The 54,100-nt window shown below is 65.5% G+C and carries 64 protein-coding genes (2 of these 64 running past the window's edge); 31 read left to right on the forward strand and 33 right to left on the reverse strand.

Going from position 1 to position 54,100, the window contains the following annotated elements; translation table 11 throughout:
- From sucC to H6851_05055, 3 genes are all read right to left on the reverse strand, one after another.
- Positions 1–45: the start of an ADP-forming succinate--CoA ligase subunit beta gene (gene sucC / locus H6851_05045; GenBank protein MCB9942971.1), read on the reverse strand. The gene continues 1,125 nt to the left of window position 1, outside the view; 45 of the gene's 1,170 nt are visible here — the first part of the coding sequence; its start codon is at positions 43–45; its stop codon lies off the left edge, out of view.
- Positions 45–989 (reverse strand): malate dehydrogenase, encoded by a 945-nt coding sequence (gene mdh / locus H6851_05050; GenBank protein ID MCB9942972.1) that lies wholly within the window; start codon positions 987–989, stop codon positions 45–47. The genes sucC and mdh overlap by 1 nt, the downstream gene beginning before the upstream one ends.
- A gap of 262 nt (positions 990–1,251) precedes the next feature.
- Complete coding sequence (locus H6851_05055) at positions 1,252–3,777, reverse strand: type I secretion C-terminal target domain-containing protein (protein ID MCB9942973.1); 2,526 nt, start codon at positions 3,775–3,777, stop codon at positions 1,252–1,254.
- Positions 3,778–3,944: 167 nt separating this feature from the next.
- Here H6851_05055 and H6851_05060 point away from each other — a divergent pair, with 167 nt between their 5' ends.
- Positions 3,945–4,553 carry a ribbon-helix-helix domain-containing protein gene (locus H6851_05060; GenBank protein MCB9942974.1) on the forward strand — a complete coding sequence of 203 codons (609 nt, stop codon included), beginning with the start codon at positions 3,945–3,947 and terminating at the stop codon, positions 4,551–4,553.
- Positions 4,554–4,741: 188 nt separating this feature from the next.
- On the forward strand, positions 4,742–5,752 hold the full coding sequence (locus tag H6851_05065; protein ID MCB9942975.1) for an aldo/keto reductase: 1,011 nt from the start codon (positions 4,742–4,744) through the stop codon (positions 5,750–5,752).
- 18 nt (positions 5,753–5,770) lie between these two features.
- Here the strand turns inward: H6851_05065 and H6851_05070 are convergent, their stop codons facing one another.
- Positions 5,771–6,583, reverse strand: coding sequence for a phytanoyl-CoA dioxygenase family protein (locus H6851_05070; GenBank protein MCB9942976.1), 813 nt, complete (start codon positions 6,581–6,583; stop codon positions 5,771–5,773).
- A 179-nt stretch (positions 6,584–6,762) separates the two neighbouring features.
- Here H6851_05070 and H6851_05075 point away from each other — a divergent pair, with 179 nt between their 5' ends.
- From H6851_05075 to H6851_05085, 3 genes are all read left to right on the forward strand, one after another.
- Complete coding sequence (locus H6851_05075; protein MCB9942977.1) at positions 6,763–7,677, forward strand: DMT family transporter; 915 nt, start codon at positions 6,763–6,765, stop codon at positions 7,675–7,677.
- Positions 7,674–8,387, forward strand: a complete 714-nt coding sequence (locus H6851_05080) for an ABC transporter ATP-binding protein (protein ID MCB9942978.1) — start codon at positions 7,674–7,676, stop codon at positions 8,385–8,387. The genes H6851_05075 and H6851_05080 overlap by 4 nt, the downstream gene beginning before the upstream one ends.
- Positions 8,388–9,325: 938 nt before the next feature.
- Entirely contained in the window at positions 9,326–9,805 is a 480-nt protein-coding gene (locus tag H6851_05085; GenBank protein MCB9942979.1) for a helix-turn-helix domain-containing protein, read from the forward strand.
- A gap of 47 nt (positions 9,806–9,852) precedes the next feature.
- Here the strand turns inward: H6851_05085 and H6851_05090 are convergent, their stop codons facing one another.
- The 18 genes from H6851_05090 to H6851_05175 all read right to left on the reverse strand — a co-directional run bounded on the left by H6851_05090 (position 9,853) and on the right by H6851_05175 (position 30,700).
- Entirely contained in the window at positions 9,853–10,356 is a 504-nt protein-coding gene (locus tag H6851_05090; GenBank protein MCB9942980.1) for a GNAT family N-acetyltransferase, read from the reverse strand.
- Entirely contained in the window at positions 10,353–10,637 is a 285-nt protein-coding gene (locus H6851_05095) for a DUF1778 domain-containing protein (protein MCB9942981.1), read from the reverse strand. The genes H6851_05090 and H6851_05095 overlap by 4 nt, the downstream gene beginning before the upstream one ends.
- 399 nt (positions 10,638–11,036) lie before the next feature.
- A complete protein-coding gene (locus H6851_05100; protein ID MCB9942982.1) occupies positions 11,037–11,303 on the reverse strand; it encodes a hypothetical protein in 267 nt (88 codons plus the stop codon).
- The gene (locus H6851_05105; protein MCB9942983.1) at positions 11,300–11,536 is read right to left on the reverse strand and encodes a hypothetical protein; all 237 of its coding nucleotides are present in this window, start codon (positions 11,534–11,536) and stop codon (positions 11,300–11,302) included. The genes H6851_05100 and H6851_05105 overlap by 4 nt, the downstream gene beginning before the upstream one ends.
- 77 nt (positions 11,537–11,613) lie before the next feature.
- Positions 11,614–12,960 carry a right-handed parallel beta-helix repeat-containing protein gene (locus H6851_05110; GenBank protein MCB9942984.1) on the reverse strand — a complete coding sequence of 449 codons (1,347 nt, stop codon included), beginning with the start codon at positions 12,958–12,960 and terminating at the stop codon, positions 11,614–11,616.
- Between the two features lies 1 nt (position 12,961).
- On the reverse strand, positions 12,962–13,705 hold the full coding sequence (locus H6851_05115) for a hypothetical protein (GenBank protein MCB9942985.1): 744 nt from the start codon (positions 13,703–13,705) through the stop codon (positions 12,962–12,964).
- On the reverse strand, positions 13,705–13,959 hold the full coding sequence (locus H6851_05120) for a hypothetical protein (protein MCB9942986.1): 255 nt from the start codon (positions 13,957–13,959) through the stop codon (positions 13,705–13,707). The genes H6851_05115 and H6851_05120 overlap by 1 nt, the downstream gene beginning before the upstream one ends.
- A gap of 14 nt (positions 13,960–13,973) precedes the next feature.
- Positions 13,974–15,821 (reverse strand): hypothetical protein, encoded by a 1,848-nt coding sequence (locus H6851_05125; GenBank protein MCB9942987.1) that lies wholly within the window; start codon positions 15,819–15,821, stop codon positions 13,974–13,976.
- The gene (locus H6851_05130; GenBank protein MCB9942988.1) at positions 15,821–16,087 is read right to left on the reverse strand and encodes a hypothetical protein; all 267 of its coding nucleotides are present in this window, start codon (positions 16,085–16,087) and stop codon (positions 15,821–15,823) included. The genes H6851_05125 and H6851_05130 overlap by 1 nt, the downstream gene beginning before the upstream one ends.
- Before the next feature lie 749 nt (positions 16,088–16,836).
- Positions 16,837–23,355: a hypothetical protein gene (locus H6851_05135; protein MCB9942989.1), complete on the reverse strand. Its 6,519-nt coding sequence runs from the start codon at positions 23,353–23,355 to the stop codon at positions 16,837–16,839.
- Positions 23,356–23,425: 70 nt separating this feature from the next.
- A complete protein-coding gene (locus tag H6851_05140) occupies positions 23,426–25,099 on the reverse strand; it encodes a hypothetical protein (protein ID MCB9942990.1) in 1,674 nt (557 codons plus the stop codon).
- Positions 25,096–25,626 carry a hypothetical protein gene (locus H6851_05145; GenBank protein ID MCB9942991.1) on the reverse strand — a complete coding sequence of 177 codons (531 nt, stop codon included), beginning with the start codon at positions 25,624–25,626 and terminating at the stop codon, positions 25,096–25,098. Before H6851_05145 ends, H6851_05140 begins: the two co-directional genes overlap by 4 nt.
- On the reverse strand, positions 25,617–26,123 hold the full coding sequence (locus H6851_05150) for a hypothetical protein (GenBank protein ID MCB9942992.1): 507 nt from the start codon (positions 26,121–26,123) through the stop codon (positions 25,617–25,619). The genes H6851_05145 and H6851_05150 overlap by 10 nt, the downstream gene beginning before the upstream one ends.
- On the reverse strand, positions 26,113–28,428 hold the full coding sequence (locus tag H6851_05155) for a hypothetical protein (GenBank protein MCB9942993.1): 2,316 nt from the start codon (positions 28,426–28,428) through the stop codon (positions 26,113–26,115). Before H6851_05155 ends, H6851_05150 begins: the two co-directional genes overlap by 11 nt.
- 3 nt (positions 28,429–28,431) lie before the next feature.
- Entirely contained in the window at positions 28,432–28,641 is a 210-nt protein-coding gene (locus H6851_05160; protein MCB9942994.1) for a hypothetical protein, read from the reverse strand.
- Between the two features lie 17 nt (positions 28,642–28,658).
- On the reverse strand, positions 28,659–29,237 hold the full coding sequence (locus H6851_05165) for a hypothetical protein (GenBank protein ID MCB9942995.1): 579 nt from the start codon (positions 29,235–29,237) through the stop codon (positions 28,659–28,661).
- A 76-nt stretch (positions 29,238–29,313) separates the two neighbouring features.
- Entirely contained in the window at positions 29,314–29,793 is a 480-nt protein-coding gene (locus H6851_05170; GenBank protein ID MCB9942996.1) for a hypothetical protein, read from the reverse strand.
- Between the two features lie 28 nt (positions 29,794–29,821).
- Positions 29,822–30,700, reverse strand: a complete 879-nt coding sequence (locus tag H6851_05175; GenBank protein MCB9942997.1) for a hypothetical protein — start codon at positions 30,698–30,700, stop codon at positions 29,822–29,824.
- Positions 30,701–30,933: 233 nt separating this feature from the next.
- Between H6851_05175 and H6851_05180 the strand changes: the two genes are divergently transcribed.
- Genes H6851_05180 through H6851_05235 form a run of 12 tightly spaced genes read left to right on the forward strand, consistent with a single transcriptional unit; the run spans position 30,934 to position 38,071 of the window.
- The gene (locus H6851_05180) at positions 30,934–31,257 is read left to right on the forward strand and encodes a HEAT repeat domain-containing protein (GenBank protein ID MCB9942998.1); all 324 of its coding nucleotides are present in this window, start codon (positions 30,934–30,936) and stop codon (positions 31,255–31,257) included.
- The gene (locus H6851_05185) at positions 31,254–31,745 is read left to right on the forward strand and encodes a hypothetical protein (protein ID MCB9942999.1); all 492 of its coding nucleotides are present in this window, start codon (positions 31,254–31,256) and stop codon (positions 31,743–31,745) included. The genes H6851_05180 and H6851_05185 overlap by 4 nt, the downstream gene beginning before the upstream one ends.
- Positions 31,732–32,196, forward strand: a complete 465-nt coding sequence (locus H6851_05190; GenBank protein ID MCB9943000.1) for a hypothetical protein — start codon at positions 31,732–31,734, stop codon at positions 32,194–32,196. The genes H6851_05185 and H6851_05190 overlap by 14 nt, the downstream gene beginning before the upstream one ends.
- Complete coding sequence (locus H6851_05195; GenBank protein ID MCB9943001.1) at positions 32,187–32,573, forward strand: hypothetical protein; 387 nt, start codon at positions 32,187–32,189, stop codon at positions 32,571–32,573. The genes H6851_05190 and H6851_05195 overlap by 10 nt, the downstream gene beginning before the upstream one ends.
- Positions 32,533–33,867: a hypothetical protein gene (locus H6851_05200; protein MCB9943002.1), complete on the forward strand. Its 1,335-nt coding sequence runs from the start codon at positions 32,533–32,535 to the stop codon at positions 33,865–33,867. The genes H6851_05195 and H6851_05200 overlap by 41 nt, the downstream gene beginning before the upstream one ends.
- A 31-nt stretch (positions 33,868–33,898) precedes the next feature.
- Complete coding sequence (locus H6851_05205; protein ID MCB9943003.1) at positions 33,899–34,111, forward strand: hypothetical protein; 213 nt, start codon at positions 33,899–33,901, stop codon at positions 34,109–34,111.
- Positions 34,108–35,742, forward strand: coding sequence for a head-tail connector protein (locus H6851_05210; protein ID MCB9943004.1), 1,635 nt, complete (start codon positions 34,108–34,110; stop codon positions 35,740–35,742). The genes H6851_05205 and H6851_05210 overlap by 4 nt, the downstream gene beginning before the upstream one ends.
- The gene (locus H6851_05215) at positions 35,739–35,996 is read left to right on the forward strand and encodes a hypothetical protein (protein MCB9943005.1); all 258 of its coding nucleotides are present in this window, start codon (positions 35,739–35,741) and stop codon (positions 35,994–35,996) included. The genes H6851_05210 and H6851_05215 overlap by 4 nt, the downstream gene beginning before the upstream one ends.
- Entirely contained in the window at positions 35,993–36,148 is a 156-nt protein-coding gene (locus H6851_05220) for a hypothetical protein (protein MCB9943006.1), read from the forward strand. Before H6851_05215 ends, H6851_05220 begins: the two co-directional genes overlap by 4 nt.
- Positions 36,145–36,894 (forward strand): site-specific DNA-methyltransferase, encoded by a 750-nt coding sequence (locus H6851_05225; GenBank protein ID MCB9943007.1) that lies wholly within the window; start codon positions 36,145–36,147, stop codon positions 36,892–36,894. The genes H6851_05220 and H6851_05225 overlap by 4 nt, the downstream gene beginning before the upstream one ends.
- Positions 36,891–37,187: a hypothetical protein gene (locus tag H6851_05230; GenBank protein ID MCB9943008.1), complete on the forward strand. Its 297-nt coding sequence runs from the start codon at positions 36,891–36,893 to the stop codon at positions 37,185–37,187. The genes H6851_05225 and H6851_05230 overlap by 4 nt, the downstream gene beginning before the upstream one ends.
- Positions 37,184–38,071: a hypothetical protein gene (locus H6851_05235; GenBank protein MCB9943009.1), complete on the forward strand. Its 888-nt coding sequence runs from the start codon at positions 37,184–37,186 to the stop codon at positions 38,069–38,071. Before H6851_05230 ends, H6851_05235 begins: the two co-directional genes overlap by 4 nt.
- Before the next feature lie 4 nt (positions 38,072–38,075).
- On the opposite strand, the gene H6851_05240 is transcribed toward H6851_05235, so the two are convergent.
- From H6851_05240 to H6851_05265, 6 genes are all read right to left on the reverse strand, one after another.
- The gene (locus H6851_05240; GenBank protein MCB9943010.1) at positions 38,076–38,300 is read right to left on the reverse strand and encodes a helix-turn-helix transcriptional regulator; all 225 of its coding nucleotides are present in this window, start codon (positions 38,298–38,300) and stop codon (positions 38,076–38,078) included.
- Between the two features lie 106 nt (positions 38,301–38,406).
- Complete coding sequence (locus H6851_05245; protein ID MCB9943011.1) at positions 38,407–38,661, reverse strand: hypothetical protein; 255 nt, start codon at positions 38,659–38,661, stop codon at positions 38,407–38,409.
- A gap of 25 nt (positions 38,662–38,686) precedes the next feature.
- Positions 38,687–39,106, reverse strand: a complete 420-nt coding sequence (locus H6851_05250; GenBank protein ID MCB9943012.1) for a hypothetical protein — start codon at positions 39,104–39,106, stop codon at positions 38,687–38,689.
- Positions 39,103–39,288: a type II toxin-antitoxin system HicA family toxin gene (locus tag H6851_05255; GenBank protein ID MCB9943013.1), complete on the reverse strand. Its 186-nt coding sequence runs from the start codon at positions 39,286–39,288 to the stop codon at positions 39,103–39,105. The genes H6851_05250 and H6851_05255 overlap by 4 nt, the downstream gene beginning before the upstream one ends.
- A gap of 632 nt (positions 39,289–39,920) precedes the next feature.
- Entirely contained in the window at positions 39,921–40,667 is a 747-nt protein-coding gene (locus tag H6851_05260; GenBank protein MCB9943014.1) for a hypothetical protein, read from the reverse strand.
- 99 nt (positions 40,668–40,766) lie between these two features.
- Positions 40,767–41,147 (reverse strand): hypothetical protein, encoded by a 381-nt coding sequence (locus tag H6851_05265; protein ID MCB9943015.1) that lies wholly within the window; start codon positions 41,145–41,147, stop codon positions 40,767–40,769.
- 101 nt (positions 41,148–41,248) lie between these two features.
- Here H6851_05265 and H6851_05270 point away from each other — a divergent pair, with 101 nt between their 5' ends.
- On the forward strand, positions 41,249–41,719 hold the full coding sequence (locus H6851_05270) for a hypothetical protein (GenBank protein ID MCB9943016.1): 471 nt from the start codon (positions 41,249–41,251) through the stop codon (positions 41,717–41,719).
- An 89-nt stretch (positions 41,720–41,808) separates the two neighbouring features.
- Here the strand turns inward: H6851_05270 and H6851_05275 are convergent, their stop codons facing one another.
- On the reverse strand, positions 41,809–42,087 hold the full coding sequence (locus H6851_05275; protein MCB9943017.1) for a hypothetical protein: 279 nt from the start codon (positions 42,085–42,087) through the stop codon (positions 41,809–41,811).
- Positions 42,088–42,170: 83 nt separating this feature from the next.
- On the opposite strand from H6851_05275, the gene H6851_05280 reads away from it, so the two are divergent.
- Together H6851_05280 and H6851_05285 are read left to right on the forward strand one after the other, a co-directional pair.
- Entirely contained in the window at positions 42,171–42,509 is a 339-nt protein-coding gene (locus tag H6851_05280) for a helix-turn-helix transcriptional regulator (GenBank protein MCB9943018.1), read from the forward strand.
- A 78-nt stretch (positions 42,510–42,587) separates the two neighbouring features.
- On the forward strand, positions 42,588–42,794 hold the full coding sequence (locus H6851_05285) for a hypothetical protein (protein ID MCB9943019.1): 207 nt from the start codon (positions 42,588–42,590) through the stop codon (positions 42,792–42,794).
- On the opposite strand, the gene H6851_05290 is transcribed toward H6851_05285, so the two are convergent.
- A complete protein-coding gene (locus tag H6851_05290) occupies positions 42,791–43,156 on the reverse strand; it encodes a hypothetical protein (GenBank protein MCB9943020.1) in 366 nt (121 codons plus the stop codon). The genes H6851_05285 and H6851_05290 overlap by 4 nt on opposite strands.
- 213 nt (positions 43,157–43,369) lie before the next feature.
- A complete protein-coding gene (locus tag H6851_05295; GenBank protein ID MCB9943021.1) occupies positions 43,370–43,657 on the reverse strand; it encodes a hypothetical protein in 288 nt (95 codons plus the stop codon).
- A 101-nt stretch (positions 43,658–43,758) separates the two neighbouring features.
- On the opposite strand from H6851_05295, the gene H6851_05300 reads away from it, so the two are divergent.
- Genes H6851_05300 through H6851_05325 form a run of 6 tightly spaced genes read left to right on the forward strand, consistent with a single transcriptional unit; the run spans position 43,759 to position 46,733 of the window.
- On the forward strand, positions 43,759–44,664 hold the full coding sequence (locus H6851_05300) for a PD-(D/E)XK nuclease-like domain-containing protein (protein MCB9943022.1): 906 nt from the start codon (positions 43,759–43,761) through the stop codon (positions 44,662–44,664).
- The gene (locus H6851_05305) at positions 44,661–44,897 is read left to right on the forward strand and encodes a hypothetical protein (GenBank protein MCB9943023.1); all 237 of its coding nucleotides are present in this window, start codon (positions 44,661–44,663) and stop codon (positions 44,895–44,897) included. Before H6851_05300 ends, H6851_05305 begins: the two co-directional genes overlap by 4 nt.
- Positions 44,894–45,130 (forward strand): hypothetical protein, encoded by a 237-nt coding sequence (locus H6851_05310; GenBank protein MCB9943024.1) that lies wholly within the window; start codon positions 44,894–44,896, stop codon positions 45,128–45,130. The genes H6851_05305 and H6851_05310 overlap by 4 nt, the downstream gene beginning before the upstream one ends.
- Positions 45,120–45,455 carry a hypothetical protein gene (locus tag H6851_05315; protein ID MCB9943025.1) on the forward strand — a complete coding sequence of 112 codons (336 nt, stop codon included), beginning with the start codon at positions 45,120–45,122 and terminating at the stop codon, positions 45,453–45,455. Before H6851_05310 ends, H6851_05315 begins: the two co-directional genes overlap by 11 nt.
- Positions 45,452–45,730, forward strand: a complete 279-nt coding sequence (locus tag H6851_05320) for a hypothetical protein (protein MCB9943026.1) — start codon at positions 45,452–45,454, stop codon at positions 45,728–45,730. The genes H6851_05315 and H6851_05320 overlap by 4 nt, the downstream gene beginning before the upstream one ends.
- A gap of 40 nt (positions 45,731–45,770) precedes the next feature.
- Positions 45,771–46,733, forward strand: a complete 963-nt coding sequence (locus H6851_05325; protein ID MCB9943027.1) for a tyrosine-type recombinase/integrase — start codon at positions 45,771–45,773, stop codon at positions 46,731–46,733.
- A gap of 387 nt (positions 46,734–47,120) precedes the next feature.
- Here the strand turns inward: H6851_05325 and H6851_05330 are convergent, their stop codons facing one another.
- Positions 47,121–48,842, reverse strand: coding sequence for a DUF4114 domain-containing protein (locus H6851_05330; protein MCB9943028.1), 1,722 nt, complete (start codon positions 48,840–48,842; stop codon positions 47,121–47,123).
- 125 nt (positions 48,843–48,967) lie between these two features.
- Complete coding sequence (locus H6851_05335) at positions 48,968–49,312, reverse strand: helix-turn-helix transcriptional regulator (protein ID MCB9943029.1); 345 nt, start codon at positions 49,310–49,312, stop codon at positions 48,968–48,970.
- Between the two features lie 96 nt (positions 49,313–49,408).
- On the opposite strand from H6851_05335, the gene H6851_05340 reads away from it, so the two are divergent.
- The 5 genes from H6851_05340 to H6851_05360 all read left to right on the forward strand — a co-directional run.
- Positions 49,409–49,561, forward strand: coding sequence for a hypothetical protein (locus H6851_05340; protein ID MCB9943030.1), 153 nt, complete (start codon positions 49,409–49,411; stop codon positions 49,559–49,561).
- Between the two features lie 274 nt (positions 49,562–49,835).
- Positions 49,836–51,410, forward strand: a complete 1,575-nt coding sequence (locus H6851_05345) for an ABC transporter substrate-binding protein (protein MCB9943031.1) — start codon at positions 49,836–49,838, stop codon at positions 51,408–51,410.
- Between the two features lie 56 nt (positions 51,411–51,466).
- A complete protein-coding gene (locus tag H6851_05350; protein MCB9943032.1) occupies positions 51,467–52,444 on the forward strand; it encodes an ABC transporter permease in 978 nt (325 codons plus the stop codon).
- Positions 52,441–53,337: an ABC transporter permease gene (locus H6851_05355; protein MCB9943033.1), complete on the forward strand. Its 897-nt coding sequence runs from the start codon at positions 52,441–52,443 to the stop codon at positions 53,335–53,337. The genes H6851_05350 and H6851_05355 overlap by 4 nt, the downstream gene beginning before the upstream one ends.
- On the forward strand, positions 53,334–54,100 hold the 5' portion of the coding sequence (locus H6851_05360) for an ABC transporter ATP-binding protein (protein MCB9943034.1). Its footprint extends 241 nt past the window's final position; only the first 767 of its 1,008 coding nucleotides appear in the window; the start codon lies at positions 53,334–53,336; the stop codon falls past the right edge of the window. Before H6851_05355 ends, H6851_05360 begins: the two co-directional genes overlap by 4 nt.

Genomic DNA, 54,100 nt, shown 5'->3' on the forward strand with positions numbered 1-54,100 from the left:
GTAGTCCCTCAGCAGGCCCTTCGCCTGATATTCATGGATATTCATCAGAGGTTCACCGCATCGCAAAGGCCCTGGACAGACGCTACCGACTTGTCGAAAGCCGTCTTCTCGTCACTGTTCAGCTCGATCTCGACGACCTTTTCGACACCGCCCGCCCCGATGACGACCGGTACGCCGACATACAGACCGTTGACGCCGTACTCGCCGTTGAGCTGCGCGGCACATGGCAGTACCCGGCGCTGATCCTTGAGATAGCTTTCCGCCATGGCTATGGCGGATGATGCCGGTGCATAGAACGCGGAACCGGTCTTGAGCAGGCCCACGATCTCCGCACCGCCATCGCGCGTCCGCTGGACGATCGAGTCAAGCCGCTCCTGCGTCGTCCAGCCCATCTTCACCAGGTCGGGCAGGGGAATGCCGGCAACGGTCGAATAACGCACGAGCGGGACCATCGAGTCGCCATGGCCGCCAAGCACGAAAGCCGTCACATCCTCGACGGAAACCTTGAACTCATCGGCGAGGAAGTAGCGGAAGCGCGCGCTGTCGAGGACACCGGCCATGCCGACAACCTTGTTGGCGGGAAGGCCGCTGGCCTTCTGCATCGCCCAGACCATGGCATCGAGCGGGTTGGTGATGACGATGACGAACGCGTCCGGGCAATTTTCCCTGATTCCGCCGGCGACGCTCTTGATGACATTGGCATTGGTCGCGATCAGGTCGTCACGGCTCATGCCCGGCTTGCGCGGGATACCGGCCGTGACAATCACGACGTCTGCCCCGGCAATGCCGGAGTAATCGGAGGTGCCGGACATGCTGGCGTTGAAGCCCTCGACCGGCGAGCTCTCCACGAGGTCGAGTGCCTTGCCTTGGGGGACACCGTCGACGATGTCGAAGAGCACGACATCGCCGAGCTCCTTGAGGCCTACGAGGTGAGCAAGCGTTCCGCCGATCTGGCCAGCCCCGATAAGGGCAATCTTGTTCCGAGCCATGCGATCACAGTGCCTTTTGAGTCTGGAGGAGTCTCAGGTGCGAGCACCAATCTGTCTACCGATCCTGTAAGCGCGCATCAAGCGCGCTGCGTCAAGCTGCACGTACCCCTCCGGGTGAATGGCGTGACGGCCGCATGGCCTGCCTCATGCCGGTGCAAGGCATGTTCATGCGGCCATTCCCGTCCTTTCCGGCCCGATAAAACGCAATCGGGCCGGTACCTTGCGGTACCGGCCCAGTATGACGCAGGTCTGCGCGGAGCGTTCAGCTTACCGCATTGTTGTCCTGGAACGTGGTGATCGACAGCGGATCGGTGGACCCATCCACACCTACCGGATTGGTCAGGTCGAAGATGGTCACCATCCGGTGAGCGGATCCTTCGCCGTCGAGATCCACACTGACGGTGATGTCGTTGTTGCCGCCATTGCCATCGAGGTTTGCGGCGGCGAGCTGGATGTACTTGCTGACATCCGACTTTGTCGGATCGAAGGATGAACCTTCGAACAGGATATCCAGCCCGAGCGAATCACCCTCATCGGCATTGAAGTCGACGATGTGATCGGTGCCGTCGCTGAGCCCCGTGTAGCGGAATTCGTCCGCACCCGAACCGCCTTTCAGCTTGTCCTGGCCCGGCCCGCCATTGAGGATATCGTTGCCGATGGATCCCCACAGGGTATCGTTGTCCTCACCGCCATCGATGAAGTCGTTGCCGCTGCGACCGTTGATGAAATCATCCCCGCTGCGTCCCGAGATGGCGTCGTCGCCATCCGAAAGCAGGATCTCGCCATCATTGCTGATGCCATGGAGCGAGTCGTCGTCACCGGTCCCGGCCATCAGATGGTCGGTCACGTCAATGGTCGTCCGGGCGGTGTTGCTGGTGTTCCCGTCCGTATCGGTCACCCGGGCGGCAATCGTCCGTTCCCCGGCTTCGGCCTGGTCGCCGGTGAACTCGATACCGACGGCGCTCATCACCTTCTCGTAATTGGCGATGGTGTCGACACCATGGAACTTGAGCTGCTGGTCGGACAGGACGTCGACCTTGATCTTGGTGCCGTAGAGCGCACTCTCAGCCAGAACCAGCTTGTCGCCGTCGAAGTTCGACGTGAGATACACCGTACCTCCCGACATCTGGGCGCTGTCCGCATCCGTGATGTCGGCACCGAGGCCGGCCGTGGCATCCGGACCGATCCAGACGACATTCTTCTCCGTCACGGAACCGAAGCGGACGGCGTAGACATCGTCGTTGAAATCGTTGTCCTTGGTCGCCCTCGAGTCATCCTCGAAACCGAAGACCAACGAGCCCGTCGCGTCATCCCAGCCGGATACGACATGACCTTCACCGTCCGGGTTGAGCGCGTTGTTGTTGGCCGTGTGCTGACTGTCGTCGGTCCCGAACAGGGCGGATTGCTGCAACTCGACCCTCGTGCCGTCGTCGCTGACGTGGACAAGCACCGGTGGCGTTCCGTCGGTGTTCCTCGCCGCTTCTCCGGTATCCGGATTGATCAGCTCGAAGTGGCCTTCCTTGAAGAAGTCCGGGTTGATCTGACGCCCGCCGTCATTGACGATGAAGAAGTTGATCTGCGTACCTTCCTCGTAGGTACCCAGCGAAACTTCCGTTCCCAGCGGCATGCTGGGATACTTGTTCGAATACAGGTCCCCCGTCTCGTTCGTGTACGGGAAGACGGGGCGGATGTTGATGATCGACCCGTCCGCGCCGATCTCGTGAACGAACAGCGAATCGATCGACCGGGACGATTCGTCGACGAATCGTACGAAGACCTCGCGGGTCTGATCGAGGGTGAGAATGTTCTGGTCGATGCCGTTGATGGCGTCGTCCGGAATGGTTTCCCCCTCGCCCGTGATGGGGAGGACCGGTGTGGACGGTGGATTGTAGCCGACGCTTTCCTCGGCCAGGGTCCCCTCGATGTGACCGCGCAGCGAGAGCGAGGGAGCCTCGGTCTCGGGCGTCACCGGCGGGGGCGGCGAAACGGGAGGAGGCGATACCGGCGGTGGTGAAACGGGCGGTGGCGACACCGGCGGCGGTGAAACAGGGGGAGGCGATACCGGTGGTGGTGACACTGGAGGAGGCGGCGAAACGGGAGGAGGCGATATCGGCCCCCCTCCATCCGCCGTGTCCCGGCCGCCATCGGGATCAACCGTCGTTGAGACGAACTGCACACTGCGGGACATTTCCGTGGGACCCAGGGGTCCTTCCGGATCGAGTCCGGTTCCGATCCCGCCCGGATCATAGGGATCAAACGATGCCCCGCCGCCTGTCTTTGCGCCTCCGGCCTCAGGTCCGGCCGCGGGCTCCGTGTCCTGGCCCTGGTCGTTCTCGGCCATGTAGGCTTCGGCCTGCCGGAGCAGGTCGGCGGCAAGCACCGGGTTTCCGCCCAGCAATCCGAGCGTGTTGAGCTCACCGGCGGCGATGAAGAAATTCTGGAGGGTCAGCACGCCGCCATTGGCGAGCGTGATCGTCAGGTCGCTGCCGTCGATCGCATATGTGGCGAACTGGGGATTGAACTGGGGATCCACCAGCCGGACGTCCGAGCCGTCGGGAATCAGCACGGTGATCCGCATGCCCTCGCCGGGAACTTCGTATTCACCGGGAATTTCGATGACATTGCGCGGTGCCGTGACGGCAGCACCATCCTGCTCGGCCTCGTTGACAACCTCTTCGGAGATCAGCTCCTGCGGAGCCGCTCCCTCCGCAGGTGTGGCCTGCGCCACAACAATGTGGTCATCCGTCGAAGGCTCCGCTATGACGCGCGGCGAAACCTGCTCCTGCATGCATGCACTCCTGGATCCAAGGCGACTATGTGATGGCAGACAGCTTGCGCCTTATCTTTAACTCAAGCTTAACCTATCGGTGGGATTAATGCTCCTCAATCGTAAAGCGGCCACTGGATGAATATTATGGTGCGTGTTGCACGCAACGCGACCGAGGAGCGATCCGAATGATACGCAAGACGATGCGGATCGGGGAGGTGAGGACCTCGATCAAACTGGAAAGTGAATTCTGGGACTATCTCAAGGAGGTCGCAGAGAGCCGGGAGATGCGTCTTTCGGCGCTTGTCAACGAAGTTGCACAGGCCACGCCCGACCGGACGAACCTCGCGTCCACGTTGAGAACTTTCGCGCTCGTCCATGCGCGGCTGCGCTGCCAGACCTTGCAGAGGGAACTCGACAAGCTGTCGCTCGCAGGCAACACGCAGGACCTTGTCCGGGTCATGGAAGCCTGTCCGCTGCCCTGCCTGGTGCTCGACGGCGACCGGTGTATCCGCCAGATCAACCGTGCTTTTGCCTTTTGGTTGAATGTGGATTCCAAGGCAACGCTGGGACAGCGTCTTGACAATATCATGATACTGCGCGGTCCCGGCATGAAGGAGATGTGGAACAATCTGCTCGATGGCCGCATGGCGCGGGCAGGTTTCAATGCGACCTACGTTTCTCCCGGAAAGGTGCGGACCTCGCAGGCCATGGCAGTGGCGCTGTCGGCGACCAGCTCCGATCCCGGCCGCCGCGGCTGCATCGTCCTGTTCGAGACTCTCGCCGGCCGCAACTGACGTTACTTCCCCTCGCGGTGAACTGACCGGTTCGTCCCCCCATTCATCCGATCCCCCAGTGCCTTCCGTGTTGTCGTGCGGACGTTGCCGTCCCGCACCGGCATCGCCGGGGTAAACGGACCACTTGTCGGGAACGTCTCCGCGTGGCAGGGACTCGGCCTGCACATGGGAACGGGGAGGAAGGACCGATGAACTACAGGAAACTGGGCCGCAGCGGATTGAAGGTGTCGCCGCTCTGTCTCGGGACGATGATGTTCGGCGGGCAGACGTCCGAGGACGTCTCCAGGCGGGTCATCGAGGTCGCTCGCGATGCCGGCATCAACTTCATCGACACCGCCGACGTGTACAATGAAGGGCGTTCGGAGGAGATCACCGGTCGCGCCATCGCCCGCGAACGGGACTCGTGGGTCCTCGCCACCAAGCTGTGCAACGTCATGGGGAGCGGACCCAACGAGGGCGGCCTGTCCCGGAAATGGGTCATGCAGGCATGCGAGGACAGTCTCCGGCGACTCGGGACCGACTACATCGACATCTACTACCTCCACAAGGAGGACCACGACACGCCGCTGGCCGAGACCGTTTCGGCGCTGGCCGATCTCGTGCGGCAGGGCAAGGTCCGCTATGTCGGCCTGTCCAACTATCGCGCCTGGCGGATCGCCGAGATCTGTCATTTGTGCGATCGGGCCGGAATCGACCGCCCGGTGGTCCTGCAGCCCTACTACAACATCATGAATCGCATGCCGGAGGTGGAGTTGCTGCCCGCCTGCGGCTTCTACGGGCTTGGTGTCGTGCCCTATTCCCCGCTCGCGCGCGGCGTCCTCACCGGCAAGTATGCGCCGGGGCAGGCGCCGGCCGAAGGAACGCGGGCAGCCCGGCAGGACACCCGCATGATGCAGACCGAATGGCGCGAGGAAAGCCTGGTCATCGCCCAGAGGCTGAAGGCCCGGGCCGAGGAGAAGGGCTGCACCGCCGGGCAGTTCGCCGTCGCCTGGGTGCTCAACAATCGCCTGATCACCAGTCCCATCGCCGGACCGCGCACGCTGGATCAGATGAAGGACTATCTGGGAGCACTGGACGTCGCCTTCACCGCCGAGGACGAGGCGCTGGTCGACGGTCTGGTCACCACCGGGCACCCGTCGACCCCGGGATACAACGACCCGGCCTATCCTCTCGAAGGCCGGCTGCCGCATGCCGGCTGAGGCGCGCGCATGTCGCGATCAGCGCATCATGATCGCCATGCGCTGATCGCGCAGCCGCTTGTGCGCTGCGAGGGCCTGTGCGGAAAAATCGCCGGCCGGCGGCTGTTCCAGTTCGAAATGGCCGAAGTTGTCCTCACCCCGCACAAGTCTCGCGCTGTCGGCGGTACCCGCCTGCTGCCTGAGATGTGGCGGGATGTAGCGCACCGCAAATCCGATGCGGCGGTCGTCCGAACGGTTGGGGTTCGATCCGTGGAAGATCTTGACGTGATGCAGCGACATCTGGCCGGGTTGCAGCTCGATGTCGACGGCATCCGCTTCATCGACATCCACGGCCAGTTCCTGCCCCCGCGAGAGCAGGTTGTCGGCCGCATGGGTGTCCCGGTGTTCGATCACGCGTTCGGTGTGGGTACCGGGCACGACCCGCATGCAACCGGAGAGCCGGGTCGACGGCGACAGGGCGATCCACGCGGTGACAACGTTGCCCTCGGCTTCCAGTCCCCAATAGGTGATGTCCTGATGCCATGAGATATAGCTGGAACTCCGGGCATCCTTGGTGAACAGCGCGGATTCCCAGCACAGGATGTCCGGACCGAGAATGCCTTCCACGGCATCGAGGACGGAGGTTTCGCGGATCAGCTCGTCGGCCCAGTTCCACACCAGGTGCGGCTTGTGCCTCAGGCCCCGGTCGAACGCCTCGCCGGCCTGCGCCTCGGCAGCTTCCAGCGCCGCGCGATAGTTCCGCGCGCGGTCAGGCTCCAGCGCCGGCAGTGGTGCCAGGTAGCCTTCGCGCCAGTAATCCTTCTGCTGAGTTTCACTGAGACTTGTCGTCATGGTCGTCTTCCTCCCCTTTCGTGGATCCCACACTGCGCCGGACGGCATTGCAGTGCCAGTGCCCATGACGGATATTTTCCACATCACAACAATGTTACGATCATCCGTCCGATTGCGCGTTGTTGCTATCGGCAAGTCGCCGCCGCGCTGCTAGGCTTCCATCCATGATATTGAAGTCCATGGTTCCGGCACGATCGGATACGGACGGGCAGGCGTCCGGGAACGCACTGGCGGCGATAGGGCTGGCCTGTCTCGCCGGCCTTTTCTTCGTCAGCCTCAATTCGCTGGTCAAGTATCTCACCGGGACGATCGACACGGTGATGATCATATGGGCCCGGTACTTCTTCCATGTCGTCACCGCCATCGTCCTGTTTCCCGGCACCGTCGTCGCGATCACGCGGGTCACGCAACAGAAGGTGCATCTGGCCCGCTCGCTGATGCTGCTGCTGTCGACCGTCTTCAACTTCATAGCCCTGATCTTCATGCCGCTGGGCGAGGTCTCGGCCATCATCTTCACCTCCCCGCTCATCGTCGCGGCGCTGGCCATGGTGCTCCTGCGCGAGAAGGTCTCGCCGACGCGCTGGGCGGTCATCGTCCTCGGTTTCACGGGAACGCTGCTGGTGGTGCAGCCCGGCATGAGCGGCTTCAACATCGGCGCGCTGCTGGCGCTGGGCTGTGCCGGGGCCTACGCCGCCTACCAGGTCAGCACGCGGATCGTGCGTGAATCCGAGCCGATGGTGTCGCTGCTCTATGGCGGGCTGGTCGGCATGGTGGTCTTCAGCCTGATCGTGCCGTGGTTCTGGCAGTGGCCCACATGGCAGCAATGGATCCTGCTGGTGCTCATCGGCAGCTTCGGGGCAATCGGACATCTCTTCATGATCATGGCGCTGCAACGCTCCGAAGTCTCGAAGGTCAGCCCCTTCACCTACCTGCAACTGGTCTGGGCGATGGGGTCCAGCATCTTCTTCTTTGGCGACATTCCCAATACGCTGACGATCATCGGGGCGCTGGTCATCGTCGCCAGCGGCCTCCTGCTGCTCAACCTGGATCACGGGCGCGCGGCGCGGCGGCTCCGGCGGGACCAGGGCGCATGACCGCCTCGCTGACGCTGGAGAACGTCACTTCCGGCTACGGCCGGGCGCGGATCCTGTTCGACCTGACGATGGAGATCGCGCGCGGCGAGGTGGCGGTCCTGTTCGGCCGCAACGGTGCCGGCAAGTCCACGACCATGAAGACGGTCATGGGACTTCTGCCCGCATGGTCGGGGAGGATCGTCTTCGAGGGCGCCGACATCGGGCGGCTGCCGCCCCATGCCGTGGCCCGCCGGGGAATAGGCTACGTTCCCGAGGATCGCCGTGTCTTCGCCGAACTGACGGTGATGGAGAATCTCGAAGTCGGGCGCAGGGCGGCGGCGGGCGGCAGCAATCCGTGGACACCCGAGCGTCTGTTCGGGATCTTCCCCAATCTGGCCGAGATGCGCCGGCGGCCCGGCGGGCAGATGTCCGGCGGCGAGCAGCAGATGCTGACGATTGCCCGCACGCTCATGGGCAATCCGCGCCTCGTCCTTCTCGACGAACCCTCCGAGGGACTGGCGCCGGTGATCGTCGACACCATGGCCGCGGCCATCGACGATCTCAAGCGCGAGGGCCTTTCCATCCTGCTTTCCGAGCAGAATCTCCGCTTCGCCCGCCGCGTGGCCGACCGTGCCCTGCTGATCGAGAAGGGGCGCATCCTGCAACAGGGCACGCTCGACGAACTCGACCGGAGCGGCGCGCTGGAGGACATGCTCAGGGTGCCGGCCTGACCGGCATTCCGTGAAATAAGAAAAAATTCCTTGATCCGGTCCCATGCTCCATGGCATGGTGGAATCATGAAGGAAACATCCGGACATATCGCCCGCCTTTGGGTGCGAAGCGTGTTGGGGCGGTCCCTGCGGCTGCTGCGGACATGCCGCGCGCTGACATGCAGGCGGCTTGCGATGATGTCCACCGGGGATCCGGCCCTGGAGGTCCTTCGCCTTCTGGCCGTCCGGATCCGCGGGGCCGCGCGCGGGCGTCCGTCCGGGTGCCGTCGGCAACGGCGGTTCATGTCGGTTGTCGACGCCCTTGTCGCTGCCACCTCGGCCCGCCTGGTGCTCACGCCGGATGAAACCTCGCTGCTGCGCCGGGCATGGGATGAATATCTGGCGGGCGACGATCCCGCGGGGACCGTCCGGCTGCTGCTGGCGTCCTTCAGGCAAGGGCGGAGCGAAGACGGTGGGCCGGCTTCCCCGCACGAGCCGGATCTTCGGGACGACGGCCACGATGCCCTGTGGCAGTCACGCCTGATGGCCTTCGTCATGGACGACCTGTCCGGCGGACACGATCCGTTTCCGGCAGGTCATGGCGCAGGCGTCGGACCCCTGCCTGCTCCGGCTGCCCGTCCGTGGCACCCGGCACCCCGCGGGCGCGGCCCACCCGCTGCCACGACCCTCCCGTGTCTCCGTCAAAAAGAGCCCGGTGATGACAGGTTACATGACATTCCAATGAAAACAACGTCCCGTTCGACGAAAATCCTTCGATTCAGGTCGATTTCACCCCGTTTTGCGGCGTCAGAAGTTGAACGCGCGAAGCCCGACCTTCGGATAGATTTCCCTCAACTGCAATGGGTGAATTCCAACATTGTTTTTCTACCCTTGATTTATTGACACGGCGGTGACGCGGTTGCCTGTTCCTCGTGACGCGATGTGACGCGGGGGGTGCGATGGATGCGAACGGGGTGACATTGGCCGAAGCGGCACAGCTTGCGGGGGTGTCGAAGTCGACCCTGCAGCGGTCGGTGAAGGCCGGACGGGTATCGGCGACGCGCGATGACGCGGGTCAGTGGCGCATCGATCCGGCCGAGCTGGCGCGGGTCTGGCCGGCTGCTGCCGTGGCCCTGGTGCGCCGTGACGCGGTGGATGACGCACCCGATGATGCGGCGGTGACGCGGTCCGACGTGCCGGATGACGCGATGCGACGCGGTGAACCGGTGCAGCTCGACATCGAGATCGAGGCCCTTCGGGCGCAGCTCGGCGACGCCCGCGAGCAGATCGGGTGGCTGCGGGAACAGCTGGCGGATGCGAGCCGCGAGAAGGCGCAGATATTGGCACTGCTGCCCAAGCCGGAGGCGGTGCCGGAACCGCGGCCGTCCTGGTATGGCGTACTTTATGACCGCCTGTTCGGCCGGCACAGTGACGGATGAGAGGGGCAAACTGTTTTCGTCGTGGCCGGAAACCCCGGGGATCCGCTCTATTTTCCCGCTTTGAGAAGTCTGTGCAGGGGGGCGATCAGGAGGCCGGGAGCCGAGCCGTAGGCCGCAAAACCGTGATGCCGGTAAAAGGCTTCGGCGGCGGCATCCTTGGCCTCGACGATCATGGCATGCATGCCAACCTCCGATCGCCCGGCGCGCTGCACGGCATCGAACAGAAGCGCGCCGCCGAGCCCCATCCCGTGAAACTCCCTGTCGACAGCAAGCCGCCCAAGCCTGACAGCCGGAATCGCAGGATAGCGCGGAAGGCGTTTTACGAGTTCTTCAGGTACATCCATGACGGGAATATCGGCTGCAGAGAGCGTGTAATATCCTGCGGGCGCGCCTGTCACCGAATGAGTGGCCACGTAACAGGCCGTGACGCGCCGCCGTATATCCTGGCCAACTTGTGTACGGAAATACCGGTCAAGCGGTTCACTGCCGCTCTGGAAAGCCGAGCGATCCTCCTTGCCAAGCGGTGAAATGCGAAACCGGGGCTGGCTCACGGTTCCCCGATCAGACGTTGATGCCGTCCAGCCGCGCGTGTCATGGCCGGAGCCGGTTGGGCATCTTCGTCGAACAGGGATTCGATGAAGCGGTGTTGATCGTCAGCCGAGAGGCGGACGATCTGAAGTTCCTCGATGGTCTGCCGGGCCACCTGTTCGGCAGCCGCGACAACGAACTCGCTGAGCGAACGCCCCTGCATCTCGGCGGCCTGGCGAACGGTCACCAGAATGTCAGGCGCAATGCGGGCCTCGATACGTTCCGAGCGGATGGATCGTGACATGGGAAATTCCTCCATGACTGACATGGTACGGCATTTTCCCGTACAAAAACAAGGGAAGATTTCAACGATCCTTTATTAACGTTCCCGCTTAAAAAAGGATTCCGCGATATCCTCAATTCACCCATGTGCCGGAAGATCCGCCGGCGGGGATGGTTGGTGCCCCGCCGGCGTGAGGGAGGTGATGTCAAAAGGAAACGGATCAATCGTGCTCCCGCCCGGTGCACGCTGACGGGAGAGGGTCTGACACGGCCGCGGGCCGCTGTCCATGGATAGTGGCGGCGGGCGGCGGGGAGTCATGTTGCGCGATCCAGGAGGACATGGCCAGCGCCAGCCCGGCGCCGATGGCCGCCGATGCGGCCATGACGAGGGAGGCGCGGGCCACGGTGGGCAGCACGGTTCTCACGGCCGGCGGTCCAGCAGGCGGCGGACGTCGCGGCCGATGGCGTCGATCTTTTCCTCCAGCCTTGCGATGCGGGCGTCCTGGGGTCGCAGGGCGCGCAGTTCGTGGGCGGTGGCCTGCTGGGCCTGCTCGATGGCGGCGAGCCGGGTCTCGCGGGTGGCCTGGGCCATTTCCGAGCGGGCGATCCAGCCGCCGATCATCAGCCCGGCGGCGGCGAGGGCGGCGATCGGGGCGCTGATGCGGGCCTTGTCGAGTTCGACGTTCACGGCCCCGGCCCGCCCATGGCAAGCGGGAGCCGCTGCAGGGTTTCCATCCAGGCGCGATCGCCGCTTTCGCGGTGGATGACCAGCCGGTCGCCATCCGTGCGGACGGCATGGACGGCGATGCCGTCATCGGTGTGCAGTTCGAGTGCGATGCCCTCGGGGCCGAGGGTGAGCGAGAACATGGAGCCCGGCGGCAGGAGCCGTGCGAGTCGGAAGGCGAACAGGCTGGCCGTCATCGGAGCCCCCGGCGGGAATGCAAGTCAAATCTCAACTCATGGTGGATAAAATCGGCCGATACGGCAAGTCCCGTGGATTACGGTTGAGACGCGAAGGCGTCCGGTCCCACCTCGTCCTCGCCGATCCGCCGTGCGGCGAGGGCCGGGACGGCGGGCTCCAGGATGCGGGTGCCGGCCTGGACCTTCAGGCAGATGCGTTCGCTGCCGAGGGGATGGACCGTGGTGTCGGTGGCGGGCCGCTTCATGGAGCCGTAGTCCTCGCCGACGGTGAGCTGGTCGGTCTCGTTGCCGGAGAGGGTGACGTCGAACGCCTGGGGCTCGGCCTGTCCGCCGGTGGCGTCCCAGGGATCGTTGCCGGCGGCGATGACGAGGCCCTGGGAGGTGTTGCGGTAGACATTGCCGGCGATGGTGTGGTGGCCGCCACGGATGACGGAGCCGCCGGCGTTCTCGATCCAGTTGCCTTCGAGGCGCGAGTTGGCGCCGTAGCGCAGGTCGATGCGCCCGGCCGGGGAATCGAGCACGGTATTGTCGCGGACGGTGGCCTTGCTGCACTTGATGTCGACGATGCCGCTGCTGCCATGGTGGCGCTCGATGAGGTTGCTTTCGATGAGAAAGCCGGATTCGAGCATGGTGCCGGTAAAGCAGACCTCGATGGCGTCGCTCTGGCCGGAATGGTAGTCGGCGGAAGGCTTGCCGGGGAAGTCGTGGAAGTGGTTGTGATGGATGTGGGCGCCGGTGTGGAACTCGGCCGGCCGGTGCGAGGAGCGGATGGCGATGCGCAGGGGATAGTCCGGGTCGCCCGCCAGGCCCCAGGGGGCCGGGTCGTGGAACGCGTTCCAGGCGATCTCGGCACCGGTGCCATCAAGCAGCAGGATGGCCATGCCCGCCCATCCGGCAAAGCGGCCGGCGAGGATGCGGTGATGGTCGCCATGGACGGTGACACCGGAGGCGGGACCGTCGAAGTCGAGGCCGCGCAGGGTGATGCCGGAGCCGGAGAGGGTGACACGGCCGGCCAGCACGGTGCGGGTCGCGGGCACGATGACGAGCGGTTCGGCGGCGGTGCAACCGGCATCGATGGCCAGCGGCGGGTCGTAGCGGTCGAAGGCGAGGGTCACGGTCCGGCCGCACGGGGCGGCGGCGAGGGCGGCGGGCAGGTCTTCCGGCCGGGAGACGATGGTGGCTTTGCCATCCGTGTCGTCGGGAACGGAACCGGTGACGGGTTCGCATTCGCCCAGCGCCGCCAGTTCCTGCCGGAACGTCTCGAGCCTGCGCAGGATCCACCCGGGCCGGGGACACTGGCGGAAGTCGTTGTGGTTCAAGGTGGTGTCGAGGCGCCGCAGCAGGTCGGGAATGACGGGCGCCTGGGCGGCGGCGTGGCTGCAGGAGAGCAGCAGCAGGGCCATGGGAAGAAGGTGCGGGGTCATGTCATGCTCCGACCAGCTCGGCGGTGAAGGAGGCGACGGAATTGTCGCTGCCGCCGAACGTCCATGTGGGTGCGATCGGATCGGTGTTGCCGGTGCGGCTGGCGATGGCGAGCGTCGTGGTGCTGGTGCCGGTACCGCCGTCGGACGTGGTGTCGACCAGCTCGCCGAAGCCGGCATCGACCGAGCAGCTCGTGCCGAGATTGATGGTGGCGGCGGACAGGACCAGGTTCGAGGAGGCATGGCCGGTGATGCTGGTCGAACTCGTCGAATGGCTGCCGGTGGTCTCGTAATGCGTGTCGTTCTGGCCGATTGGTGCGGTCTGGTGCATGGCCGTCGCGTCGAACAGGGCCACCACCGCGTCATAGATATCGACGGCGGAATCGAGCACCAGGTCGAAGGCGCCGGTCGAGGGTGTGGCCAGCCATGCCAGCAGCAGCCTTGCATCCTGGGCGGTGCCGGTATTCTGCAATTCGATGGCCTTGGTGAAGGCAGCACCATTCCATGACAGTGACCAGGCGGCGTCGCCCGACAGCCCGCGGGCGCCGAGCACGGCGATGAGCCCGGCATTGGTGCCGCCTGCATGGGTGTGGCCGCCGAACGACCAGCTGGTGGCGATGCCGGAGGGATGCTTGAAGACGGTGGGGGTTCCGAGGGCGGCGACCGGTGCCGGTGGCGGTGGAGAAACACCGCCCGCCAGCGCCGGCGGCCGGGCGAGCCCGAGCTGCGGGAGTGAAAGGCGTGTCATCAGAACAGCGCCACGATATCGTCGGCGGTGGTGCCGGTCGATCGTACGCGCCTGGTGCGCACCGGCAGGACGGTGCCCGCCGGAACGCCGGCGAAGGTGACGGCGTTGCCCGCCTCGTCATCGACGGCGATATCGCCGGTGGAGCCGACATAGAGGGCGCGGCAGGGATAGGCCAGGAAGGTGGCGGCGTCGGTGGGCGTGACGGCGGCAAAGCGGCTGGCGGAACTGTCGGGGCCGCGCGACTGTGAACTCATCGTGAATGTCTCCTTCAGAAGCTGGCGATCAGGGCCTCGAGCCCGGCCCTGGTGGTGATGCGGTAGGCGGTACCGACGCCTTCGGCGGTGATGACGGGCTGCGGCGGTTCGGCGATGTTCACGATGCCGGTGACGAGCGGGCCGCGTCCGGGCACGGGCTCGCCGTTCGGCCAGTAGATGAAGCCGGTATCGCTGATCTCGCTGGGTCCCTCGTAGAACGGCGCCCAGGCACCGCCGGAAGGGTGGATGGCCTTGATCGGGTCGGGTGCGTCGGGCATCCACACGCCGGAGCCGTCCGCACCGCCCGCGTGCAGGGTGAGCGGATAGTATTCGCCGGCATCGGCATTGGCCGAGCCGCGCGAGAGGTAGAGCGTCTTCGGGGTGGCGTACCACCAGGCGGAGCCGACGCCGCGGGTCCGGACCGACCGCAGGACCGTATCGTGGAAATGGTTCCGGCCGGTGGGGTGGGCGTGGAAATCGCAGATCCATGTCGGCGTCAGGTAGAAGTGCTGATAGCCGAAATCCACGTCCAGCCGGTTGACGTTGATCGACCTGTAGCCGCCGGCTTCGGATTTGTAGAAATCGGAATGGGCGACCAAGTCGGCGGCCCAGCCATGGAGCCCGCCGGTGCAGAGGATGGAGTCCATCCAGATATCGGGCCACGCCGCATAATTGTCCTTGGTGGAATTCAGCGCCGCCCCGAAATTGAAGATGTCGCCATACTGGCTGTTGGAGCTGTCGATCGTGTCCGGGTCGTTCTCGATGTGCAGCCGGGCGACGTAGATCCCGGCACCCACGGCGTCCTTGTGGGTCTGGAAGCGGAAGAACCAGTTCTGCCCGCGCACGGTGCGTCCGTCCGGTGCCTTGATCGTGCCGCGCCCGACCACCCGCATCGAGCCGCCGATGAGGAACACCCGGCGATAGTTCAGCACCTGCACCGAGAATTGCTGCGTGATCTGCGTTGCCGGCATGACGACGAGTGCGTCCTTGTCGGCATTGCCGGTGGCGGTGACGTCGGATCCGGGCACGACGGTGACGATGTCGAGGGTGGCGGCCGGGGTTGGCGGCACGAAGCGCAGGCCGGAGGGTGGGGCGACCGGCACGCCGGTACCGCCGCCACCGATACTGCCGGAGCCCTTGACGATGCACCAGCCGTCGCCGCGGCCGTCGGTGGTGGCGAAGGTGACGGTGGCCGTCACGTCGCCCGCCGCCGCCAGCGCCTTCGAGCCGGTATGGAACGCCTGGTCGTTCCACAGGTTCGCCGTGTTCGAGACGCCGCGCCGGATGAGATCGAGCGCCGCACCGGTGGCGGCGTGGCCGTCATGGCCCTGGAAGGCGGCCCCGCCGAGCAGCAGGCCGGAGCCGCTGGCGGTGAGCGTGGTGGCGATGGTGGCGGCGTCGCCGGCGTCGCTGGCACCGCCGGCAATGTCGACCGGGTCCGCCTGGTCGACGCCGGTGAGCGAGACCAGCACGGCAATGCAGCTCATGAGGTTCTCGCCGGCGGAGAAGTCGAAGGGGTGCGAGCCGGTGGAGGGATCGACCAGCCGGTAGATCGCCACGCCCGGCTGGCCCTTGTCGCCGGGGCTGGTGGGTGCCAGCGCCTGTGTCATCGGCACGCCGTTGAAGGTGGGGGCGGTGAACGCCCGCGTTCCGGCGGCGGCGGCCTGATAGAGGATGATGGCGACGAGGCAACGGTCCTCGCCGGTCGAGGGCTGGTTGTGGGTGCCGGCGACGCCGGTGATGTAGCCGCCATTGAGCGAATAGCTGTCGATGAACGCCTGCGAGGCGACGATGGTCGGAATGGCGGCGCCGGCGGCGGGACCGGCCTGCCTTGCCCGGGCGAAGCGGTGAGCCCAGCGCATCAGGCGAACGCCATGCCGGCAAGGTCCGTGTCGCAGAGCATCCCGTGGACGGTCGCGCCGCCGTCGAAGCTGGTGAGCATGACCACATCGGTTCGGGCCGCACCGGTGGAGAGCACCGGCGCGGTGCCGCCGGACCATTTGACCGAGGCCGGCCAGGTGACCGTCCGCCCGCCGGTGCCGTCCTGCCTGAGGTAGAGCACGACGGCACAGCATGTGCCTGTGACAAAACCCGACAGAACCACGGCGGAAATATTCACGCCCAGAATACAATGCTGGATATTTCCGAGTGCTGCATTCACCGTGAGCGTCGTGCCGGTCACATCCGCCTCGGCCACGGTCTCGCGCGTGCCCTTGAGCACCGCGTTCGAGAAGGTGTGGCCGGCCGCATCCACGCTGGCCGTGAACGGCGTCTGCAGGACGGTAGCGGCGATCTTCGCGGCCGTGACCGCACCATCGGCGATCTTTGCCGTGGTGACGGCATCGGCGGCGAGCTTGGCGGTGGTCACAGCCCCGTCGGCGAGCGAGACCGAGCCCGGCGACACATTGACGAGCCCGTCGCCCGAGCTGTTCCAGCCCAGCGCCTTGCCGGCTTCCGCGGCCGGCAGAAGCATCCCGGCCAGATCGCCGTCGAAGACGGAGACCATGGGCGCGCGCATGAGTTCGAGCCGCAGCTGGGCTACCATCTGGGTGAGGATATCGAGCCGGGTCTCGACGGTCTCGGCGTGATAGGCGCCGCGCTCGATCAGGTCGGTGAGCTGCAGCGGCGGAATGTCGGGCGTGATCGAGAGGAACTCGCCCGCGGCCGGCACGATATCGGTGAGCCGGATCGATCCCGCCGCCCCGCCGACGCCGGAGACCGTATAGTCGCTGTCGAGGATCAGCTGCCGCTCGCTGCCGTCGCTTTCGAGGTAACGCACATGCAGCCACGCCCGATCGAAGATCCGCCACGGCACGGCAAACGAAACGACCTCCCCGTCGCCTTGATGGATCACGCCGGTAATCGTGCTCTCGATGGTCATTGATACGCCTCCGGGCGCCGTTGCAGGAACAGATGGCGCCAGAGCTCGCCTATGTCGTCGGGCTTCCAGTCGCCGGAAATGAGATCGAACAGCCCTTCGCCGGTGATGCGCATCTGGCCGGCTGGCAGTTTGAACGCCACGCCGATAGCCTCGGCGGCGGTCATGATTTCGCCGCGCGTCCAGCCGTCGAACTCGGCAACATTCCTGATGGTCTCGGCGATGGCTTCGACACCGCGGGCGCTGGCGCTCATCTCATAGCCGTAATCGGAGAAGATGCCCTGCGCCACGTCGCGCACGAAGACCAGCCCGAGCAGCGGATAGGGAATGGCATTCTTTGCCGCCCATTCGAGCCAGCCCTCGTCATCTTCCGGGCCACGACCGACCATGAGTTGGGCCACCAGCGAGGGCAGGATCCAGAGCGCCATCATGGAGCCGGCGAACTGCGGCCAGTCACGGGGATTCTTGAAATCCGTCTTCTTCATGGCCCGGCGGGTGAGGTTCCACGACACCGAGAAATAGGAATAGAACGGCGTGAAGAAACGCCATGTCTCGCCGCCGCGCTGGACCGCCGCCAGATCCTTGGCACCGCCAGCACTTTGCGACATCCGCACGATGGAATCGGCATAGGCCACGGCCCGCTCCTCGTCACCCTTGTGGTCCTTGAGGCCCTTCTCGTAGGCCGCCTGCCATGTGGGTACGGCGACCAGCATGTCGGCGACGCCGGTGAACCAGAAGAATGTGCGGCGCACGTCCGCGAGTGGATCGGTATCGGTCATCTTGCGCAGGGTGTCGGCCACGTCGCGGTCGAAGCTGGCCTGCCGGTGGCGCATGGCCTCGCTCTTGTCGAGAACGGCCCGAACCTTGCCGGCCATGCCGCGTGGATCGGCGGCAAAGGCTGCGAGCGTGCGGATCATCCGGCCCGTACCGAGCAGATGCGTCGATTGCAGGATGCCGAGCGGCTGCTGGATGGCCGTCGAGACCTTCCAGCCCATCGCATTGACCGCCATGCCTTCACGAAGATGGCCGAAAACCTTCTCGTAGATGTGCAACGGCGCACGCTCGGCATTGGCGACATGCCGCAGCCATGGCTGCAATTGCTGATACATCTCGCGGCCGGCCGTGGCCTCGATGGCCTCGCGCACATCCTTGTCGGAGATGATGCGCAGCACGTCGGAAACCGGCCGCCGGTGCGTCAGATCCTTGCTCACCTGGGCGATGTGCTGCGAGAGCACGCCAAGCTCGAGCTTGACCGGCAGGCCGCCGGAGTCGACGCGCTCGATGGTGTGGCCCTTCTTCGTCGCAGCACGGCCGGTCATCGAACCGAACGCCTCGGCCTCGGCCCGCGCCATCACCCGGTCATTCTGCTTCTCGTCATAGACCAGCGGATAATAGCCGCCGGCGAACGTACCGTGCGCGGTCTCGACCTTCGAGCGCTCGACCTTCTCGGGAACCGTGCCGGTGAGCTCCTTCTCCTGCGCTGCGATCTGTGGCCAAAGCTCCTCGATCATGTCCCAGATGGCTTGCACGGTCTGCCAGTCGCGGGCGTCCATGTGCTCGTCGAGCATTTGCCGCACCTGGTCCCGGCTCCAGCCATAGCCGCGCATGACGGCCTCGCGGTTACCCTCGTTCCCCCAGTTCAGCGCCAGCGAAAGGATGGTAGCCTTGTTCATCGGCCGCCCGCCGGCGGTGAACCGCCGTGCCGTCCATTTGAGGCGCTCGCGCTTGCTGTAAACCGAGAGGATTTCCCGCAGGCGCGTGGAAAGCTCGCGCTGCATGGTCATCTCGGCCGCCTCGGCATCGGCGATCGGCTTGAAGATCGCCTCCCAGACCGGCCCGCGATTGAAACCGTCGAGCTGCTCGGCGATGAACTCGACCTTGGTGTGAGCCGCATCGACATTCTTCGCGAACGTGCCGAACTTCTCGAACGCCGACGGCGCGAAGTTCGGCCCTTCCTCGTGCCAGTCGTTATGCTCGATCATCGATTCGATCATTCCGACCTTCACCTCCTCGAAGTCGCGCCTGTCCTTGCGGGCAAGCAGCTTGCCTTCGAGGTCGGCGAGGTGTTCGAGCTGGCGCACCGCGTCGGCGAAGCCGGTGAACTCCTCGACACTCATGGCCTTGTAGTGCTGGCGGAAGGCGTCGTTACGCAGGCGCTGCGGGATATCGAGCCTGAAGCCGAGGATCTCCTCCTGCTCGGTGATGTAGTCGGCGAGCGCCGCCCGTTTCTCCACGGCCTTCATGCTCACACCACGGCGAAGGTCGACGCGCTCGAGCAGGGCGTCGATCTGATCAAGGTGGTTGCCCTTGATCCGCTTGCGCGTGGCGGGCTTGCTGAATTTGCCGAAGCTGCGGACGGTGGCGTCGATCCTGTCGGCCTGCCGCGCCATCTCGCGCCATGTCTCGAAGTGCCAGAGCTGGCGCCGCTTGGCGTCGGTGGCCGCCTGCCAGTCGCCCTTGCCCACGGCGGCAAGCGCCTCGTTGGCGGCCTTCTGTGCTGCCCGCAGGTGATGCGCGGCGCGCGTCACCCGACCCACCGTGGCGCGCGCCACGAAGCGCTTCGCCGACGCGCGCACGATCCCGATGGGCGTCACCTCGTCCTTGCCGGCCTTCTTCGACAACGCTCGCAATTCGGTGGCGATGAAGGTAGCCCGTTCATCGTTGAAGGCGGATTTGCTGGCCTCGCGCTCGATCGTGCCGTCGTTCATCATGTCGCCGAACTCGGCATCGAGGCGGCGCTTCACCTCCGCCTCGATCACTTCGGAGCGCTTCGGTGCATCGAGGATGGCGCGCATCATGTCGTCGCCGGTGGCGTAGCCGAACAGCGGTGCGGCGTCGTCGGGATGGATGCCGGCGCTGGAGACGATGGGCGGTACGGCCTTCGCTGCGAGCCTCGCCACCATGTCGCGGCTGTGATCCTCCTCGACCGCCGCCCGCGACAGCCGGATGATGCGCACGCCGCCCTGGCCGTCATCGATCCCCTTGGACAGTCCGGCGATGGCCCGGTAGGCCGGCAGTTGATCGACCTCGGCGGCGATCCCGGCGCGAAGCGCATCGCGTCTCTCGCGGTATTCGGCACTTCGCGCCTGCTTCTCCTGGGCCATGGCCTTGGCGAGCAGCTCGCCCTTGGCCGCCCGCGTCGCCTTCTCGGCCTGTGCGAGATAGGCCGCGTGCTCCTCGGGCGTCATGCCGCTTTGCGCCTGATCGGAAAGCAGCGGCGCGAAATGGCTGGCCTGTTCGGCCGCCGTGATCTGCTCGTCGGTGGCGAGCATCCGGTCCATCACACCGCGCACATCGTCGTTCAATTCGACATCGAGCTTGGCGATGTGCCGGTAGATCCGCACCAGCCACGAGCGGAAGCGGTCGAAGGCGGATTGCAGCTCGATCGACGGCGCCTTGCCCTCGAACAGATACGCCTCGACACCGCGCGCGAACTGCTCGTGCTGCCCGCGCTCCCACTTGCCGCCCTTGTTGCCCACCCACTCGCGGATCGTCGCAAGGTCCGCCTTGAGCTGGTCGCTGGCTTCCGGCCGGTCGGCAAGCTTCGTCATGACTTCGAGGAACAGGTGGCCGCTCTCGTGCAGGACCGTGGAAAGGTCGGCCTTCTCGAACAGCCGGACGAGCGTCCTGCCCTCGGTGAAGGTGATCGAACCGCGCGGGTCACCTTTCTTGTCCTGCCCGTACCCCTGGAAGTACGGATTCCCGTCGTCATCCTTGACCCCGGCCAGCATCTCGCGGATGCTGATCGTGCCCGCTGACGGCGACAGGTTACGGCTTGCCGCGTTTCCAGCGGGCAGCTTCTTTTCAAGAGCCGCATCGTAGGCTTTGAAAACGTCGATCCCATCAATTGCGGCGGCTCCCGCCTCGTATTCCCGCACGGTCAGGCGTACGGTGTAGACCGCGCCGTCGGTCTCCAACGGTGCATAGAGCCGGTGAATGTTGACAATTTGACGGCCGCCCTTAGCCGCCGGTCGCGGCTCGGCCGGTATGGCATGGCGCAAAAGCTCCGGCAGGACGGCAAGCGCCTCGATCCGCTCGGGCATGGTGCGCGGCAAACTGTTCAAGTCGTCTGATCGCTTTTTGTCGCGCGTGGCCGCGTGACGAAGGTCGTTGCCCGAGACGGCGATCTCGAAGCCGGTCGCCTCGTTCACATAAGGCCCGCCGTCGATGATCTCCCGCCAACGCTCCGACTTGCGGAAAGCCTTGCGCGCCTGCCAGTAGTCCTGCCCGGCGTGGTCGCCCCTTGCCTTGGTGATCGGCACGGGCTGTTCCGGGTCGGTGCCTTTCGGCATCGGCTGGAACAGCGTTTCGCCAGCGCCGGCCGGTTCGGTGGCGTTGCGGATATCGGCGGCGGTGACGGTGGCGGGGTCGAGTTGCAGCTCGTCGAGGAACCCGCGCAGGGCGGTTTCGGGTGCGCTGGCGGCTTCCGGCGTCGAGGGCGGCGTGCTATCGGTCGCCGGCGAGGTGGGCAAACCCTCGGCACCCGACGCCCGTGCCTCCCTGCCGGCGTCGCTTCCTTCGCGCGCAGGGCGGACCCGGCCGAGCAGCTCGTCGAGATCGGCATCCGACAGGCCGCGCAATCCTTCGGGGAGTTCCCTGCGGATCGTGAGGCCAAGCGAGCGATACAGTTCGGCCGGGTCCAATCCTTCCCGCTGCGCCTGCGTTTCGATGAACGAGCCGAGCACGGCCGCCTCGGTGGCGGCCACGTCGGGCGTGCGGCCGGCCTCGACGAGCTGGCGGCGGATGTCGTCGGTGATCGTGCTCTCGGCCGCCGGCCCGGCGTCGCCTTTCTCGATGCCGGCGAGCAGGTCGCGGGTCTGCTGGTCGAGATTGGCGAACCAGAGTTGCGCCTCATGCCCGCTCATGTCCTCGGCCGACAGCCTGAGGTGGGGTGCGAGGCCCTTGTGGTAGGTCGAGCCCGCCAGCTTCTCGGCATAGGTCGCAAGCGGGATGACGAGGTCGCCGCCATTCTCGATCGCGGTCGCCATCTGGTCCTCGATGCCGAGCTGGCGGCCGACTTCCTGCGGATCGAGCCCGCCCTCCTGGAACAGCGTCATGAATGCGCCGCTGTCGACATGGACCGAGTCCGCACCGCCTTCCTTGAGAGAGTCCGCGACCATCTCCCGGTGTGCGTCTGGCGCCCGGCGCCGCAGGTTCGTCTGGCTGGCTGCCTCGCCATACTGCTCGAACTGGCGCTGCATCTGTGCCGCCCGGCGCGCCCGGCGCGCATCGATGGCGGCCGAAGGCAGGCCGGTGAGCACGGCGAGCGGGCCCACGCCTTTCAATGTGTCGATGAATGTCGAGGTGATGCGCCCGCCCGCTTCCTCGCCGCTGATCGTCTCGAAGCGGTCCTCGTCGGCGATTTTGGCGATTTCGCCGAAGAGGATCTGGGCTGCTTCCTGCGCGACTTCGGTCGACACCTCGCCCGCCGTGCCGACGGCGACGCGGCGGCCGTAATCCTTGAGCAGCGAGGCGACGCCCGGCCGCCTGAGTGCCTCGGCGACCAGCTTCCTCATGCCCGCTTTTGGCAGTTCGCGCAGGCCGGGAAGGACGCGGGAGAGCGAGCCGAGCCCGACAATCTCGAAGCCCGCCCCGAATACCCCGGTAGCCGCCGCCGCCAGTTTCGCCACGGTCGGGTCGATCCGCTCGCCCTTCATGTCGCGGAACTGCGCATATTCGAGAAAGGCCTGTCCGGTGATGACGCGATAGGACTTCATTGCCGCCATGGCCGTGCTGCCGGCGATCGCACCGGCCGTCGCCGTGACCGCCGCACCCGGTCCCGTCACCGCACCGACCGCCGCACCGGCCGCACCGCCGGCCAGCGCGCCCTTGACGCCCTCGCCAAGCGTCGGCGTCATCGAACCGAGCACCTGCCCGATATTGCCGGCGATGCCCTGCGCATCCGGCGCGTCGAGCTGCGCCACCTGCAAGTCCTGGAACAGCCGCAGCTCCGCGCCTTGCAGCTTCTCGCCGGTGGCCACCCGGTAGGCCAGCTCGCCCAGCGTGTCGGCGTCGACGCCGGCGGCGAACTGTGTGCCGAAATCGTCGCTCAACCGGGTGAGCCACCACGACTCCTCGGCGAGTGCCTCGACCTCCTTGCCGGACAGCTCCGCGTTGCGGTCCTTCGTCAGCCACTTCGCGAAGCCCGGCGCGTCCGCCTCGATGCGGCGCGGCTCCCATTGCGGCTTCGGGGTATCGAACATTTCGAGGGTGCGGGCCTGCTGGATCGGTGGCGGACGAAGCCGCGCGTTGTGCTTTTCCCGCTCCTCGATGCGCTCGAGGTTGCGGTCGCTGAACGCATACGGCACGCCCATGCGCGCCGAGATATCGCTCACCCGTGCGGCGCGCTCCTCGTCGCTGCCGCGCGCCCGCTGGAAGGCCGCATCGAGGTTTTCCGCCGCCATCTGCCTCGCAAGGGCGTTCCAGTCGGGGCTTTGCGGTGCTTCAGGCGGCGTGCCGGCCGCCAGCGAGAGTGGGCTGCTCTGCATGTCCTGCGCGATTGCGAGCCAGTCCGTCATGCGGCCTTTTCCACAGTTCGATGTATGTTCGGGCTTGTGCCAAAAGTGCCAAAACCCGAGCTGTCATGCCTCATCGCGCCCGCCTTCCGGCCTCGATCATCCGCTTGAAGTTGGCCTCGGTGAGCGGCTGGCCGGTCATGATGAGCGCGTCACGAATGGCGGCGATATCGTCCGCCGGCAGGCCGAAGGTCTTCGCGAGCGCGCCGATATGTGCGGCCGTCTCGGCCGGTGTCAGGAAAGCCGGCGTGCCCTCGGTATCCATGAACCGGCCGGGCTCGGTCACGACTTCCACGGTCATGCTGTCGAGGATGTTCTGCCGTTCGGACCATGACAGCTCGCGCTTGAGCTGCTTTTGCTGGCGATCGATTTCCCGGCGGATCCCGGCCTGGAGTCTGCCCTTGTCGGCGTCCTTGAGCTCGAGCGTGGTGACGGTCGTTGCGATCTGCTGCGCCAGCGTGCCCGGCTCGTCGGGCGCGTCGGTCTCGCGGCCGTCGCGGATGCCCTGTTGCCGGGCCTGCAACTGCTTGAATTCGGTATCGGCCAAGAGCGGCCGGTAGTTCATGAGGTTGACGCGCTCGAGGTCGGCGAGGCTCTTGCCCATCAGCTCGTGGTAGGTCTGCCAGTCGGTCTCGGGCTTCTTTCCGTCGGCGCGGATGCGGTCATATTGTTCGATGGCATGGCGGCTGTCGGCCGATAACCCGGCAAGCACCGGCTCGGGGAGATCGTCGAGGCTGCCGCCGTCGTTGACGATGTCCCACGCCGAGCGGGACGCCTGTTCCTCCGCGTCGCGGCGCGCCGCCTCGCGTTCGGAATAGCGCAGCTTGATCTGCTCGACGGCCGACTCGCGCCTGGACTGGTCGCCGATCGAGCTGCGCGCCTCGGCCAGCATGTCGCCGAGACTGGCGCCGGGTGTGTAGATCAGGTCGCCCGCATCACGGCCCGACCTGATCCGGGCCTTTTCGACGCGGGCCTCGTCCTCGCGGCGGCGGCTTTCAACTTCCGCGTCGGCGGAGTTGGCGAGGCTGTGACGCATCGCCGGCGAGAGGTAGCGCGTCCATGCCTCATCGCCCATCAGCTCGCCACGGATGCGGCCGGGCTCGCGCTCGACCATGGCGCGGGCATAGGATTCGGCCAGCACGGCGCGCTGCTCCTCGAGCACCGGCGCTGTCGCCTGTCCAAGGCCCATGCCGGCAACGCCCTCGGTAAGCGCGCCCATGGCATCCTCGAAGCTCGACGGATCGGCGAACACCTTGGCCGACAGGCCGGCGGTGAGCTGGTCGACGCCGTGCCGCTGCTGTTTGGCCCGGCTGTCCGCCTCGAAGTCGAGGCCGCGCCGCGCCTGCGAGATGCGTTCGGTCTGCAGCCGCGCGCTCAGGAATTGCCGCGCCTTCTCGCTCGGCGCCCTGGCGAGCAGCTCGGCCGCCTGCTCGTCGAAGGATTTCAGCCGGGCATCGGTATAGCCGACCGCACCGGGAGCGGCGTTTTGCCGGGCTTCGGCCTCGAGGTCCGCATCGGCGATGAGCAGGTTGCCATAGCCCTCATTGGCCCAGGCCTGGTTGGCCCGGTCCTCGGCCTCCTCCTGCCTGCGCTTCTGTTCGAGCGCGACGCGATGCATTTCGTCGCCGGCGGTCTGCACGGCGGCGCCGAGCGCGTCGAGGCCGGTGGCGGCGGCCTTCGGCCCCCGGATGTCGACCGGGCCGGCGGCGGATTGCTGGCGCTGGTAGACCGGGATCTTCAGGCTCATGGTGCGGCCGCCCCGCTGCCGGAGGTCCAGGTCTTCGTGGCGGGTGTCGTTCCGCCCGTCGTTCCGCCGATGCCGGAGGCGAGCCGGCCGCCGGCCTGGCCGATGCCGCCGATGAGCGCGGCCACGGCCCTGGTGCGGCCGGCGCGCCGGGCGTTGATGCCGTCGAGTTCGGCATTGTCGGCGCCGAGTTCGAGGGCGCGGCTGTCGAGCTGGCCGGCATAGCGGATATTGAGCGCGTCCAGCTCGCCATGGCGCACCGTCTGTTCGAGCAGGTCGAGTGCGGAACCCGCAAGGGCGAAGCCGCTTTCCGCCTCGGCGGCGCGCTGCATGCCGATCCGCTGGCGCATCTCGCTGCGGTGCTTCTCCTCGTCGGCGCTGGCCTGCCGGCGCCTGAGCGCCGCATTCTGGCGCTGGACCGTGGCCTGCCAGTCGGCCGCGTCCTTCGCGGCGTTGCCCTCCTGGAGGGCGCCCCAGGCCTGGATGCCCGCACCGGCGGCCATCAGGGCCGTTGCCGCGATCATGCCCATGACTGTTTCCCGTTGTTCTGAAGGATGCCGGCGCCGTACCGCGCATAGAGCGCGTGCGGCCGGTCGCCGAGCCACATGGTCACGAAGTCCAGGTCACGCCTGAAGCCGAGCATCCGCGCCCAGCGGTGCCCTTCGGCGTGGCCGGTCTCGACGGCGCACTCGATCCGTTCGACCGGCAGGCGGCCGAAGAAGGCGCGGGACCGGCGGGTGATCTCCAGCATGTGCGGCCCGGCGGCCTCGCTGATGAGCGACCAGGCCAGTGCCGCACCCTCCATGAAGGGCACCGCCCCGCCGATGAAGACGACATCGCGCTCATGTAGCGAAGCGGTAGCGCTGGAAGCGTCGCCGTCCGGCCGGGCGAAGGTGAAGCACGGGCCGGCGGTGGCCAGCTCGTCGGCGTACCAGGGATCGAACGAAGGCGTCATCCACGCCTGCGCCGGCTGCACCTCGATGGCGGACAGATCGGCCGGAACGAAGCGGCGGAACTCAAGTGTCATTGACCTGGACCCTCGGCACGAGTGTCACCAGCGTGGCCGGCAGGACGCCTGTTGCCAGCACATGGATGCGCTGTTCGCGCGCCCATCCGCCGGGCCATGCGGCGATCTCGCGGTCGCCGGTCATGAGCGGTTCGGGCGTGTCATACGGTGTGGCGGTCGAACGGCGGTCGAGCCGGGCCATGCGCGCCCATGACGAGCCGACGGCAAGCCCGGCGGTCTCCAGCAGGCGCACGGTGCAGCCATTGATGCGGATGCGCTGGCCCTGGGCGGTGCCGATCTGCGCACCGGCCTCGATGCGCATGGAGCGCCAGCGCGAGTGGTAGGCGAGGCCCACCGAGACCAGCGAGGCCGGCCGGTCGAGTTCGATCGAGCCGCCTTCGACGATCCGGGGCGGATGCTCCGCGCCGTCGGCGAGGATGGCCACGGTCTCGCCCTCGAGATGGTCGAGGCCGGAGAGACTTGCGGTCGGCGGCCCGTCATAGGTGAGCCCGGCATCGACAAGAAAGGCGCGGCGGCGATCCTCGCCTGGCCGGTGCGGCCGTTCGAGCCGCTCCATGCTGTGCCGTGTGCGGCCGGCGATGCTGCGCGAGACGGCAAGCCAGACCTCGTCGCCGGAGCCGTCGGCGCGGGGGATCGTCTGCACGTCATGCACCTTCGCATCCGTGCCGGCGATGGCATGGCGGTGCCAGCCGATCACCTCCTGCCGGCGGTCATAGGTGAGTGCGGCGAGCGTGCCGTCGGCCATGACGCACCAGAGCACCGCGTCGGGCGAGCCCTGCCATGCCATGGCGGTGATGCCGGCGGTGGTGACATGATCGGCGAGCTGGGTGAGGTCCTCCGCGGCGATCCGGTCGAGTTCGAGGCGGTAGTCGAGTTCGAGCAGCCGCCTTCCGGCCCGCTGGACGAACAGTGCCCGGTCCTGGGCGATCACCGGCTTGACGCCGCGCCCGCCATTGCCGGTCTGGTCGAGCGCCACCCGGTTGCCCGGCCCGAAGGGCTCGTTCTCGCTGGCCGGCTGGATGACGATCTCGCCGCTGTCGGTGCCCACCAGCAGCCGGGTCTGCGGCACCAGCCACTTGATGCGCGCCACCTGGTCGCCTTCCAGCGTCAGGCTGATGCCGTCATCGGCGAGCACATCGCCGTCGGTGCGGTCCGAGAAGGACGAAAAATCGCCGGCGCGCGAGAACCAGAGATCGCGACCGCGGGCGAACACCAGCCGCTCGCGCCAGATCGCACACTTGTCGGGATAGCCGTCGACCGCGTTCCAGGCGCCGAGTTCCCAATGGTCGGAAGCCTTGCCGCTGTCGGAAAGGCTCGACGGCAGTTCGCACGGCCGGCCGTCGGGCATGGCGGTGATGACCTCGCCGGTGATCTTCTGGCTGTTCACCACCTCGGTGATGCGGATGATGCCGAAGCCGCCATGGATATACTGCCAGAGCACGCCGGCCTTGCCGTCGCGCCTGATGCCCTCGTCATGGGTCGGCTTGATCGAGCCGGACGTTGCCGCGTTGGTGGCCCGGTAGTACTTGCCGTCGCTCTCCACCTCGTTGCCGGCGGCATAGCTCTTGCCGGCCTCCCATGGCGTCGAGTAATCGCCGGCCTGCCGGTGCCAGAGGCGGAACAGGCAGCCGACATGGTCGGGCCTGAAGGGCGGGTCGATCAGGCTCGCCCATGCCTCCACCGTGACCACCGGGCCGGTGGTGGTGGTGTTCGATCCGGCGGCGGTCACGTAAAAGGCGCGCTGCGGATCGAGATTGCGGTCCCGGAACGGCCCGTCGACCGGCGCGAACGGCACCAGGTCCCAGACGGTCGCACCCCGCCGCCGGAGCTGCTGCACCGGATGGCGGCCGCTGGCGAGATAGAGGATGTCGCCGGCCTGCACGCTGTCGATGGCAAGCTCGCCGTCATGGCCGACCAGGTCATCCGCACCGAACGGTGTGGGCACCTCGACCGGCGTCTCGCTGTCGGCGACAAGCTGGCCGCCATCGGTCCACAGGCGGATATAGCCCGGCCCGATCTCGACGATATAGGCCTCGGTGGTGTTGAAGACGAAGCGCAGGAAGCGGGCGGTGCAGCCGCGCAGGGCCGCCAGCGCTTCCGGGGTGAAGGCGGCGCCGGAGAAATCCTTCAATCCGCCCATGTGGCGGGTGCCGGCCCGGCGCACCAGCGGCCCCTCGACGGTGGGAAGGAAGTTGAACACCTCCGCCCCGCCGCGCTTGTACTGGTCGAGATCGGCCCGGCCTTCGAGCAGCGGCCCGAGTTCGCCGGCGTTGAAGGCGGCAAGGAGCGGGTTGGCCTTGGCCATGGTTCAATCCGCCGTGAGCGCGCGATGGCCGCGCACTTCCCAGCCGCCGCCCTCGCGGCGCCGTGGCTCGTGAAAGTAAGTGCCGTATCCGAAGGGGGGCCAGGCCCGGTAGATCTTCTCGACGGCCCGGTCGAGGTCGCGCCTGTAGTGGGCCTCGATGTGCAGGGTGAGTGCCCGCGAGCCGCGCCCGGTGCGGGCCTCGCTGTATTTCACATAGCGGCGCTCGGGCTTCATGATCTGGCTCCGATCCAGCCGCGTGTCTCGACCAGCGGCTGCGGCGGGCGGTGGAAGGAGGAGAGCCGCCGGGCCTCGGCCAGTGCGCGGTCGTGCATGGCCTCGAGCTGCTGCAGCCTGCTGGTGCTGCCGGTGACGGCGTCGCAGAGTTCCATGGCCAGCCGGCAGGACACCGCCTCGACAAAGGCCGGCGGGAACAGGGTGGGATCGGTGATCCGGCGGACATGGAGCAGGGGCAGGCCCGGATCGGCGTTGGTGAGCAGCCGCTTGCCCTCGATCGTCCAGGCGATCGAGGCATGATCGCAGGCCGTCTCGCCCACCATCACCAGCCGCAGAAAATCGGACGGAAGCTGCAGGGCGCGGGCGAAGCCGAAGGCGGGTGCGGTGTCGACGGTGGAAAGCGTCGTGCGGGCCAGCGCGAAGGACCAGGGATGCGCCTGCAGTTCGGCATCGCGGACGGTGGGCCATGCAGCGGAGGCGAGGCGGGCCTCCTCGGTGTCCTCGTCCAGCTCCTCGATGCGCCCGGCGGAGAGTTTGAGCAGCGCGCGGTTGACGATCTCGACGGTCGACGCCATGGCCCGGACCCCCTGCTGGAAGAAGGAATCCGGCCCCGCTCAGGTCGTAAAGCGGTAGCGGGGCCGGAACAGAAGGTCAGTCGGAGGTGTAGCGGAGGACCACCGAGATATCCCCGGCGGCGGTGCCGGCGGTATTCGCCGTCAGCCCGAGACAGAACCACTTCTGCGGATCGGCGGTGAGGCCCGCATCCTGCCAGACGGCGTTCTGGACGTTGGCGATGTCGCGGGCCTCGAACGCCACGTCGAGCGGGGCGTTGCGCGCGCTGCTCATGTCGACGCCGGAAGCATAGGCGTCGGCGTCAACCACGGTCCCGGCGATCTCATGGAGCCCGACGTCATAGTCGGTGCCGCCGGTGATCGCGTCATTGAGGATCGCGATTGAATCGATGCACCAGCTCGAATGCACCGGGGCGACGAGAAACACGTCGCCGTCATTGTCGGTGGCGGCGATCGCCACCGACTGCTTGACCACGCGGCTACGCGATTGATGCACCCTGGGATCGTTCGGCGTGTTGCTGGCGAAGTTCGCCGCCAGCGTTGCCTTGTTCACTGCCATGATGGCTGCTCCTTCTCAAAGGGCGGGGTTACGCCGCCTCGCTGCATTCGATGCGGATCACCTTGGCCTCTTCGGTGCGGGTCGCGCCGAAGGTGCCCTTGCAGAGAACCTGCGTGGCGTTGCCCTTGTCCGGGCGGCGGTCGATCGAGGTGGAGATGTCGTTCCAGATGCCAAGGTGCATCCCGCTCTTCGCCCAGGCGGCGCAGTGGCGGTTGTCGCCCACCTTGTCCAGGCGCTGGCTGTGAATGAACCTGAAGCCGTAGAGCATCGGGATCTTGCCGGTGATGACCGGCTTGCCGTCGACATAATCGACCGACAGCGTCTGCGTCTCGCCGAACAGCTCCATGATCTGCTTCGCACCGGCGGCAATGAACAGCTCGTCGCTGTCCACATCCACCTCGGCTTCGAGGAGCATCTGCAGTGCCTTGCGGATCTTGCCGTGGTTCATCTGGCCGTTGCCGCCCTCGGTGCTCTCGACGGTCTTCGCGGTGTTCCAGGCGGTGACGGTGGAACCGTTCTCGCCGGTCTTGGCGGCGTCGAACAGGGCCTCGATGATGACGTCATCCATGGCCCGGCCGAGCGACAGGGCGCCATTCTGCGCATAGGGGCTCTGCGGGTCGATCAGCGTCCTGAGCTTGTCCTCGTCGTCGATGAGGTCGCCCCACTCGAAATCGGTCGGAAAGACCCAGCGGGCATCGGCGGGCGTGCTGATCAGCGGCGTGTCGGCGTGGCGCGTGGTGCGCTTGCGGGCGACCACCGGGCCGACCTGCTCGACGGCCTTGGCCGCCTTGCCGGAATAGCTGCCGGCCATGACGCACGGGCGCAGCTTGGAGCCCTTCTGCTGGAGCAGAAGCTGGACGTTGGTGCTGTAGGTCTGATGAAAATGAGTCGGGATCTCGAAGCTCACCGGCTTGTCCCCTGAACTTTTGAAGTTTCAGGGGCTGCCCGGACCACCCGGACCCCGTAACGGCCTGTCGCTGCCGTCACGCGGCGGTCTGTTTCCCGCCGTCACGGACCCGCATCACAAGGCGATGGGGCTACCCGCGAGAGAGTTCGCGTATCATAGTTCAACTATTAGTAGAGATACAAGCCGCAACACACTATCATCGCTGGACTTTCAGACGCTCGAGCGGAGCCGCCATGGCGTTCCAGAAGGGCCGGTCCGGCAATCCCGGCGGCCGACCCCGCATCGCCGGTGCCATCCGCGAGCTTGCGCAGCAGCATTCGGAGACGGCGCTCATGCGGCTCGTCGAACTGATGGACGATCCCGACCCGAAGGTGGCGATTGCCGCCGCCAACGCGGTGCTCGATCGCGCGATCGGCCGGCCCTCCGGCTCGATCCGCCTTGACGAGGGCGACGAGAACCACGGCCCCCTGGTCATCATCACCGGCATCGTCCGCGACGGCGACGAGGACAATGCGAAGCTGCTGGAGCTGCGCGCCGATCCGGTGGCGGAGCATTGAGGCCGCAGGACGCCCTCGACTGCCTGGTCCGTCCCGGCCTGCGGCTGATGGGCGAGCCCTTCGACACGCCCGCCGCCGCCTTCCTGCTGCTGGTGATCGGCCTGTATGAGAGCGGGTTCCGCCGGCGGTACCAGCTGGACGGCCCGGCGCGCGGTTTCTGGCAGTTTGAGCCAGTCGCGGTGGTCGAGGCGGTCCGGCATGAGCCGGTCAGGCGTACCCTGCGCGGCCTGGTGCTGCCCGACGAACCGGCGCGGCTCTGGGCGGTCCTGCCGGCGCTCGATCTCGGTGCGGTGGTGCTCGCACGCGGCCTGCTCTGGTCGCACCCCGAACCGCTACCATCCATGGACGCCAGCACCCAGGATCTGCACCGCTACTACTGCGAGGCATGGCGCCCCGGAAAGGCGCCGTATGGCCGCTTCGTCGGCTCGGTCGCCAGCGCCATCATCGCCCTCCATGACAGCGGAGACCCCGGCCTTGCGGACGTTTGACATTGTCGTCGTCGACGGCGGCATCCCCTCGATCGCGCTGGCCATGGCCATGGCCCTGGGGGTGATCGGCCCGCAGCCGGTGGCGGCCGTTGCCGTGGGGTTCGATGACACCGGATTGCGCGAATGGCTGGCCCATCGTCTGCCCTTTCCCCTGTGGCTTGCGGAAAGCCCGCCGCCCGGCCGGGTTCCGCCCGGCTTCGATGCGGTGGGCCTGACGATCCGCCGGCGGATGCTCGGGCTGGGCGCCGGCCAGCGCACGCCGCGCGACGTGCACGCCCGCATCTTCCTTGCCCGCTGCGAGGACGATCCCGGACCCGCCCCGAAGCCGCCGGCCCGCTGGCAGGGCTTCCACTTCCCGCTGCGTGATCGCGGATGGTGGCGCAGCCGCTGCAGAGGCTTCCTCGAAGGCTGCGCTCCCGACCGCTTCCCGGAGGACGGATCATGGCGTTGATGGACCCGAAGGCATGGAAGGCGGAATGGCTGTCGCGGATCAACACCGCCGCACTCGGCCGCCGGCTGTTGCCGCGCTTCGACCGGGCAAGCTCGGATGGCTGCACCTGTGTGGCCGACTTCGCCCGGCCGGCCTGCGAGATCCACGACGAGCTGTACTGGTACGCGCTCGACGAAGGCGACCGGTTCTTCGCCGATTCGATGTTCCGGGTGATGATCCTCGATTATGGCCGCCGCTGCCGGCCTGCATGGGAGCGGCCGTTCTGGTTCGCCGCCGGCCATGTCCGCTATGCCGGTGTCCGGTTGTTCGGCCGGTTCTTCTGGCGGGCGAAATATCATGTCGAGCCGGCGTTCGGCTCGCGGATTTCCGGCGACTGAAGGCGTGGGTTCGGCACGCGAGATCGATCTGGGCTACCGGCCCCGGCCGCTGCAGCTCGAAGCGCACCGCAAGAGCCGGCGCTTTACCGTGCTGGTGGCGCACCGGCGCTTCGGCAAGACGGTCTATGGCGTCATGGACGGGCTCGACCGGCTGCTGCGCTGCACCCTGCCATCGCCACGTGTCGCCTACGCCGCACCCTTCCGCAATCAGGCCAAGCGCATTGCCTGGATGTATCTCAAGAGCTTCACCAGGGGCATTCCGGGGGTGAGGGTCGACGGCGCGGAGCTGTCGGTGACGCTTCCGGGCGACCGCCAGTTCATCATTCTCGGCGGCGAGAACCCCGACGCCATCCGCGGCGTCTATTTCGATCACATCATTCTCGACGAGTTCGCGCAGATGCGCCCCGAGCTGCTGCCCGAGGTGGTGCTGCCGGCACTCACCGACCGGCGCGGCTCGCTGCTGATCCCCGGCACGCCCAAGGGCACCAACGAGTTTCACCGCTGGGCCATGCTGGGCCTTGCCGGCGAGGACCCCGACCTGACCACACTGGTCTATCCGGCGAGCAAGACCGGGCTCGTGCCCGAGGCGGACCTCTCCCGTCTGCGCTCGCTGATGGGCGAGGCGGAATACGAGCAGGAGTTCGAATGCTCGTTCCTGGCCGCGATTGCCGGCGCCTATTACGCCGGCGAGCTGGACCGGGCGATGGCCGGCGGGCGTATCACCGAGGTGCCTTACGATCCGGCGCACGAGGTGTTCACGGCCTGGGATCTGGGCCTCGATGACGCCACCGCGATCTGGTTCTTCCAGACGATCGGCTACCAGCTGCGGTTCATCGACTATCTCGAAAACTCCGATGTCGGGCTCGACTGGTACGCCGCGGCACTGAAGGCAAAGCCCTACGCCTATGGCCGCCATTACCTGCCGCACGATGTGGAGGTGCGGGAGATCGGCAACGGTGCCCGCTCGCGCCTCGACAGCCTGCTGGGGCTGGGCGTGAAGCCGGTCGAGGTGGTGCCCGCCGCCCCGCTGGAAGACGGAATCAACGCCGCCCGCAACCTGCTCGCCCGCTCGGCCTTCGATGCCGGCAAGTGCGAGCGCGGGCTGGAGGCCCTTCGCCATTACCGCCGCGAGTGGAACGGCAAGCTGCGCGTGTGGAAGGCGCGGCCGGTGCATGACTGGTCGAGCCATGCCGCCGACGCCTTCCGCATGGCCGCCCTCGGCCTGCCGCGTTCCGCCACATCCCGCCGGCGCGCGAGTGCCATGACCGCCGTTACCGACTACCGGCGCATGTAGACGCACCCGAAACCTCACAAAGGAGCCCGCCATGGGTGGATTTTTTTCCAGGCCGAAGAAACCGAAGCCGCCACCGCCACCGCCCGATCCGGTGACCGTCGACGAGACCGCCGAAGCGAGCGAGAACGCGCTGCGTGCCGCCCGCAAGCGCGGCCGTGCGGCCAGCATTCTCACATCCGCCGACGGTGTGGGTGACGCGCCCGGCTCGGTGGCCGTGCGCAAGCTGCTGGGCGGTTCGCCATGAGCGCGGGTTTCGGCGAAGGAACCGCGATCGATCTGATTCGCAGCTTCGAGCCCTTGCGCACCCAGCGCGAGACGGATTTCGATTCGGTCTGGGAGGAGATCGCCCGGCGTGTGCTGCCGCGCTACGAGTTCCGCGGCGACCGCAGGCGCTATGCCACGAGCCAGGAGGACATCTTCGACGCCACCGCCGCCACCGGCTTGAAGCGCTTCGGTGCGGCGATGGAATCGATGCTCACCCCGCGCTCGCAGCTCTGGCACGCGCTGGCCGCGAGCGATCCGAAGCTCGAGAACAACGACCGGGTGGCCCGCTATCTCGAGGCGGTGCGCGATATCCTCTTTGCCGCCCGCCGTTCGCCCGCCGCCAATTTCGCCAGCCAGCTGCACGAGGCCTATCTCTCGCTGGGCGCGTTCGGCACCGGGGCGGTGCTGGTCATGCCCGGCGAGGACGGCCGCAGCCCGGTCTATCGCTCGATCCCGCTGCAGGAACTCTACGTCGCCGAGAACGCCGCCGGCCGCATCGACAAGGTCTATCGCCGCTACTGGCAGACCGCCCGGCAGATGGCCCAGCATTTCGGCGAGGACGCCCTGCCGGACCCGATCGCCAAGTGCCTTGCCGACAAGCCGGAGGAGCGCTTCGAGCTGCTGCACATCGTCCGCCCGAACCGCGATATCGATCCGGGCCGCAGGGACTGGCGCTCCATGACCTTCGAGAGCTGGCACCTGACCGTGCAGCACCCGCACGTCCTGCGCCGCTCCGGCTTCCGCACCATGCCCTATGCCGTCTCGCGCTATGTCACCGCACCCGGCGAGGTCTATGGCCGCTCGCCGGCGCTGGAGGTGCTGCCCGACATCAAGATGGCCGATCGCATGTCGCGCACCATCATCGACCGGGCGAACCTCGCGGCCGAGCCGCCGCTGCTCGCCGTCGACGACGATCTGCCGGTGCCGGTGCTGATCCCCAACGCCGTCAATCCCGGCTGGCTCAACCGCGACGGCTCGCCGAAGATCCGCCCGCTGGAGCCGGGCAGCGACTTTGCCGTCGGCCTGGAGATGCTCGACCAGCGTCACCGCTCGATCAACGACGCCTTTCTGGTGACGCTGTTCCAGATCCTGGTCGACAGCCCGTCGATGACCGCCACCGAGGCCATGCTCCGCAGCCAGGAGAAGGGTGCGCTGCTGGCCCCGACCATGGGCCGCCAGCAGTCCGAGCTGCTCGCCCCCATCATCGAGCGCGAGATCGACATCCTCACCGCCGCCGAGATGCTGCCCGACATGCCGCCTGAGCTGGTCGAGGCGGGCGGTGCGATCGAGGTCGAATATCTCTCGCCGCTCGCCCGTGCGCAGCGCATGGAACAGGCCACGGGCCTGGTGCGCACGCTGGAGGCCATCATGCCGCTGGCGCAGCACGACCCCTCGATCCTCGACAATATCGACGCCGACAAGGCGCTGCGCGGACTCGCCGAGATCAACGGCGTCGACATGGACATGATGCGCCCCGTCGAGGAGGTGCTCGAACGCCGCCGACAGCAGCAGGAGGCGATGCAGATGCAGCAGGCCGCCGCCATGGCCCCGGGCCTCAAGGCCGGTGCCGAAGCCGCCGCCACACTCTCGCAGATGGAAGGTGCCGCATGACGACCGAACACAAGCCCACCGACATCAAGGGCTATCGCCCGCTCGATCAGCAGGAGCTTGCGAGGATCAACCGCCTGAAGCGCACCGAGGAGAAGCTGCGCGACATGTGCGATGAGCTGGAGGCGGCGGTGAATGAAGGTTCGACCCGCCGCTGGGCCGCTCTCGCCCGTACCCATCTCGAAATCGGCATGATGTTCGCCATCAAGGCCATCGCCCGGCCGGACATGTCGCTCGGAAAGAATGGCCGGTCATGAGCAGCGTGAAACGTGAAATCCGCTCGACCCTGCGCGCCGGGCTCATCCGCCTGGTCATCGAGACCCGGCCGACGGTGATCCAGCTCGCCGCGAGCTGCGCCGACGTGCTCTTCGACCACCTGCGCGGCCGCATCGTCAGGCGGCTTCGATGATCGAGCAGGCCGACGCGCTGGTGCGCCTGCCGGAACTGCCGGCGGAGCACTATGGCTGCGTGATTGCCGATCCGCCCTATTCCAGCGGCACGACCCACGCCGCTGGCCGCACCACCATGAAGCCGTCGGTGAAATACCAGAACAGCGAGAACCATGGGATCTATCCCGAGTTCGCCGGCGACAATCGCGACCAGCGGTCGTTCGCGATCTGGTCGGAACGCTGGATGCGCGAGGCGTATCGCGTGACCCGGCCGGGCGGGCTGATCCTGTGCTTTTCCGACTGGCGGCAGTTGCCGGCCACCACCGACGCCCTGCAGGTAGCGGGGTGGATCTGGCGCGGCATCGCGGTGTGGGACAAGACCGGAAGTGCCCGGCCACAACGCGGGCGGTTCAAGGCGCAGAGCGAGTTCATCGCCTGGGGCTCGCGCGGACACCTTCCGAATGAGGGCAGATGCGCGCCCGGCGTGTTCCGCCACAGTGTCGGCAACCGCAAGAACCACATCACCGCCAAGCCCGCAGCGCTGTTCGAGGATCTTCTGCAGATCGCGCAGCCGCCGGTGCTCGATCCGTTCGCCGGCGGCGGTTCGCTCGGCATCGCCTGCAAGCGGCTCGGGCTCGACTATCACGGGCTGGAGATCGATCCGCACTTTGCCGGCGTGGCCATGAAGGCCATCGAGGCCGGTGTGGCCATGAAGGCGATCGAGGCCGGTGTGGCCATGAAGGCCATCGGGGAGGCGGTGCCGTGAGCGACCGCCGCGAGACCATCCGCCGGGCCTATGCCGCCCTGTTCCTCGACGAACATGGCGAGCCCACCGAAACGGCGAAAATCGTGCTGCAGAACCTGGCGCAGGCCGCCTTCGCCAACCACACCACCGCCCACGCCGAAGCGTTCGCCACCGCCACCAGCGAGGGCCGGCGGCAATTGCTCCTCCACATCCTGGCCAACCTGCGGCTCGAACTGGCACCCGCAGCCCGGCGCAGGGACGAAAGCGACCGGCCCGTGGTCGCCATCACCGACGAGAAGGACATCCCGTCATGACCACCGAAACCCTCGAACCGACAACCGAAAACGCGGAAACCGCAACCGAAACGGCCGGCAACAGCGCCGCTGCGGCCCTCTCGCAGCCGCCGGCGGACGATCCCGCCACGCCCGTGCTGCCCGACTGGGCGCAGGCGCTGGGCGACGCCGACCGCGAATGGCTGGGCAAGGCCGGGCACAAGGATATCGCCGCCGTCGTGCGCGGCTATCGCAGCCTTGAGACCTTCCTCGGCGCCGACAAGGCCGGCCGTGGCCTGGTGCGCCCGGCCGACGAGGCCGACGCCGAGGCATGGGGCGAGTTCTACAAGGCGCTCGGCCGCCCCGACGATCCGGCAGGCTACGGCCTCGCCGAGCGCGAGGGTGCCGACCCGGAGTTCTCCGCCGCCGCCGCCAAGGCCATGCACGAGGCCGGGCTGACGCCGGCGCAGGCCAACTCGCTTGTCGAATGGTTCAACGGCCACGGCTCCGGCCTCGCCGAGCAGCAGACCGCCGAACAGGCCCGCCGGCAGGAAAGCGAGTGGGGCGAGCTGCAGCGCGAATGGGGCACGTCCTTCGACCGTCAGGTCGAGACCGCCCGCCGCGCCGCCTCGTCCTTCGGCTTCTCCGCCGACCAGCTCGGTGCGATCGAGGATGCCATCGGCACCAAGGCGCTCATGCAGAAGTTCGCCGATATCGGATCGAAGCTCATGGAGGACACCATCCCCGCGGGCGGCTCCGGCGGTGCCACCGGCCAGTTCACCAGCCCGGCGGCGGCCAGGGCCGAAATCGAACAGCTCAAGACCGACCCCGCCTGGCGCAACGCCTACCTCAACGGCGACGACCCCGGCCACAAGGCCGCCGTCGAACGCTTCGCAAGGCTGATGCAGGTCGCGGCGAAGGGGTGACGGCTCAGGCGGCGCTGCCCCGGCGCCGCCGTTCCTCGTTCAGTTCCGCGATGCGCACGGGATCGAGCCCGAGTTCCAGCGCGACCAGCTTTTCGACCGTTGACGGGATCGCCCGCTCGCCGGAACACCACCGCTGGATCGTGCGGATATCGACGTTCCAGCGGCGGGCGGCGGCCGATTGCGTCAATGAAAGCTCGTCGAGCGCAGTCCGCAGCTCATCGGCTGTCATGACCCTTCACCCGCTAGTGGCCAGATAGATGACAACTCCGGCCATGATGCCGCAGACAACACTGAAAACGGCGAAGCCAAGCACGAACCAGCCCTCGCGATGGCCCTTATCGACCATTTGAATTCTCCCTGTCCGTTTCGATCTCGGCGAGCCGCTTCTCGAAGCGCTCCATGCGCTTGATGAGACCGTTCATCGCGTCATGGGTTCCGAATGCCCGCATGGCCATGCCGGTTGTCACCTGCATTTCATCCTTGATCGCGCGTACATCCGTTTCAACGGCCTCAAGACGATTGGCGATAGCGTCGACTTTCTGATCGAGCTTTCGCAGCAGGGCGAGCACAAGGTTATCGGGATCGTTCATCGGTTTGTTCCTTTGCGGAAAGAAATCAGGCGGCCTCGCTGATGTCCGCAACAAGCGTTCGACCCAGTGCTGCAAGAGCAGCTTCAACCTGCCTGATATGCGACTGGTGATCGAGGTCGAGCAGCCGGCGCAGGGCGGTTTCCGCGATCCCGAGGCGGGCCGCCAGCGCCCGACCGCTCGTTCTTTCCTCACGCATGGCGAGCCGCAAGCCGATCTTGGCGACGGTCAGGGCATCGAGGCGTACCGGCAAATCGCCGCCGCCAGACGGTCGCGGAAGGTCATCATCTTCACCGATGTGCATTGCAAAGATTGACGCCAGCAGATCATGAGCGCGCTGCGGCACATCGGCCTCGCTTTCTGCGAATGAGACGCCGTTCAGTCCGTCAAAGGTGATGGTGAACCCGCCATCTTCGCGAGTGACGGTCGCGTGAAATACTTCGTTCACTTTTTCACTCCGAGCTGCTTGAGAATTGCATTCACGGTGCCGGTCGGCATCTCGCCTTTCGAATGAGGGATGACGGTTTTCCGGCTGCCGAGGTGAACCTCGATGTGGCCTCCTTTGCCACGCCCTCGAACCTCATCGAAGGCAAGGCCGTTGGCCTTTGCGTGGCGTTTCAGGAGCTTCATGAGTTCACTGTGCTTCATGCACACATAAATAGGCGCATTCTCGATTTAAGTCAACACATGTTTGTGTGCATACCCGCATCCCGCGCATTGCTCGTCCCTGTTCTCAACGTCCGTGCGAAACGGCCACAAGGCCGCCTGCGGGGCGCGGACAGCGCCTTCGTGCCGGTTTGGGTACACCGTTCATCCCGATCCGCTTTCGCCCGCTGACGGGCCGTTTGCGCCGGTTGAGGGCGCGGGCTCCGGCTCGCCTGAAAAGCAGGCCGGCGGCGCGGCCATGCACCTGCCTTCGGAGTTTTCCACAAATCCACTGCCCCAACATCAAGAGACTCCTCTCTTCGAGATTCAGACTCCAAGAGGTAGCGGTGACCCTGCTTCCAATTTCCGGCGAAATCAGTGTGTTGAGCTGGCGTTTTCGTGCATTTTCCGCCGGAAACGATTCGCCCCCGATCCGCCAACCGGCCGGTTTTCCACAGATCCGCCGCCGTGGATCGGCCGACCGCCGCCTCATGTCCGAAAAACCGCGAGTATCGCACATCCTCGCCGGCAAATGTCGTGAAAACGGCCGAATCCGGACGGCCGGAACCGTGGCCGGCTCCGGCGTCCCTCTCGGCGATGTCGGGAAGATGGGCCGCCTATCCGTCGCGGACGCGCGGCAGCCATTCGGACACGAAGAACTCCGCACCGCAGAAGATGGCGACGAGCTGGTCGGAAATCGTGAGGATCCGCCGCCGGTGCATCTCGCCCAGTTTCTGAAGCGAGCTGGTGCGCAAGCGTGCCTGCGCGCCCTCCAGTTTCATCATGGCGCAGGTTGCCTCAAGGCGGCCCGAGAGCATCCCCGGCTCGGTTTCGGGTATGCCGGGCTCATAGACCTTCGGCTCCCGGCCATTCACCTCGCAGTCCAGAACCTCGCAAAGCCCGCGCGTGCGTTCGTACCGCTCGGCCGTCCAGGCGATCCGCCGGCGGCTTTCGAGCAGCGCCGCCGCGTCCAGCTCGCGTTCGTTCCGGTCGGCATCCCGCGTTTGCCGGCGAAGGCTGGTGGTCAGCCCGCCCAGCCGGCTCCGCTCCCGGTGCAGCGCCTTTCTCTTGCGCGTCTCGTCCCAGAACGGGAAGGTGAACCAGCCATCCTTCAGGCCGAACAGCTCGGCCAGCTCGCGCAAGCCCCGCCGCACGAATGCCTCGCCCTTGCCGGTGATCGTCTGAAGGGCGGAGGGACTGGCGGTCAGCACCAGCCCCGGATCGCTCCACGCCGTCTCGATGATGGACCGCGCCAGCTTGCCCACCGCCGGCGTCATGTCGTCGAGCCGGTTCATGACCCAGCGCGGCAGCGCGGGCGGGCGGATGATGGCGCAGGGATGGAACGGATGGAGGGCGACCGGCATGATCCGTCTCAATCCCCGCCAATGTCGCTGTGTAAGCGACTTTGCGCCGGAGACTTTCGCGCAACGGACCCCTTGTGCGCGCCGGATGAATGGCCGATTCTAGCCATCGCAGGTCCGTTTTCGTTTTTGTTGTTGTATCCGTTGTTGTTGTTGCAGATGCAGATGCAGATGCAGATGCAGACGCGGGAATGGCTTGTGGAACCGGCCGCGAACCGGTTTTTTGAAGTTGAGGAAAAGCATTTCGTGACGAGCGCCGGGGTGGCCCCTTAGGCGCTCGTTTTCGTTTGTCCATGTGATCGCCCGGCCGGGCGCGGGAAGCGGCAGGCAAAGCCGCGTCGGAAGGCCGTTGATCTCCATCATGACCCGCAGCGCCTGCTGATCGTCTTCCGGATCCTCGCGAGCCGCGACCGGCGGTGACGCCAGCGCCGCCGGGAGCAGCGCCCCGAGCCTCATGAACCCCCGCCGCGCAAGGCCCGTCATGCCGCCTCCCTCAAGGGAAGGCGGGCGGCGCCGGTGCGTGACCCGCGCCGCCCTTTCGTCCATTCTGTGAGTGTGTCAAACTTCCAAAAGGACGAACTCGTATGTTCGATTCCCTGCCCACTTTCGTGGGCGACAGACTGCCGGTATGGATCACGGCAGCAGCCACGGCAGCTTCCGCCATGCTCTACTGGATCGTCAACCGGCAAGCCTGGTTCCGCTCGCTCCCCGCCATCGACATCCGCCCTTCGGCGCGGGACTCGCAGACGTGGCACCTCCATTTCGCGATCCACAATCCCGACGTGGTGCCGTTCGATATCGACATCCTGCGGATCGTCAGACCGCGCAGGACAAGCCTTCTCACCGATTCGGGCCGCGAACCGATCGAACTGCCCATATCCCTTGGCCGGATCGCACCCGGAAGCACAACCGGTCATGGCCTGCTGCTGCCGTGCTCGGGAGCATCGCCAACCGTGAGCGTCCCGGTCGTGATCGACATGGGCGCCACCCGGCGCGATCATAAACTGAAAACCGGCAAAATCAGGGTCAAAAGGACATTGCCCGCGCTGGGCTGACCACACGAACGGGACGAGGCGCCAGCCCGCCACCGGCCGCCCGCTGTCTTGCAAGTGGAACCCTGTGAAGGGGACGGACGACCGGTGTCTCATGAAGCCCGGTCCTGCGGCGAGCGCTGGCGCAGGGAACGGCGGGAGGAAGAGTGTGGATGCTGCCCGGCTTTCTTTGAAGCTAGACTGGCCAGCAAGCCGAGATTGATGTCATCCCAACCGCGCAGATGCGCCGCCGCGACGATCTTTGTCCAGCGCACAGCGGGAATCCGGTCACGGAACAGCCACATCTGCACCGTCTTTGTGGGCTGGCCGATATCGGCAGCCAGCGCAGACGTGGAATCCCACCGGCGAATGATATCTTTAAAGCTCTGCATTAAATAACCCTACATTTCGTAGCGATTATTTCAAGGCAAAACGTAGCGAGTGATTTCGCTCTAGATCGCTACTATCTGTAGTTATGAATCACGCGCACGAACGCCTCCGAAAGGCGAGGATCGCAGCAGGCTACAAGTCGGGAGCAGCGTTCGCCCGCGAGGTGGGTATTGAACCGGGCACCTACGGCCATCACGAGAGCGGCAAGCGAGGCTTCGCGCGCTTTGCGGCGCGCTACTCGCGTCTACTCAATGTTTCAGCCACTTGGCTTCTTGGTGAAGAGGCTGCGCCTCAGCCCGATGTTGCGGAGATGGCGATGGAGCTTGCGAGCAAGCTCACGCCCGAACAGCGGGCGCTTTGGTTTTCGCTTGGCCGTGCGCTTGCTGAACAGCAGTTAGAACCGGAAGCGACAAACGGCGAATAGAAAACTACAAAACGTAGTTTGTACTTGCATATTTTGCCTACATTACGTAGCGTGTCATCAGCACTAAAGGACACGCCCATGAACCCGCTCGCCCTTTCCGGCCCGGACGATACCGATGACACCGCACTGACGGAGAATGCCGCCTGGTCGGATGTGTATGTGGTCGACGGCTCGATCATCACCGCGGCCGAATATCTCGACCTGATCGCCCGCGACGAATATGTCGGGCCGGACAATGACGACTGGCTGGATGGCTTTGCCGGGCCGGACGAAGAGGGATGCTAGCCCGCAGGCTCGGCCTTGCCTTCGAGCGCGGCGATGCGCGCCTCGTGATCGTCGAGTCGATGATCGACGGGAATGCGGACGCCGCTCGCTTCCATCCTGCTGATGGTCGAGATTTCCTCGATCAGTTCGAGCCGGACGGCATCAATGCGCAGCTCAATCGACTGCCGTGTCAGGTCGAGCTTGCTGTCGAGCCGGGCGATCTGTTCGCGCATCGAAGCCATCTCGGTGCGCAACGAAGCCTGCTCGTTACGCATCGAAGCCATATCTTCGCGAAAGATGGCCTGTTCGGTGCGCATCGCAGCCTGTTCGGTGAGCACCCGCTCCAGCTGTCTGGCGATGAAGTTCAGATCGACCTTTTCCATGAGGCGCATTCTACCAGAAACGCCACACGGTGTGAAAGCGAACGAAGCTGCACGGAGGTGCGCCCATGAACCCGCTCGCCCTTTCCGGTCCGAACGAACGCCTGACACGCGCGGAGCTGATCGAAGCCTGCATGCTCGGTTTCGATCGCAAGGAAGATTACCGCCGATGGGTCGAGGGCGGCCGCCAGCCGCCCCCCGATTCCGAGCAATTGACTAGGGTTTCAACCCAGCGGCCATGCGTACCTGCCAAGATTTTCCCTTTAAACACATTTCGAAAGCTTCGACGGCTTGCCGGTCGGCTTCGGTCCTTTCTTCGAGCAACTGAAACGGGATCAGTTCCTTGCAACGGTTCACATACTTCTTGTGAAACTCGACAGCAAACCCGGCCGGATCAGGGTGGTTCTCGACATGTGCCTTGAGCAGATCAAGAACCAGCATCTCCAGAGCCTGCGTATAGGCGTACACCTCGTTAACCGTGACCGGCTTCTCGAAATCGAACATGACGAGTTTTCCTCTCGTTGGTTGGTGGAAATTCCATTGAGAGGAGAAGACTGGCCGGGGGTCAAATGTACTCCCGGCCGGTTCACCCGGGAGTACCGCCCATGAACCCGCTCGCCCTTTCCGGTCCGTTGACCGAGCCCGGCGCCTACCGGATGCCCGCCGCCGAATACCATGCCGATCCGGCGCCGCGTCCCTCGCTGTCCTCGTCGCTGGCCTCGATCCTGCTGGAGCGCTCGCCGGCCCATGCCGCCGCGAGGCATCCGCGCCTCACCGATCCTGTGGCGTTCGAGACCACCAAAAACATGGATTTCGGTTCGGCGATGCACGAGCTGCTGCTGGGCGGCGAGGTGCGGGTGGTGACGGTCAATGCGCCGGACTGGCGCACCAGGGCGGCACGGGCGAGCCGGGAGGAGATCAGGAAAGCCTGCGGCATCCCGGTGCTGGCGGGCGACTGGCCGCGCATGGCGCGGATGCTGGCCGCCGCCCGCGAGCAGCTGGCCCGTGCGGGCATGGCCTGGGCGTTTTCGCCGGCGCGCGGCATTTCCGAGGTCTCGGCCTTCTGGCAGGAGGAGGCGGCGGGCGCGCCGATCTGGGGCCGCGCCCGGTTCGACTGGATCGACCCGGAGGCCGGGCTGATCCTCGATTACAAGACGACCTCGATGCCGCTGTCGATGTGGAAGCGGCGGGCGCTGATGGAGCTTCCGGGCCGGGTGCAGCCGGCATGGTACCGGCGTGCGGCCGGGCGGCTGGGGGTGAAGCGGCCGCGCTTTGCCTTCGTCGTGCAGGAAACGGTCGAACCGTTCGGACTGATGGTCTTCGAGCCCGGCCCGCGCCTGCTCGAACGCGGCCGCGCGGACATCGATCACGCGGCGGCGAGCTGGTCGCGATGTCTCGGCCGGGGCGAATGGCCCGGCTACCCGGCGAAGGTCGAGACGATGGAGCCGCCGGCACCGCGCAAGCGGAGCAATCCGTTGCGCAAGGGGCGGCGCTGGGCCAAAAGCCGATGAATGATGTACCGAACTGCCTGAGCGGCGGCTTGCCGACCGTGACGCCGCAAAAACTGTTCGAGCTGATCGACGACTGCAAGCGGCGGGCGGCCATCCGCGGCCGCCTCCTCGGCCAGCCGAACGAGTGGGAATATCTGCAGGCCGCACTGGAGGAACTGCACCTGGCCCGCATTCAGGTCGGGCGGCTGGAACGGCACCTGCGGGCTTCCGCCCGCGATGCGAAGGCCGCATGAGCGCCAGCCCGTTCGGCGGACTGCCGTATTTCCGCAAGCTGTCGACCGGCTTCGGCCACCACCTCGTCGTGCGGATGCACGCCAGCGGAACGCTGCTCGTCGAGCATGGCGAGGAGATCGTCGGCTCGTTCACCGCCGTCGGCTGGTGCCAGCTCGACCGCCGCGAAGCCGCCGAACTCGCCCGCTGCCTGCTCGACTATCTCGCACTGCCGGAGGGGGATCATGATGGATGACGAACTCGACCTCGCCCGGGGGCTCGCCGATCCGGTCATCGCCGAACGTGCGGAGATGCTCGCGCTAAGCCTGATGGCCTACAGCGAACGCACGCTCGGGGAAAACGGCTGGTGCGGCCGTGGCGAGCGGCTGGTCCTGCTGGCCGCATTCTCCCGCTGTTTCGCCGGACTCTATGCCCTGCTTGCCTTCGATCATGGCGAACCGCCGGTATTGGCGGGCATCGCGGCCATGAAAAACACCGCGACCATTGCCGCACTGACCGAACAGCTCTGCGAAAACGCCTACCGCTGGCAGGCCGAGCGCAACGGGGCGAAGCTCCAATGAGCGACCGGCAAGCCTATGGCGAGGTGCAGGTCGCCGACATGTTCGGACTGACCGAGTTCCGGGACTTCGAAAGAGCGGTGAAAAGCGGCTTCATTCCCAAGCCGGATTTCGTGCTCGATGGCGGCAAGCGCCGATGGACGAACGCGAGCCTCGATCCGCTGTTGTCGAAGGACCGCGAGATGGTTGAATCGGCGGTACGGCAGAAGAATATCGAAAACAGAGTCCTATCCGGTGAAAACGCCCCACCTCCGCGTCCGAAAAAACAGCGACGGTAGCGCCCGCTACTACTGGGAGCCGTCGAAGAGCGTCGTCGAGATGGGTTTCCGTATGGTCCGCCTGTCGGACGAGAAGGCGCGGGCCATCCTCGAGGCGAAGGAACGCAACCTCGAGGTCGACGAATACCGGCACAGGATGGCGCGCGGCATGTTCGACGGCGCCAGGGCCGGCACCATCCGCGCGCTGATCGGCATGTACAAGGGGCATGACGACTATCTCCTGCTGGCGGAGGCGACGCGGCGCGACTATGCGAGCCGGCTGGAACTGATCGCGAAGAAGCTCGGCGACGCGCGGGTAGCGGATATCAATCCGTCGATCGTGCAGGCGCTCAAGCGGGCATTCTCGGCAACACCCTCGCAGGCGAACCATGTCTGCCGCGTGTTCCGGCTGCTGCTGAGCTTCGCCCGCCGGCAGGGCATGATCAGGGACAATCCGGCGATGGCGTTCCGCCAGTACAGGGAGCCGCCCCGGAGATCGGTCTGGAAACATGACGAGGAACAGCGTTTCCTCGATGTCTGCGGGCCGGAACTGGCGCTGGTCTACATGCTGGCGATCAACACCGCGCAGCGCCAGGGCGACATCCTGCGTCTGCCCTGGTCGGCCTGCCGCGACGGGCTGATCCTGCTCAGGCAGGAAAAGACCGGCGCCGAAGTCCATATCCCGGTCACGGCCCGGCTTGGCCGGCTGCTGGCAGGAACGCCGCGTGTGTCGCCGGTGATCTGCACCCGCAACGGCCGTCCGTGGCGGGCCGATCACTTCCGCCACATGTTCAAGGCGGCGATGGTCAGGGCACGGGTCGAGGGCCGCACCTTCCACGATCTGCGGCGCACGGCCGTTGTCCGTCTTGCCGAAGCGGGCTGTACGGTTCCCGAAATCGCCAGTCTCACCGGGCACCGGATCGACCGTACCGAGAAGATCATCGAGACCTACCTGCCGCGCAGCCGCCGGCTGGCGCAAACGGCCATCACCAAGCTCGAACTCTGGCGGCCTGAACAGGAATAGGCCGGCTTGTTTGACCGGCATTTGACACCCACTGCCGCGCCTTTCGCGCCACACGAACCCGAAATCATCAATCTGCGAGACACGAACCGGCGACGGTCGCCAACGGGCCGGCGGCTGGCATTCGTCCGGGCCGTTCGGGGTGAAAAATCCGCGGATCGATGAACGTCTGAACGGTTTTGTTGAACGCGAGTCAATTCAACCGACAGGAAGTCAACAAAATCAATGGGTTGAAGCAGGTTCGGAAGCAAAAAATCGACCGCCGCGGATGACAGGTCCCCGGGCCCCTGGTGCCGGGCATGGCCCATGACGGCATGAAAGGCCGTCATGGGCCGCTCCGATTCTCCGATCCCGGCCGGCCGGAGCCGGCCGGAGCCGGCCGGGAGGTTGTCACGCGATCACATAGAAATCGCCGGAATCGGTCAGCGACTGGATCATGGGCTCGGTCGAGGCGGTACTGCCTGCCGCCCCGCTGCCGGCGATCTGAGTCGAAATGGCGAGATCGAACTGATCGCCGCTGTCCGTCGTCAAGACTGCGTCGATGTCGACATCGTTGATGGCGTTCGGGTCGAGCCCGGTCAGTGTCACCGGCCCGAACTTCGGTCCCGTCGGCGAATCAGTGAATGCCGAGCTGTCGAGGGTCGTCTGGACGACACCGTTGACACTGATGTCTACAGAAACGATGTCGCTGATGTTGATGGAAGAGCTACTGAGACCGGCCGAAAGTTGGGAGAGATCGGTAATGATCTCGGCACCGCCCGTATTATCCATGGCATCGAGAGCTGTTTGATCGGTACCCGATCCAACTCCGAAAACATTGACCAACGCATTGATACCATTGGGATCTTGAAGATGGTTAATAGCATTGACAACAGAAGAGCTAGACGTCGAAGCATAACCATCAGAGGCGAAAAAAACCACATTGGTCGCCGTATCGACGTCGGGCTGATTTTCAAAATACTCTGCCGCTCTGACTAATGGAGAATAAAATGATGTTCCTCCGCCATCAGATAGGGAGTTTATTGCCGATACAGCATCAAAAATACCGTCACTATCTGCGTCGCCTCCAAGTTTTGTATCTGATAAAATTCTTGAAGAGGTCGCAAACGGTATCACGGCAAGATCGGATCCGGACAATCCATTGTCAATGAGTTGTTGGTTTAATTCGATAAATGCCAGTTTTTCCGCATCAAGGACTGTATCGCTCGAACCATCATTGTCGAGGTCAAGTATGTTATATTGGTCATCAACGGCGTAACTCCCAGTGCTACCCGAGACATCTATAACATAGGCTATATTGAAATTACTGGCGAGGAAACCGGATAACGAGAGCGACCCCGAAAGCTCGGCAGTATCATCGCTGGTAGAGGACTCGGTGGTGATCTGGACGGCCACCTCCTGGCCGTCGGGCAAGGTGACCGGCGTCGAGTCGACGGTCTGGGTCGTGTCGTCCGGCGTTGTCGGTGTGACTGGCGTTGGCGGCGTAACGGTCGAGTCATCCTCGATGGTCACGTCGATGACGGCGTCGTTGAAATCGCCGTCATAGTTGCGGGCGGTGGCGGCGAGGTCCTCGAAGGCGACGAGGGTGGAGCCGTCGCTGTCCGCTGCGGAGACGGCGTGTTGCGTGCCGTCGGCGTTGAGCCCGGCATTGGTGTGGAAGACGGGTGCGGTGATTTCGGTGCGGGTGCCGTCATCGGCGATGTGATAGAGCACCGGCGGGCTGGAATCGCCGGTATTGGCCGATCCGCCGCTGCCGTCCTCGAAGGCGAGGCTGCCCGTGGACAGGTCGACGCCGAGGCTGGCGCCATCCTGGATCATGAACAGGCCGATGGTCGTGCCGGAGGCGAAGGTGCCGAGATCGACGCTGTCGCCCGCGGTCAGCGGCCCGCCACCACGGTCCTCGCCATCGAGCGATTCGAACACCATCTTGGCCGGGCCGATGGTGCCGTCGCTGCCGATCTCGTAATATCCGAGTGAGTTCAGATAGCCCGCGTCTTCCTCGACAAAGGAAATGCTGATCTTCTGGCCGGCCGATGCGGTGAGATCGGCCGACGAGACACCGTTCACGAGCGACGAGTCGAGGGCGGTCTTCTCGTTAAGATTCGGTAACATGTGTCCATCCCCTAGTTATTATCGTTGGAATATGTACCAACCCGTATCTTGCTAGACAAAGTCGGTGCAGATTTCTCCCCCAGGATGAAGTAATTGATTTGGGAGATGAAGAATGATATGATCACTCAATTGTTGGGTGGAATGATTTCGTTTGGAAGTAAAAGATGGGCGCGCACGACTTTCGCGGTCAGTTGGGCTTGCGAACCGACACCGGTCTTGACATAGATGTGCTTGAGATGGGTACGGACGGTTCCGACCCGGATTCCCATTTCGTGGGCGGTTTCCTCGGCGGACCGGCCGGATGCGATCCGGCAGGCGATGTCCGTTTCGGTCGGGGTCAGCCCCAGCCAGTGACGCAAGTGGGGGGACGGGGGAATGGATCCGGCTTCCGCCGGAGCGATGATGAGGCCGGCCATGTCGCGATGACCTTCCGGATGGCTCCGGACCAGTGCCAGCAGGGTCCGGTTCATGCCGGAGTGGCCGAGCGAGAGATATTCGCAGCGGGGAGATCGGTTCCCGATCGCCGACCGGACGGTTGCCCGGAGTTGTCGCTGCTCGCTGGATGAATGGCAGGTGAGGCGTTCGTCGACGGACCGGATGACATCGCCCTGATCGATGATGGTGAGTGCGGCAGAGTTGGTATGGATAATCCGCAAATCACCATCGACAAAGGCTATCCCGATATTGAAAATTTCAAGAAAATTCAAAGAGATGCTTGACATTTCGCGTCAACTTTTACTTATAATCAAGTGAATATTCCATTATAGGAAATATCAATCTTAGACAAGTAAATCAAATGTTACCGAAATTGATTTGAGTGGATTTTTCGATAACTGTTCTACCCGGAAATGATTTTTGTGCGTCTGCGCCGGGTGCCCCGGACCGGTTTCGGCGCTCCTGCCTATTTGGCCTTGTTTGACCGTATCGGGTGGGTCAAACTCCCCCCCACAAGCCTGCAGGCACAGGCAGGGAATGAAATCAGGGAGTTGTTCCATGCGCGCCAAGTTTTCAGCGGCGACGGCCATTCTTGCGGCGATGACGGCAGCCGCATCGGCAGAGGACCTGACGATAGGTCTCGCCGCCGAGCCCAGTTCGATGGATCCGCACTACCACAATGTCGGTCCGAACAATGCCCTGACGCTGCATGTCTTCGACAGGCTGGTCGACCAGGACAACAACCAGAAGCTCGTGCCCGGCCTGGCGGTGTCGTGGAAGCCGATCGACGACCTAACTTGGGAATTCAGGCTGCGCGAGGGCGTGAAGTTCCACGACGGGACCGACTTCAACGCCGATGACGTGGTGTTCACCTTCGAGCGCGCTCCCAATGTGCCGAATTCACCGGCGAGCTTCGGTACTTACGCCAAGGGCAAGACGGTGGAGAAGGTCGACGACTACACCATCCACATCAGGACGGACGAACCCTATCCGCTGATGGCCAACGACGTGTCGACCATCCGCATCATTTCCGACTCGATCAGGGACATTGCCCAGACGGAGAAGTTCAATTCCGGTGAAGCGGCCATTGGCACCGGACCGTTCAAATACAGCGAATATGTGCCTGGCGATCACATCACCTTTGTCAGGAATGACGACTACTGGGGCGAAAAGCCCATCTGGGACAAGGTGACCTTCAAGCCGATCAAGGCGGGGCCGGCCCGCGTGGCGGCCCTGATGGCCGGCGACGTCGACGTGGTTTCCGAGGTGCCCACCACTGACATCGAGACCCTGAAGTCCAATGGCGATGTCGTGCTGTCGCAGGGAATATCGAACCGCGTGATCTATCTCCACCTGGATCACAAGCGGGACAATTCGCCATTCGTCAGGGCGAAGGATGGTGGTGAGATAAAGAACCCACTCAAGGATCTTCGCGTCCGGCAGGCGATTTCCAAGGCGATCAATCGCGACGCGATCGTCGAGCGGGTCATGGAAGGCGTGGCGCGACCGGCCGGCCAGCTCCTGCCGCAGGGCTTCTTCGGGGTCAGCGACAAGCTGTCGCCCGTTCCCTACGATCCCGACGGAGCGAAGGCGCTGCTTGAGGAGGCCGGCCATGGCGACGGTTTCTCGATGACCATCCACGGGCCCAACGGCCGCTACATCAACGATTCCAAGATCGCCGAGGCGATCGGCCAGATGCTCACGCGCGTCGGCATCGACATGAGCGTGGAAACGATACCGCCTGCCGTCTTCTTCAAGCGCGCGTCGAGCGGCGCTCCCGATGGCGAACCCGAATTTTCGTTCATCCTCGTCGGCTGGGGAGCCGGTACCGGTGAGGCATCCTCACCGCTCAAGGCGCTGATCCATACCTACGACAAGGACAAGGGGTATGGTGCGACCAATCGTGGCCGTTACTCCAATGCCGATGTCGATGCGCTGATCGAGGAGGCGCTGGCCACGGTGGATGACGACAGGCGCGCGGAGGTCCTTGCCGACGCCACGGAAATGGCGATCAACGATGTCGCCATCATTCCGCTGCACTATCAGGTCAACACCTGGGGCAGCCGGGCCGGACTCGCCTACGAGCCGCGCACCGACGAGTACACACTGGCGGTGAACGTGGTGAAACAGTAGTCGATGGGCGCTCCGTTCGTGATCGCGATCCCTGATGGCGGGCGGAGCTGACGCCGATGTCGGTATTCATCATCCGCCGTTTGCTGCAGAGCGCTGTCGTCGTCCTCGTGATGGCGGTGATCGTCTTCTTCGGGGTGTCCGTGATCGGCAATCCGGTCGATATCTTCATTTCGCCGGACATGGACCAGCAGGACATCGCCGAGGTGACGCGCGCGCTGGGGCTCGACCTGCCGCTCTGGCAGCAGTTCCTCATCTTCCTCAAGGGACTGGCCCAGGGCGACTGGGGCAAGAGCTTCGTCTTTGGCGAGCCGGCGCTGGGATTGATCCTCCAGCGCATGCCGGCCACCATGGAGCTCGCGTTTTCCGCCCTGTTCATGGCCATTGTCATCGGCCTTCCCCTCGGCCTCTACGCCGGTCTCAAGCCTGAAAGGCGGGTGTCGCAGATCATCATGGCGGGGTCGATTCTCGGCTTCTCCCTGCCGACCTTCTGGGTCGGCATCATGATCATCATGGTCTTTTCGGTGATGCTGGGCTGGCTGCCGTCGACGGGACGTGGCGAGACGGCCGATCTCTTCGGGATACCCGTGAGTTTTCTCACGCTCGACGGGCTGAGGCATCTGCTCCTGCCGGCCTTCAACCTGGCGCTGCTGAAGATCTCGCTGGTGATCCGGCTGACACGCGCGGGAACCCGCGAGGCCATGCTTCAGGATTATGTCAAATTTGCCCAAGCCAAGGGGCTGACCCAAAGTCGCATCGTTTTTGTTCACATCCTGAAGAATATCCTTATTCCCGTAATAACAGTGCTCGGTCTCGAATTCGGTTCGCTCATCGCCTTTTCCGTGGTCACCGAGACCATCTTCGCCTGGCCGGGCATGGGCAGGCTCCTGATCCAGTCGATCCAGCAGCTCGACCGTCCGGTGATCGTCGCCTATCTGATGATGATCGTCGGCCTGTTCGTCGTCATCAACCTCGTGGTCGACGTGATCTATTCACTGCTCGATCCCCGGGTACGGTTGCGGGATGCCGGCTCATGAGCACGACGTCGCTGGAGCGCGAAGCCGGTCCATTCACCCGCTTTGCCGCCGATTTCGTCGAAAGCCGGCTGGCTCTCCTGGGCCTGGTCATGCTGCTCGCCATCGTCGTGCTGGCGCTGCTCGCACCGTGGATCGCGCCTCAGGATCCCTACGACCTGGGACAGGTGTCGGTGATGGATGCGCGCATGCCTCCCGGCAGCGAAAGTTTCGATGGCTACATCTTCTGGCTTGGTACCGACGGTGCCGGACGCGACCTGTGGTCGGCCATCCTCTACGGCCTGCGCATCTCGCTTGCCGTCGGTGTGGCCAGCGGTGTGATCGCGCTGACCATCGGCATGGTGGTCGGGCTGGTCGCGGCCTATGCCGGGGGCCGCACGGAAACGATCATCATGCGGATCGTCGACATTCAGCTGTCCTTCCCGGCGGTGCTGATAGCGCTCATGCTGCTGGCCATTCTCGGCAAGGGCATCGACAAGATCATCATCGCCCTCGTCATCGCCCAGTGGGCCTATTACGCGCGGACAGTGCGCGGATCGGCACTGGTGGAGCGGCAAAAGGAATATGTCGAGGCGGCGACCTGCCTCGCCCTGTCGCACCGCCGCATCGTCTTCCGACATATCCTGCCCAACTGCCTTGCGCCGCTGATCGTCGTCGGCACGGTTCAGGTCGCCCACGCCATTGCACTTGAGGCGACGCTTTCCTTTCTCGGCGTCGGTCTTCCGCAGACGGAACCATCGCTGGGACTGCTGATTTCCAACGGCTTCGAATACATGCTGTCCGGCAAGTACTGGATCAGCATATTTCCCGGTGTGGCACTGTTGTTGACCATCGTTTCCATCAATCTCGTCGGCGATCAACTGCGTGACGTGCTCAATCCGAGGCTGCGACGATGAGTGACTTCCGGCCGGCGAACCTGCTGAGCACGCCGACGCTGCAGGTGAGCGGCCTGCAGACCCACTTCATGACGAAGGCCGGTGTGGTGCGCGCCGTGGACGATGTCAGCTTCACCGTGGATGCGGGCGAGGTGCTGGGACTGGTCGGCGAAAGCGGATCGGGCAAGACGGTTACCGGCTTTTCCATTCTGGGACTCGTCGACGAGCCCGGGCGAATTGCCGGTGGCTCGATCCGTTTCGAGGGCAGGGAACTCGTGGGCGCGGATCCCGAAACCCTGCGCTCGCTGCGGGGAAACCGCATCGCCATGATCTTCCAGGACCCGATGATGACGCTCAATCCGGTCCTGCGGATCGATACCCAGATGATCGAGGCGATCCGGGCCCACGCCGGGGTTCCGCGCAAGGAGGCCCGCGCGCGGGCGGCCGATGCGCTGCACCGGGTGGGTATCGCCGCCCCCGGGGAACGGTTGTCGGCCTATCCGCACCAGCTTTCCGGCGGCATGCGCCAGCGCGTGGCGATTGCCACGGCCTTTCTCAACGAACCGCGCCTGATCGTGGCCGACGAGCCGACGACGGCCCTCGACGTCACCATTCAGGCGCAGATCCTCTTCGAGGTGCAGAAACTCTGCCGCGAGACCGGTACGGCACTGATCTGGATCACCCATGATCTCGCCGTCGTCGCCGGACTCGCGGATCGCATCGCCGTCATGTATGCCGGTCGTGTTGTCGAGACCGGCCTGACGGACGACGTGCTCGACCGGCC

The sequence above is a fragment of the Geminicoccaceae bacterium genome (assembly GCA_020638465.1).
Classification (GTDB): Bacteria; Pseudomonadota; Alphaproteobacteria; order Geminicoccales; family Geminicoccaceae; genus JAGREO01.

What these genes read in the sequence shown, in the direction of transcription:
- H6851_05355 (MCB9943033.1), top strand. Translation starts at nt 52,441, where the DNA reads ATGAGCACGACGTCGCTGGAGCGCGAAGCCGGTCCATTCACCCGCTTT.
- H6851_05205 (MCB9943003.1), top strand. Translation starts at nt 33,899, where the DNA reads ATGGGTGGATTTTTTTCCAGGCCGAAGAAACCGAAGCCGCCACCGCCA.
- H6851_05215 (MCB9943005.1), top strand. Translation starts at nt 35,739, where the DNA reads ATGACGACCGAACACAAGCCCACCGACATCAAGGGCTATCGCCCGCTC.
- H6851_05220 (MCB9943006.1), top strand. Translation starts at nt 35,993, where the DNA reads ATGAGCAGCGTGAAACGTGAAATCCGCTCGACCCTGCGCGCCGGGCTC.
- H6851_05290 (MCB9943020.1), bottom strand. Translation starts at nt 43,156, where the DNA reads ATGGAAAAGGTCGATCTGAACTTCATCGCCAGACAGCTGGAGCGGGTG.
- H6851_05080 (MCB9942978.1), top strand. Translation starts at nt 7,674, where the DNA reads ATGACCGCCTCGCTGACGCTGGAGAACGTCACTTCCGGCTACGGCCGG.
- H6851_05145 (MCB9942991.1), bottom strand. Translation starts at nt 25,626, where the DNA reads ATGGGCATGATCGCGGCAACGGCCCTGATGGCCGCCGGTGCGGGCATC.
- H6851_05110 (MCB9942984.1), bottom strand. Translation starts at nt 12,960, where the DNA reads ATGACCCCGCACCTTCTTCCCATGGCCCTGCTGCTGCTCTCCTGCAGC.
- H6851_05300 (MCB9943022.1), top strand. Translation starts at nt 43,759, where the DNA reads ATGAACCCGCTCGCCCTTTCCGGTCCGTTGACCGAGCCCGGCGCCTAC.
- H6851_05240 (MCB9943010.1), bottom strand. Translation starts at nt 38,300, where the DNA reads ATGACAGCCGATGAGCTGCGGACTGCGCTCGACGAGCTTTCATTGACG.
- H6851_05150 (MCB9942992.1), bottom strand. Translation starts at nt 26,123, where the DNA reads ATGACACTTGAGTTCCGCCGCTTCGTTCCGGCCGATCTGTCCGCCATC.
- H6851_05320 (MCB9943026.1), top strand. Translation starts at nt 45,452, where the DNA reads ATGAGCGACCGGCAAGCCTATGGCGAGGTGCAGGTCGCCGACATGTTC.
- H6851_05180 (MCB9942998.1), top strand. Translation starts at nt 30,934, where the DNA reads ATGGCGTTCCAGAAGGGCCGGTCCGGCAATCCCGGCGGCCGACCCCGC.
- H6851_05315 (MCB9943025.1), top strand. Translation starts at nt 45,120, where the DNA reads ATGATGGATGACGAACTCGACCTCGCCCGGGGGCTCGCCGATCCGGTC.
- H6851_05140 (MCB9942990.1), bottom strand. Translation starts at nt 25,099, where the DNA reads ATGAGCCTGAAGATCCCGGTCTACCAGCGCCAGCAATCCGCCGCCGGC.
- H6851_05340 (MCB9943030.1), top strand. Translation starts at nt 49,409, where the DNA reads ATGGCAGGTGAGGCGTTCGTCGACGGACCGGATGACATCGCCCTGATC.
- H6851_05275 (MCB9943017.1), bottom strand. Translation starts at nt 42,087, where the DNA reads ATGCAGAGCTTTAAAGATATCATTCGCCGGTGGGATTCCACGTCTGCG.
- H6851_05165 (MCB9942995.1), bottom strand. Translation starts at nt 29,237, where the DNA reads ATGGCGTCGACCGTCGAGATCGTCAACCGCGCGCTGCTCAAACTCTCC.
- H6851_05310 (MCB9943024.1), top strand. Translation starts at nt 44,894, where the DNA reads ATGAGCGCCAGCCCGTTCGGCGGACTGCCGTATTTCCGCAAGCTGTCG.
- H6851_05260 (MCB9943014.1), bottom strand. Translation starts at nt 40,667, where the DNA reads ATGCCGGTCGCCCTCCATCCGTTCCATCCCTGCGCCATCATCCGCCCG.
- H6851_05305 (MCB9943023.1), top strand. Translation starts at nt 44,661, where the DNA reads ATGAATGATGTACCGAACTGCCTGAGCGGCGGCTTGCCGACCGTGACG.
- H6851_05075 (MCB9942977.1), top strand. Translation starts at nt 6,763, where the DNA reads ATGGTTCCGGCACGATCGGATACGGACGGGCAGGCGTCCGGGAACGCA.
- H6851_05325 (MCB9943027.1), top strand. Translation starts at nt 45,771, where the DNA reads ATGGGTTTCCGTATGGTCCGCCTGTCGGACGAGAAGGCGCGGGCCATC.
- H6851_05155 (MCB9942993.1), bottom strand. Translation starts at nt 28,428, where the DNA reads ATGGCCAAGGCCAACCCGCTCCTTGCCGCCTTCAACGCCGGCGAACTC.
- H6851_05055 (MCB9942973.1), bottom strand. Translation starts at nt 3,777, where the DNA reads ATGCAGGAGCAGGTTTCGCCGCGCGTCATAGCGGAGCCTTCGACGGAT.
- H6851_05070 (MCB9942976.1), bottom strand. Translation starts at nt 6,583, where the DNA reads ATGACGACAAGTCTCAGTGAAACTCAGCAGAAGGATTACTGGCGCGAA.
- H6851_05105 (MCB9942983.1), bottom strand. Translation starts at nt 11,536, where the DNA reads ATGACGGCCAGCCTGTTCGCCTTCCGACTCGCACGGCTCCTGCCGCCG.
- H6851_05085 (MCB9942979.1), top strand. Translation starts at nt 9,326, where the DNA reads ATGGATGCGAACGGGGTGACATTGGCCGAAGCGGCACAGCTTGCGGGG.
- H6851_05265 (MCB9943015.1), bottom strand. Translation starts at nt 41,147, where the DNA reads ATGACGGGCCTTGCGCGGCGGGGGTTCATGAGGCTCGGGGCGCTGCTC.
- H6851_05245 (MCB9943011.1), bottom strand. Translation starts at nt 38,661, where the DNA reads ATGAACGATCCCGATAACCTTGTGCTCGCCCTGCTGCGAAAGCTCGAT.
- H6851_05115 (MCB9942985.1), bottom strand. Translation starts at nt 13,705, where the DNA reads ATGACACGCCTTTCACTCCCGCAGCTCGGGCTCGCCCGGCCGCCGGCG.
- H6851_05295 (MCB9943021.1), bottom strand. Translation starts at nt 43,657, where the DNA reads ATGTTCGATTTCGAGAAGCCGGTCACGGTTAACGAGGTGTACGCCTAT.
- H6851_05200 (MCB9943002.1), top strand. Translation starts at nt 32,533, where the DNA reads ATGTCGAGCCGGCGTTCGGCTCGCGGATTTCCGGCGACTGAAGGCGTG.
- H6851_05060 (MCB9942974.1), top strand. Translation starts at nt 3,945, where the DNA reads ATGATACGCAAGACGATGCGGATCGGGGAGGTGAGGACCTCGATCAAA.
- H6851_05285 (MCB9943019.1), top strand. Translation starts at nt 42,588, where the DNA reads ATGAACCCGCTCGCCCTTTCCGGCCCGGACGATACCGATGACACCGCA.
- H6851_05195 (MCB9943001.1), top strand. Translation starts at nt 32,187, where the DNA reads ATGGCGTTGATGGACCCGAAGGCATGGAAGGCGGAATGGCTGTCGCGG.
- H6851_05135 (MCB9942989.1), bottom strand. Translation starts at nt 23,355, where the DNA reads ATGACGGACTGGCTCGCAATCGCGCAGGACATGCAGAGCAGCCCACTC.
- H6851_05095 (MCB9942981.1), bottom strand. Translation starts at nt 10,637, where the DNA reads ATGTCACGATCCATCCGCTCGGAACGTATCGAGGCCCGCATTGCGCCT.
- mdh (MCB9942972.1), bottom strand. Translation starts at nt 989, where the DNA reads ATGGCTCGGAACAAGATTGCCCTTATCGGGGCTGGCCAGATCGGCGGA.
- H6851_05210 (MCB9943004.1), top strand. Translation starts at nt 34,108, where the DNA reads ATGAGCGCGGGTTTCGGCGAAGGAACCGCGATCGATCTGATTCGCAGC.
- H6851_05120 (MCB9942986.1), bottom strand. Translation starts at nt 13,959, where the DNA reads ATGAGTTCACAGTCGCGCGGCCCCGACAGTTCCGCCAGCCGCTTTGCC.
- H6851_05255 (MCB9943013.1), bottom strand. Translation starts at nt 39,288, where the DNA reads ATGAAGCTCCTGAAACGCCACGCAAAGGCCAACGGCCTTGCCTTCGAT.
- H6851_05270 (MCB9943016.1), top strand. Translation starts at nt 41,249, where the DNA reads ATGTTCGATTCCCTGCCCACTTTCGTGGGCGACAGACTGCCGGTATGG.
- H6851_05125 (MCB9942987.1), bottom strand. Translation starts at nt 15,821, where the DNA reads ATGCGCTGGGCTCACCGCTTCGCCCGGGCAAGGCAGGCCGGTCCCGCC.
- H6851_05280 (MCB9943018.1), top strand. Translation starts at nt 42,171, where the DNA reads ATGAATCACGCGCACGAACGCCTCCGAAAGGCGAGGATCGCAGCAGGC.
- H6851_05225 (MCB9943007.1), top strand. Translation starts at nt 36,145, where the DNA reads ATGATCGAGCAGGCCGACGCGCTGGTGCGCCTGCCGGAACTGCCGGCG.
- H6851_05065 (MCB9942975.1), top strand. Translation starts at nt 4,742, where the DNA reads ATGAACTACAGGAAACTGGGCCGCAGCGGATTGAAGGTGTCGCCGCTC.
- H6851_05335 (MCB9943029.1), bottom strand. Translation starts at nt 49,312, where the DNA reads ATGAACCGGACCCTGCTGGCACTGGTCCGGAGCCATCCGGAAGGTCAT.
- H6851_05345 (MCB9943031.1), top strand. Translation starts at nt 49,836, where the DNA reads ATGCGCGCCAAGTTTTCAGCGGCGACGGCCATTCTTGCGGCGATGACG.
- H6851_05330 (MCB9943028.1), bottom strand. Translation starts at nt 48,842, where the DNA reads ATGTTACCGAATCTTAACGAGAAGACCGCCCTCGACTCGTCGCTCGTG.
- H6851_05170 (MCB9942996.1), bottom strand. Translation starts at nt 29,793, where the DNA reads ATGGCAGTGAACAAGGCAACGCTGGCGGCGAACTTCGCCAGCAACACG.
- H6851_05235 (MCB9943009.1), top strand. Translation starts at nt 37,184, where the DNA reads ATGACCACCGAAACCCTCGAACCGACAACCGAAAACGCGGAAACCGCA.
- H6851_05350 (MCB9943032.1), top strand. Translation starts at nt 51,467, where the DNA reads ATGTCGGTATTCATCATCCGCCGTTTGCTGCAGAGCGCTGTCGTCGTC.